At 66.3% G+C, this 57,671-nt stretch carries 50 protein-coding genes and 1 tRNA gene (2 of these 51 only partly in view); 19 read left to right on the top strand and 32 right to left on the bottom strand.

Annotation, left to right across the window (positions count from 1 at the left end; genetic code table 11):
- Positions 1-391 carry the 3' portion of an arsenical resistance protein ArsH gene (gene arsH / locus SOM28_RS07575; protein WP_320467726.1) on the top strand. The gene continues 326 nt to the left of window position 1, outside the view, so the window shows 391 of its 717 coding nt (coding positions 327-717); its start codon lies beyond the left edge, outside the window; it ends in the stop codon at positions 389-391.
- Positions 392-437: 46 nt separating this feature from the next.
- On the opposite strand, the gene nhaA is transcribed toward arsH, so the two are convergent.
- The 13 genes from nhaA to SOM28_RS07510 all read right to left on the bottom strand — a co-directional run bounded on the left by nhaA (position 438) and on the right by SOM28_RS07510 (position 17,152).
- Complete coding sequence (nhaA, locus tag SOM28_RS07570; RefSeq protein ID WP_320467725.1) at positions 438-1,661, bottom strand: Na+/H+ antiporter NhaA; 1,224 nt, start codon at positions 1,659-1,661, stop codon at positions 438-440.
- A 133-nt stretch (positions 1,662-1,794) separates the two neighbouring features.
- On the bottom strand, positions 1,795-4,398 hold the full coding sequence (locus SOM28_RS07565; RefSeq protein ID WP_320467724.1) for a hypothetical protein: 2,604 nt from the start codon (positions 4,396-4,398) through the stop codon (positions 1,795-1,797).
- An 8-nt stretch (positions 4,399-4,406) separates the two neighbouring features.
- Positions 4,407-5,084: a hypothetical protein gene (locus tag SOM28_RS07560; RefSeq protein ID WP_320467723.1), complete on the bottom strand. Its 678-nt coding sequence runs from the start codon at positions 5,082-5,084 to the stop codon at positions 4,407-4,409.
- On the bottom strand, positions 5,084-5,935 hold the full coding sequence (locus tag SOM28_RS07555) for a hypothetical protein (RefSeq protein ID WP_320467722.1): 852 nt from the start codon (positions 5,933-5,935) through the stop codon (positions 5,084-5,086). Before SOM28_RS07555 ends, SOM28_RS07560 begins: the two co-directional genes overlap by 1 nt.
- Positions 5,932-6,600: a hypothetical protein gene (locus SOM28_RS07550; protein ID WP_320467721.1), complete on the bottom strand. Its 669-nt coding sequence runs from the start codon at positions 6,598-6,600 to the stop codon at positions 5,932-5,934. The genes SOM28_RS07555 and SOM28_RS07550 overlap by 4 nt, the downstream gene beginning before the upstream one ends.
- Before the next feature lie 10 nt (positions 6,601-6,610).
- Positions 6,611-9,670, bottom strand: a complete 3,060-nt coding sequence (locus tag SOM28_RS07545) for an ATP-binding protein (RefSeq protein WP_123068846.1) — start codon at positions 9,668-9,670, stop codon at positions 6,611-6,613.
- A gap of 21 nt (positions 9,671-9,691) precedes the next feature.
- Complete coding sequence (locus SOM28_RS07540) at positions 9,692-10,285, bottom strand: hypothetical protein (protein ID WP_123068845.1); 594 nt, start codon at positions 10,283-10,285, stop codon at positions 9,692-9,694.
- 302 nt (positions 10,286-10,587) lie between these two features.
- Positions 10,588-10,677 (bottom strand) — tRNA-Ser (locus SOM28_RS07535).
- A gap of 110 nt (positions 10,678-10,787) precedes the next feature.
- Positions 10,788-12,083 (bottom strand): serine--tRNA ligase, encoded by a 1,296-nt coding sequence (gene serS, locus SOM28_RS07530; RefSeq protein ID WP_320467720.1) that lies wholly within the window; start codon positions 12,081-12,083, stop codon positions 10,788-10,790.
- Between the two features lie 127 nt (positions 12,084-12,210).
- Positions 12,211-12,390 (bottom strand): hypothetical protein, encoded by a 180-nt coding sequence (locus tag SOM28_RS07525; protein WP_123068843.1) that lies wholly within the window; start codon positions 12,388-12,390, stop codon positions 12,211-12,213.
- 225 nt (positions 12,391-12,615) lie between these two features.
- Positions 12,616-13,938, bottom strand: coding sequence for a replication-associated recombination protein A (locus SOM28_RS07520; protein WP_123068842.1), 1,323 nt, complete (start codon positions 13,936-13,938; stop codon positions 12,616-12,618).
- An 86-nt stretch (positions 13,939-14,024) separates the two neighbouring features.
- The gene (lolA, locus tag SOM28_RS07515; RefSeq protein WP_123068841.1) at positions 14,025-14,663 is read right to left on the bottom strand and encodes an outer membrane lipoprotein chaperone LolA; all 639 of its coding nucleotides are present in this window, start codon (positions 14,661-14,663) and stop codon (positions 14,025-14,027) included.
- A gap of 17 nt (positions 14,664-14,680) precedes the next feature.
- Complete coding sequence (locus tag SOM28_RS07510) at positions 14,681-17,152, bottom strand: DNA translocase FtsK (protein ID WP_320467719.1); 2,472 nt, start codon at positions 17,150-17,152, stop codon at positions 14,681-14,683.
- 217 nt (positions 17,153-17,369) lie between these two features.
- On the opposite strand from SOM28_RS07510, the gene trxB reads away from it, so the two are divergent.
- The 3 genes from trxB (at position 17,370) to SOM28_RS07495 (ending at position 21,401) form a co-directional block, all read left to right on the top strand.
- Positions 17,370-18,338 (top strand): thioredoxin-disulfide reductase, encoded by a 969-nt coding sequence (trxB, locus tag SOM28_RS07505; protein ID WP_123068839.1) that lies wholly within the window; start codon positions 17,370-17,372, stop codon positions 18,336-18,338.
- Positions 18,339-18,364: 26 nt separating this feature from the next.
- Positions 18,365-19,045 (top strand): Smr/MutS family protein, encoded by a 681-nt coding sequence (locus tag SOM28_RS07500; protein ID WP_123068838.1) that lies wholly within the window; start codon positions 18,365-18,367, stop codon positions 19,043-19,045.
- Between the two features lie 166 nt (positions 19,046-19,211).
- A complete protein-coding gene (locus tag SOM28_RS07495; protein WP_320467718.1) occupies positions 19,212-21,401 on the top strand; it encodes an ATP-binding protein in 2,190 nt (729 codons plus the stop codon).
- Here the strand turns inward: SOM28_RS07495 and SOM28_RS07490 are convergent.
- Positions 21,370-22,422, bottom strand: coding sequence for a DUF1176 domain-containing protein (locus SOM28_RS07490; RefSeq protein WP_123068836.1), 1,053 nt, complete (start codon positions 22,420-22,422; stop codon positions 21,370-21,372). The two genes, SOM28_RS07495 and SOM28_RS07490, sit on opposite strands and share 32 nt — an antisense overlap.
- A 103-nt stretch (positions 22,423-22,525) precedes the next feature.
- Here SOM28_RS07490 and SOM28_RS07485 point away from each other — a divergent pair, with 103 nt between their 5' ends.
- A complete protein-coding gene (locus tag SOM28_RS07485) occupies positions 22,526-23,131 on the top strand; it encodes a trimeric intracellular cation channel family protein (RefSeq protein ID WP_005669569.1) in 606 nt (201 codons plus the stop codon).
- Between the two features lie 78 nt (positions 23,132-23,209).
- Here the strand turns inward: SOM28_RS07485 and SOM28_RS07480 are convergent, their stop codons facing one another.
- Both SOM28_RS07480 and SOM28_RS07475 read right to left on the bottom strand, forming a co-directional pair.
- The gene (locus SOM28_RS07480) at positions 23,210-23,548 is read right to left on the bottom strand and encodes a P-II family nitrogen regulator (RefSeq protein ID WP_005669566.1); all 339 of its coding nucleotides are present in this window, start codon (positions 23,546-23,548) and stop codon (positions 23,210-23,212) included.
- A gap of 26 nt (positions 23,549-23,574) precedes the next feature.
- Complete coding sequence (locus tag SOM28_RS07475; RefSeq protein WP_320467717.1) at positions 23,575-25,623, bottom strand: NAD(+) synthase; 2,049 nt, start codon at positions 25,621-25,623, stop codon at positions 23,575-23,577.
- A gap of 64 nt (positions 25,624-25,687) precedes the next feature.
- Between SOM28_RS07475 and SOM28_RS07470 the strand changes: the two genes are divergently transcribed.
- On the top strand, positions 25,688-26,839 hold the full coding sequence (locus tag SOM28_RS07470; RefSeq protein ID WP_320467716.1) for a GNAT family N-acetyltransferase: 1,152 nt from the start codon (positions 25,688-25,690) through the stop codon (positions 26,837-26,839).
- Positions 26,840-26,949: 110 nt separating this feature from the next.
- The gene (locus tag SOM28_RS07465) at positions 26,950-29,268 is read left to right on the top strand and encodes an arylsulfatase (protein ID WP_320467715.1); all 2,319 of its coding nucleotides are present in this window, start codon (positions 26,950-26,952) and stop codon (positions 29,266-29,268) included.
- Positions 29,269-29,425: 157 nt separating this feature from the next.
- Here the strand turns inward: SOM28_RS07465 and SOM28_RS07460 are convergent, their stop codons facing one another.
- From SOM28_RS07460 to SOM28_RS07410, 11 genes are all read right to left on the bottom strand, one after another.
- Complete coding sequence (locus tag SOM28_RS07460; protein ID WP_267876048.1) at positions 29,426-29,554, bottom strand: hypothetical protein; 129 nt, start codon at positions 29,552-29,554, stop codon at positions 29,426-29,428.
- A gap of 130 nt (positions 29,555-29,684) precedes the next feature.
- Positions 29,685-30,614 carry an ACP S-malonyltransferase gene (locus tag SOM28_RS07455; protein WP_320467714.1) on the bottom strand — a complete coding sequence of 310 codons (930 nt, stop codon included), beginning with the start codon at positions 30,612-30,614 and terminating at the stop codon, positions 29,685-29,687.
- A gap of 1 nt (position 30,615) precedes the next feature.
- Positions 30,616-31,503 (bottom strand): triphosphoribosyl-dephospho-CoA synthase MdcB, encoded by an 888-nt coding sequence (mdcB, locus tag SOM28_RS07450; RefSeq protein ID WP_123068830.1) that lies wholly within the window; start codon positions 31,501-31,503, stop codon positions 30,616-30,618.
- Positions 31,491-32,171 (bottom strand): malonate decarboxylase holo-[acyl-carrier-protein] synthase, encoded by a 681-nt coding sequence (gene mdcG / locus SOM28_RS07445; protein ID WP_320467713.1) that lies wholly within the window; start codon positions 32,169-32,171, stop codon positions 31,491-31,493. Before mdcG ends, mdcB begins: the two co-directional genes overlap by 13 nt.
- Positions 32,155-32,871, bottom strand: a complete 717-nt coding sequence (locus SOM28_RS07440; protein ID WP_320467833.1) for a biotin-independent malonate decarboxylase subunit gamma — start codon at positions 32,869-32,871, stop codon at positions 32,155-32,157. Before SOM28_RS07440 ends, mdcG begins: the two co-directional genes overlap by 17 nt.
- On the bottom strand, positions 32,871-33,773 hold the full coding sequence (locus SOM28_RS07435) for a biotin-independent malonate decarboxylase subunit beta (RefSeq protein WP_320467712.1): 903 nt from the start codon (positions 33,771-33,773) through the stop codon (positions 32,871-32,873). The genes SOM28_RS07440 and SOM28_RS07435 overlap by 1 nt, the downstream gene beginning before the upstream one ends.
- Positions 33,770-34,084, bottom strand: a complete 315-nt coding sequence (gene mdcC / locus SOM28_RS07430) for a malonate decarboxylase acyl carrier protein (protein WP_005669552.1) — start codon at positions 34,082-34,084, stop codon at positions 33,770-33,772. Before mdcC ends, SOM28_RS07435 begins: the two co-directional genes overlap by 4 nt.
- A 10-nt stretch (positions 34,085-34,094) precedes the next feature.
- On the bottom strand, positions 34,095-35,762 hold the full coding sequence (gene mdcA, locus SOM28_RS07425; RefSeq protein WP_320467711.1) for a malonate decarboxylase subunit alpha: 1,668 nt from the start codon (positions 35,760-35,762) through the stop codon (positions 34,095-34,097).
- Between the two features lie 23 nt (positions 35,763-35,785).
- On the bottom strand, positions 35,786-37,210 hold the full coding sequence (locus SOM28_RS07420; RefSeq protein WP_123071044.1) for an SLC13 family permease: 1,425 nt from the start codon (positions 37,208-37,210) through the stop codon (positions 35,786-35,788).
- 227 nt (positions 37,211-37,437) lie between these two features.
- Positions 37,438-38,352 carry a LysR family transcriptional regulator gene (locus SOM28_RS07415; protein ID WP_123071043.1) on the bottom strand — a complete coding sequence of 305 codons (915 nt, stop codon included), beginning with the start codon at positions 38,350-38,352 and terminating at the stop codon, positions 37,438-37,440.
- Between the two features lie 43 nt (positions 38,353-38,395).
- A complete protein-coding gene (locus SOM28_RS07410) occupies positions 38,396-39,322 on the bottom strand; it encodes a LysR family transcriptional regulator (protein ID WP_123071042.1) in 927 nt (308 codons plus the stop codon).
- Positions 39,323-39,605: 283 nt separating this feature from the next.
- On the opposite strand from SOM28_RS07410, the gene SOM28_RS07405 reads away from it, so the two are divergent.
- The 11 genes from SOM28_RS07405 (at position 39,606) to SOM28_RS07355 (ending at position 51,849) form a co-directional block, all read left to right on the top strand.
- The gene (locus tag SOM28_RS07405; protein ID WP_123071041.1) at positions 39,606-41,888 is read left to right on the top strand and encodes a TonB-dependent receptor; all 2,283 of its coding nucleotides are present in this window, start codon (positions 39,606-39,608) and stop codon (positions 41,886-41,888) included.
- A 100-nt stretch (positions 41,889-41,988) separates the two neighbouring features.
- The gene (locus SOM28_RS07400) at positions 41,989-42,861 is read left to right on the top strand and encodes an alpha/beta fold hydrolase (RefSeq protein WP_320467710.1); all 873 of its coding nucleotides are present in this window, start codon (positions 41,989-41,991) and stop codon (positions 42,859-42,861) included.
- A gap of 19 nt (positions 42,862-42,880) precedes the next feature.
- The gene (locus SOM28_RS07395; RefSeq protein WP_183407507.1) at positions 42,881-44,080 is read left to right on the top strand and encodes a substrate-binding domain-containing protein; all 1,200 of its coding nucleotides are present in this window, start codon (positions 42,881-42,883) and stop codon (positions 44,078-44,080) included.
- A 1-nt stretch (position 44,081) separates the two neighbouring features.
- Positions 44,082-44,885 carry an ABC transporter ATP-binding protein gene (locus SOM28_RS07390; protein WP_123071039.1) on the top strand — a complete coding sequence of 268 codons (804 nt, stop codon included), beginning with the start codon at positions 44,082-44,084 and terminating at the stop codon, positions 44,883-44,885.
- 1 nt (position 44,886) lies between these two features.
- A complete protein-coding gene (locus SOM28_RS07385; protein ID WP_123071038.1) occupies positions 44,887-45,654 on the top strand; it encodes an ABC transporter ATP-binding protein in 768 nt (255 codons plus the stop codon).
- A gap of 8 nt (positions 45,655-45,662) precedes the next feature.
- A complete protein-coding gene (locus tag SOM28_RS07380; protein ID WP_123071037.1) occupies positions 45,663-46,697 on the top strand; it encodes a branched-chain amino acid ABC transporter permease in 1,035 nt (344 codons plus the stop codon).
- A gap of 16 nt (positions 46,698-46,713) precedes the next feature.
- The gene (locus SOM28_RS07375; protein WP_320467832.1) at positions 46,714-47,805 is read left to right on the top strand and encodes a branched-chain amino acid ABC transporter permease; all 1,092 of its coding nucleotides are present in this window, start codon (positions 46,714-46,716) and stop codon (positions 47,803-47,805) included.
- Positions 47,806-47,904: 99 nt separating this feature from the next.
- Positions 47,905-49,026 (top strand): FAD-dependent monooxygenase, encoded by a 1,122-nt coding sequence (locus tag SOM28_RS07370; protein WP_320467709.1) that lies wholly within the window; start codon positions 47,905-47,907, stop codon positions 49,024-49,026.
- 282 nt (positions 49,027-49,308) lie between these two features.
- Positions 49,309-49,968 carry a choice-of-anchor J family PEP-CTERM protein gene (locus SOM28_RS07365; protein ID WP_320467708.1) on the top strand — a complete coding sequence of 220 codons (660 nt, stop codon included), beginning with the start codon at positions 49,309-49,311 and terminating at the stop codon, positions 49,966-49,968.
- Positions 49,969-49,985: 17 nt separating this feature from the next.
- A complete protein-coding gene (locus SOM28_RS07360) occupies positions 49,986-50,426 on the top strand; it encodes a post-PEP-CTERM-1 domain-containing protein (RefSeq protein WP_123071035.1) in 441 nt (146 codons plus the stop codon).
- On the top strand, positions 50,413-51,849 hold the full coding sequence (locus tag SOM28_RS07355; RefSeq protein ID WP_123071034.1) for a PA domain-containing protein: 1,437 nt from the start codon (positions 50,413-50,415) through the stop codon (positions 51,847-51,849). Before SOM28_RS07360 ends, SOM28_RS07355 begins: the two co-directional genes overlap by 14 nt.
- Positions 51,850-51,961: 112 nt before the next feature.
- Here SOM28_RS07355 and ppa read toward each other — a convergent pair whose 3' ends face one another.
- The 5 genes from ppa to hemC all read right to left on the bottom strand — a co-directional run bounded on the left by ppa (position 51,962) and on the right by hemC (position 56,810).
- Positions 51,962-52,501, bottom strand: coding sequence for an inorganic diphosphatase (gene ppa / locus SOM28_RS07350; RefSeq protein WP_123071033.1), 540 nt, complete (start codon positions 52,499-52,501; stop codon positions 51,962-51,964).
- An 89-nt stretch (positions 52,502-52,590) separates the two neighbouring features.
- Positions 52,591-53,787: a heme biosynthesis protein HemY gene (locus tag SOM28_RS07345; protein ID WP_123071032.1), complete on the bottom strand. Its 1,197-nt coding sequence runs from the start codon at positions 53,785-53,787 to the stop codon at positions 52,591-52,593.
- A gap of 26 nt (positions 53,788-53,813) precedes the next feature.
- Positions 53,814-55,064, bottom strand: a complete 1,251-nt coding sequence (locus SOM28_RS07340) for a uroporphyrinogen-III C-methyltransferase (RefSeq protein WP_320467707.1) — start codon at positions 55,062-55,064, stop codon at positions 53,814-53,816.
- Positions 55,064-55,852 (bottom strand): uroporphyrinogen-III synthase, encoded by a 789-nt coding sequence (locus SOM28_RS07335; protein ID WP_320467706.1) that lies wholly within the window; start codon positions 55,850-55,852, stop codon positions 55,064-55,066. The genes SOM28_RS07340 and SOM28_RS07335 overlap by 1 nt, the downstream gene beginning before the upstream one ends.
- Positions 55,845-56,810: a hydroxymethylbilane synthase gene (gene hemC / locus SOM28_RS07330; protein WP_320467831.1), complete on the bottom strand. Its 966-nt coding sequence runs from the start codon at positions 56,808-56,810 to the stop codon at positions 55,845-55,847. Before hemC ends, SOM28_RS07335 begins: the two co-directional genes overlap by 8 nt.
- Positions 56,811-56,977: 167 nt before the next feature.
- Here hemC and ppc point away from each other — a divergent pair, with 167 nt between their 5' ends.
- Positions 56,978-57,671 carry the 5' end (the start) of a phosphoenolpyruvate carboxylase gene (gene ppc / locus SOM28_RS07325; protein ID WP_320467705.1) on the top strand. It continues 2,120 nt past the right edge of the window, so 694 of the gene's 2,814 nt are visible here — the first part of the coding sequence; the start codon lies at positions 56,978-56,980; its stop codon lies off the right edge, out of view.

Here is a 57,671-nt window from a genome sequence, read left to right as displayed (position 1 = left end):
CACCGTGACGTCGGTGTTCAAGAACCAGATCGACTGGATACCGCTGGAGCAGGGTTCGGTGCGGCCCAGCCAGGGCAAGACGCTGGCCGTGATGCAGGTCTGCGGCGGCTCGCAGTCGTTCAATGTAGTCAATGCCCTGCGCCTGCTGGGCCGCTGGATGCGCATGTTCACGATTCCGAACCAGTCGTCGGTGCCGATGGCCTACAAGGAATTCGGTGACGACGACCGCATGCGTCCATCCGCCTACTACGAGCGCGTGGTCGACGTCATGGAGGAACTGGTCAAGATCACGCTCCTGATGCGCGGCAGCAGCGCCTACCTGACGGACCGCTACAGCGAACGCAGCGAGCGCGCGAACCGGGCGATCGACCGCCAGATCGCGCAGCTGTAAGGTGCTGCGCGCGCCTCAGCGAGGCGTCACACCCGACTGACCGGGGTCAGGCCGCGGCCTGTTCTCCGGACTTTGGCGCAAAACGCAGGATCAGGCAGGCGATCGCCGCCGACACCAGCGATCCAAGCAGGATGCCGATCTTGGCTTCCTCGACGAATTCGGGATGTCCCGGGAAGGCCAGCCCGCTGATGAACAGGCTCATGGTGAAGCCGATCCCGCACAGCATGGCCATCGCATAGATCTGCAGCCAGCTGGCGCCGGCCGGCTTGGCTGCCAGCCCGGTCTTCACCGCGATCAGGACGCCGCCGAACACCCCCAACTGCTTGCCCAGGAACAGGCCCGCCGCGATGCCCAGCGGGAGCGGCGCCAGGACGCTCGACAGCGACAGCCCGGCGAACGAGACGCCGGCGTTCACGAAGCCGAACAGCGGCACGATCAGGAAGCCCACCCATGGCGCCAGCGCATGCTCGAGCCGGTGCAGCGGAGAATCGGGCGAATCCGACGCATCCTGCTCGCCGGTGGAAGGGATATATGGAATCAGGAAAGCGCCAACGACGCCGGCGATGGTGGCGTGCACGCCGGACAGCAGGGTCGCATACCACAGCAGGGCCAGGCCGATCAGGTAAGGCCACAGCGACATCACCCGCAGCCGGTTCAACACGACCAGGCCGGCGACGATGGCGCCGGCCGCCGCCAGCGCGCCGCCATCGATGCTCGACGTATAAAAGATGGCGATGATCACGACCGCGCCCATGTCGTCGAGGATGGCGATTGCCACCAGCAGCAGCTTGAGCGACAGCGGCGCATGGCGCCCGAGCAGGGCCAGCGCGCCCATGGCGAAGGCGATGTCGGTCGCCGACGGGATCGCCCAGCCATTGGCCAGCAGCGGGTCGCTGCGAGTCAGCACCGTATAGATCACGGCCGGCACCGCCATGCCCATCAAGGCTGGCAGTGCCGGCAGGCGGCGCGCCTTCCAGGTGGCCAGGCGCCCGTCGACCAGCTCGCGCCGGATCTCCAGGCCCACCAGCAGGAAGAACAGGGCCATCAGGCCGTCGTTGATCCACAGGTGTGGCGTCATCGGACCCAGCTTGTCGCTCAGTATGGGGCCGGTGGGCAGGTGCAGCAGGTGGTGGTAACTGCCGGCGAGCGGGCTGTTGGCCACCAGCAGCGCGGCGACGGCGGCGAACATCAGCAGGATGCCGCCGGCGGATTCGCTGGCGAGGAAGCGCTGGAAGGCGGACAGTTGGGAACGGGGCGCGTTGACGCTCATGAGGGCTTCTCCTTGTACGGAAAACGAAGTTTTTGTCGTTCTCCGTATTCGGGGACAGCCCCGGGCGCACGCAGCACACGCCATACCCCGATTGTACCGAATCGGGCGGCGCGCTTCAACCGCCGCGCAGCGCCTACAGCTCAACGACGCGCTGGTTGCCAATACGGCCCGCCTCGGCCGCCTCGAGCGATTCCGCCGTGCAGATCTCGATGGCGTCCGGACCGAGCGGACGCGCATACACGCGGTGCCCGGCGATGTCGCCGTCGAAATCGAGACGCCTGGAGTACAGGCCAGGCTGGTCGGATGCCATCTCGCCCGTATGTGCGGACGGCGATGTCGTATGGCGTAGATGGAATACCTTGTCGCGCTGCGGACCGAGTTCGCCCCAGCGTCCATACGGCGCCCCCTGGACCAGGCCCGGCCTGAAGCGCTGAAGCTGGATCCGCCCCACGAAATGGGCGAACGGCGCCTCGCCACCGGCATCGGGCGCGCTGCGGTTGATCACCTTGATCACGCCCCCATCGGACAGGTCCAGCAGGCCAAGCGCCACGCCGGTCTTTCCGGTCGGTGCGTACGGCCGGTCCGGATGTGGCGCCAGCGGCGCATGGCCGATCAGTTCCGGCGCGCCGGCGCCGAACAGGCGTTCCATCCACGAGCTGGTGACTTCATGCAGCTGCGCCGTGATGCCGGCGTCGTCGCCGCCATCGCCGAGGCTGAAATATGCCTGGACCAGGGCCGAACGACTGGCATTGCCCGCCAACAGGACGTGGATGGTGCGCGGCGCCCGGTCGCCGAAGGCGTGGTGCATCGCGGTGCAGAAGTTGAGCACACCCTGCCCGATGCGCTTTCTCAGGTAGCCCAGCAAGGCCTCCTCGGGGATGGTGAACTCGCAGCTGGTCTTCTCGCCCTGGCGATTGAGCAGGGTCAGCTTCTCGATACCGCTCGAGTTGTCGTAGGCGCCGGTTTCCCAGATGGCGCGCAGCCTGCCGATCAGCATCAGGGTATTGGTGGCCGCGGCCTGGGTACGGTCCAGGAACAGTTCGCTGCCTTCGAAATCCTCGGCATCGAGCGGCCTGGAAAACGCGATCTGGCGCTCGCGGCACTGGTCCAGGTTTTCGCGAAACACCAGATAGGCCATGTTCTCGAGCAGGTTCTCGCCACCCAGGAAGCGGTCGCCGGCAGCGCCGAAATGTTCGAGCACGGCCTCGTAGCCTTCGTCCTCCTGCTCGGCGTCCGGCAAGCGGTACAGGCCAAAGTCGAAGTCCGAGGTGCCGCCGCCGAAATCGAAGACGGCATAGGCGACGCCCTCGACGCTGGGCGCGATCCCCAGGGTGCCGAGCGCGCAGGCCGCGTAGGCGGCCGGTTCGCTGGCGCACTCCTTGACCGAGAACTCGGCGAAGCGCGGCGAGTCGACCAGCGTGGCCGGCAGGCTGCGCTGCAGGCCGCGCTTGAACGAGGCGAGGATCTTGTCCTTCACATCGCGCGGATAGGCCACCGGGAAGGTCATGTAGTAGCGCAGGTGGATGCCGCGCTTGCGCCAGTTGATGATCATGCCCAGGTGCCAGGCATACAGCTCGACAGGATCAAAGTCGTCGCCGGGGCCGACTTCGAGCGCAGCGCCGCGTACCGGTGCGCGCAGGCCCAGCGGCGCCAGCTCGTGTTCGCGGCCCTTGCGGTCGGTGATGCGTCCGCGCGAGTCGGAGGCTTCGCGCAAGGCCCATTGCTTGATCTTGGGCAGGATGCTGCTGACGACGTCAGGATCGCTTTCATTGGCGCGCAGGCTGTTGAGCGCCTCGTGCGAGCTGCGCACATCGTCCCAATTCAGCGGCGGCCGGTAGGCGACATCGTTCCAGGTGGAGAGCGCCGCATCGAGGTCGACGATCTCCAGCACGGTCGGGTTTTCGTAATGCGCAGGCAGCGGCGCCTGCAGGTAGTCCTGCACGCCGATCCGCAGCAGCTTCTTGCTGCCGTCTTCCTCGCAGGCGACCACGGTGCTGCTGGTGCCGAAATCGATGGCCACGTGATGGTCGCGGATGTCCAGCGCGGGGTCGCGCGGGCGAACGTCCAGCGTTTCAAGCAGGTCGGGCGCGGCGCCGTGCAACTCCCATAGGCCCTTGTTACGATCGGTCAGGGCCAGGGTGTCCAGTTTTGGCAGGCGTACCGGGCGCCAGTCGATCTCGGCGCACAACGCTTTCGAGGCCACCGCGACAATGACAGGCCCCCAAATATCGGGCGTGGATGGTTTATTGGCCTGCTTGATGCTTACTACGTTCTTCAGCATGAAGTCCAGGACCGACACGTGGCTGGCGTTCCAGTCGGTAACAGCATAAAAGACACCCGCCCCGTCCTGGCCGCGATGCCAGTACCCCTCGTCAACATCGGTCCGTTCCGAGTCGCTAAAGATGTGGCAATTGTCTTTTAGGCGGTAAGCCTGGCCGTTGCGCAGCGGGTTTCTCGGATGCTTGGCGAAACGCTCCAGTTCGTCAAAGGTAGGCAGCCGCCACGGGTCGCCAACGTTGTCGATCGCCTCGCGTGCGGCGCGCAGGCTGACTGCGAAAGTCCCATCAGTCAACCACAGCAGGCCGGTTTCGTCTTCTGTCCGCTGGAACAGATACCTCTCGCCCTTCGCGAGTTTCATCTCCCATAGGTCGTTCTGCTCCAGCATGACCCAGAACCGGGACAGCGCGTCCTGGACCGCGCTACGAAACGGACTACCCAACAAAAATTCGATGCTCATTCTTCGTCCTATACGGTGTACACCAGCGTCTTCTTGCGCAGCTGCCCCGCCGCATTCTTCAGGCCCGGCAGCCACGACTGACGCACAGCCTGGCCGGCCGCGTTGCCGCGTTCGTGGATGCCGAAATCGAAGCCATCGCCCGCCGTGGCCGGCACAGTAATGGCCTGGCGTCCTTCCCACAGCAGGTTATGAATGCGCACGCATTCCTCGACGATCGCGGTTTCATCCGGCGTAGCCGCGCGCTGCGCGTGCTTGCAGCGCTGGGCCAGTACATCCCACAGCGCCTCGATCCGGTCCCAATGCGAGGCATTGGCGATCAGGCGGGTGAGGCCCGATCCATCGGCCGCCAGCGGAGCGGCGAGCCAGGCCAGGCACAGGGCTTCGTCGCGCTCGACCAGCGCGTGCAGGCGCAATGGTCCGGACAAGGCCGTGCGCAGCGGATCGGGAGCGATGGCCGCTGGCACTGGCACTGGCACTGGCGCTGGCGCCGGCACGGGGTCGGCCGACGCCACGGCCATGTCAACCGGTTCGAGCCCAGGCTGGCGGGCGATCTCGGCGATCAGGGACCGTAGATCCGGATCGTGGCGCAGCAACAGCAGCAGATCCGACCAGCCAAGTTTGTCAGCAGGCCACGCGCCTTCCCGCAGGCGCTCGATGCGCCGTTTCTGCTCAACATTCAGCTGCATCACGCCTCCTCGAGCAGGTCGCGCATATCCGGCCGAACTTCCCAGTTCACCCCAAGGTCGCGCGCCAGCGCCAGCACCCTCAGGCGCAGCGCCTGCGGCTGGTGCAGGAACTGGCGGCGCAGGGTCGCCAGCGCGGCGCCGCCCGGTTCCATGAAGGGCGAAGGCACGACCGGCATCTCGCCGCTGCGCAGCACATGCGCCATGTCGGACGGGCTGAATTTTTCCCAGAAGTGGCGGAAGAACAGCGGCATGAAGCGCACCGCCGCCTCGGCCGGCACCGGATCCTGGCTGGCCAGGCGCGCGCGCAAGGCCGCGAGCTCCTCGCGCTGGGCCACTTGCATCTGCTCGGAGCGGCTCAACGCAACCGCGTGCAGGTCGGCCAGCTCGCGCGTCTCGCGCCGCGCGGCGTCGAGCGCGGCCCGCAGCGCCGTCAGCTCGTTCTCATGGCGAGGGCCTTGCGCGCCAGCATCGTCAAGGCAGGGCAGCAGGTTCTCGACACACCACTGCGCCTGTGCTGGCGCACCGGGCACTTCTACCCGTTCCGCCAGCAGTCCCAGGCGCCAGGTATCCACGCGGCCAAGGCCGGCCTCGAGCGCCGCGGTGCACAAGCGGACCGCGTGGGCGCGTGCACGCGCGGCGTCGTCCACCAGCAGGCTCAGGCGCGCAGAGGCGATGCTGGCGCGGTCGTGCAATTCATCGCGGATCGCCTCGACCTGGCGTTCGGCGCGTTCGTCGAGCGTCGCGACCAGCGCGCCCTCGAGCGGCATCGGACGCCAGCGCCCGTCCTCGCGGCGATAGCAGCTCAAGTGTTCGGGCGTGATGACGAGGGCAAGCGTGTGCATGGCGTTCATGCCTGTTCGGGGCGCTGGATGCGGTCGACCACGGCGTCGAGGTCGGCGCGCAATTGCGGGCCCGTCTTGCCCGGCTCGAGCTGCTGGCCGGTTCGCAGCAGGATGTCTTCCACGCTGCGCCCGTCCGTGGTGCCAAGCTTGCCGTCCACGTACTCGACGACCGAGACGATGTCGTGGGTCGTACGCAGCAGGCCCGCCAGGCGCTCGGCGTTGAAGTAGTCGGGATTGAGCGCCGCCAGCAACGGCAGGCCGACCAGGGCGCCGTTGGGCAAGTCGAGTTTCTCTTCCATGGCCCGCACGGCCATTGCCAGGCCGGCCGAGGTCTTTTCTTCGAGTGTGAAGCGTTCGGACAATTCGGGCTTGAGCTCGACGGCGCGGATGCGCGCCACGTATTCGTCCCAGCTATCGAAGTTCTCTGGGCGAATGCCATCCTCGGCGCCCTGCAGGGTGCGGTTACCCATGTCCTCCACCGTTTCCTGCGGTGTGAACGCCCCGAAAATACGCGCGACAGCGGAAACGATATTGCTCAGGACGCCCCAGTTTTCGGTATTCCCAAGAACGGTGGCGATGCGCGGCAGCGCTGTCGAGAGCATGCCGCTGACCGAAGAAACGATCGAAGAAGCGAACGAAGAAACGAATGCGATCGCTGCGCTGAAGAATGCCATGGTTGTCCTTTCAAAAGACGTTGTTCAATGTTTTATCTTTCCACCACTTACTGAATTGCTTGAATGGCGTCTCGAGCGCACGCAGCAAATCCAGGTCGAGCGATCCTTCCAGCAACCAGGCGACGAAGGCGCCGACGGCGGCGTTGGCGTCGGAATCGGCCACGATCGCGTAGTCGTCGAAGAACTGCGCGCACAGTGCCTCGCCCAGCTGGGCCCTGGAAAGCCGCGGCTCCCATTCCAGGACAAGGCTGCGCCCCAGTTGGCCAGCGCGCTGCAACAGCAAGGTCCGGTCCTTCATCGTCCTGCCGTGGACAACCTGGCGCTGGTGCACCTGGTCGTGCAGCAGGCGCAGGCCCACCGCCCACAGTGGCGCGCCCGAACGCTGAAAGCGCATCAGCTCGGCGCCATCGGCGAACACCGCGGCTCGCGCCTGGTACGGATACAGCCAGTCCCGGCTCTCCCACACCTGATGGCTACCGCGTTCGCGCAGCTCGGCGTCTCCGATGACTGCCCCGTTGGTGTCGGCGTTGCGCTCGATCCTGGTCAGCACAGGCGCGTGCCAGCCGCCGCCATACACCACCGCCTCTCCCGGTTGCAGGGACGGCAGGTGGTTCTTCTGTCCCTCGTCCAGGCACATCGCGTCGCCGATGGCGTTGCGATCGTCCGCCGAGAACAGGCGATGCACGATCTTGATATTGGTGTTCTTGATGACGTCGTCCACCAGCTTGCGCGGAATCTGGTCGGCGATGATCAGGCCTTCGCCGTACTTGCGCACCTCGGCCAGCAGGTTGCAGAACATGTCGACGCCCAGTTTCTTGCTGCCCTCGCCCGGTTCGGGCCGCGACAGCAGGCGGTGCGCCTCCTCGATCAGGGTCAGGTGGCGGAACCGCGGCGCGTCGGCATGGCGCTGCCTGATGCATTCGGCCAGGCGGCTGACGATCAGCCCCATGAACAGGGCCTTGTCGCCCTCGTCCTTGATCTCGTCGAGCTCGATCACGACCTTGCGGTCGAGCAGGCGCCCGAAGTCCAGCGACGCCCGGCAGTTGAGCATGCGGCCCTTGGTGCCCTGGGTCAGGTTGCTCAGGCGCGCCACCAGCGAGCCGCGGTATTTTTGCCGGAACTCCTCGCCCATCTCCTTGGATTGGATGATGTCATCGAGCTCGGCGATCATGTCGGCGAAGTTCGGCCAGGCGCCGCTGTGCGGTGCGAACGGATCGTCGACCAGGTAATTGCTGCCGGTGTGGATGTCCCAGCCCTTGCGCCGGTAGGCCTGGATGATCGCCTCCTCGACGATATAGGGCATGGCCGCTTCCATCGGATAGACGGCGTTCAGCGTGTTCTTGAGCACGTCGATGTGGCTCGACAGGCTGCTGCGCCGCGACACCAGCTCGAAGGGATTGAGACGGAATGGCGTCAGGTCCTCGCGGCCCAGCGTGTAGTACTCGATGTCCGTGGCCATGCCGTGCAGCTCGCGGTATTCGGTCTTGGCCGGCTCGATCACCAGGAACGGCAGGCCCGACTCGAGCAGCATCTTCATGCAGGTAGTGGTCTTGCCCGAACCGGTGACGCCGGTGATGAACACGTGTTTCGCCAGTTCTTCCTGTTGCAGCACCACCGGCTGGAACGGCAGCACGCGGCCGTGCTGGATCACCGCGCCGAGGCGGATGCCGTCCTGCGTCGCGGGCGGCAGGTTCAGTCCGAAATCGACGCTCTTGCGAATCCGGATGCCGGGCACCTCGCGGCCCGGGAAACCCATTAGCAGCGACAATTCATTGCCGTTGAGCCAGGTCGCCCCCTGCAGGCGGCCGGTATGCGCATTCACCGGCAGCGAATGCACGAGGGTGTCGGCAGCCGCCCCCTTCACCGTTGACGCGTGGTCGTGCACCGCCAGCAGGTCGGCCAGGCTGCGCATCCTGCCCTGCTCGACCGCCTGCAGGCGCAGCGGCGTCATGCTGGCCTTGTTGCCCTGGAAGATGGACAACAAGGTATGACCCAGGCGCTGGTAGACGGCCGGCGTGCGTGCGCAAGCATACATGGCGGTCCGGAACATGCCCTTGGCGTAACCCTGGCGGAAGCGCGGCAACTGGACCTCGTCCAGGAACGTCAGCATCTCCCCGGCCCGCTTATCGATCCGTTCGGTCGACACCGTCTCGCCGCCGCCGCTGTTGCTGCCTTTGGTCTCCGATTCGCTGGTGCCCTTCGATATACCGCTATTCTTTCCTTCCGAATCGCTTTTCGTGGTGGAATTGGAGTTGCCGCCGTTGCGGCTATTGCCCGAGGAGCTACCTTCCGATTGGTTGTATCCCTCGTTCAGCGTAGTCGACGTTCCTTTCGTGGACGAGGTATTGCTGCCTTTGCTGACGCCCTCGCTGCTGCCGGTGGTCACCGATTTCTGGCTGCCGTGGTTGCGCGAGCGCTGCAGCGAGAACTTGGCGTGCGCCGACACATCGCTGGCCAGCGCCTGGATGCCGTCGATGACGGCCACGATGTCGGCGCTGCTGCCCGGGGTGGCGACGATGGCCAGGGTCCAGTCCTCGCCAGCGAGGCTGTCGATCAGGCGCTCCACGCCCTGCATTTCTTCGTCGCCGGAACGCGCATCGCCTTCGTGGCGGGATGGTACGCCGCATATCAGGCCGACGTGCTCGAGATGGGAGAGCACGCTCGCGTGTTCCGCATCGTCGAGGCTCACCGCGGCCAGCTCGGCTCCCAGGAAGTTCCCACTGAACGACTGCTTCAGCAGCTTGCCGGCGCCGGTGGCCGCCGCTGCCGGCGCAGCCACGCCCAGGTACAGCCGCACGCCCCGCTCACTACTGCTCAAGAGATAGACCAGGGCTGCATCGGTATGGTTCAGGCAGGCGATCACATTGCCCATCGCGAGGCGGTGGACCTCGGACTTCTCCTCGATGATCTGGCTGACGTGGAAGAATCTGTACTGCAGGCCGGCGTCGGCCATGCCGACCGGCAGCGGCGGCATGGCGGGCGCATGCCAGCTCGCCGGCGTACCGGTCGAGCGCATGGCATGCAGGTAGTCGTCCAGCTCTGACAAGTCGGCGTCGATGGGGCGATTCATGTGATCCTCGTTCCGGTCGGTTCAGGCCAGTGCGGCCTTCGCTTCGAGCACCATGGCCAGGGCCCGCTCGACGTCCACGCCGGACATCAGGATATTGACGATTTCCTCGCGCTCGGATTCGGTGAGCGGCGCGTAGGCGGGGCGATTATCCGTGAAGTGCTTGTAGCGGATTTCGAGCGCCTTCTCCCTGCTGATGGGACGCAGCGGCGTCGCCGCCACGATCGCCTCGCCGACGTAGGCGTCCAGTACCGGCTGCACCTCGTCCCAGTTGAATTCGGCGACCTCGCGCATTTCGCGCTCCCAGTCGCCGGGATAGGCCAGGCCGGGGATGCGCTTGCCGCGGTTCACGGCAAGGCAAGCCAGGTTTGGATAGCCATGGGCCTTGCAAAAAGCCTCGACGAACAGCAGCTTCATGCCGATACCGATCGGCACCGCGCGGTCGACCTCCGCGTCTTCCGGAAAGCGCGCGCGCGCCTGGTCCAGCAGGTCGCCGTAGAAGACGGTCTGGCCGGGCTTTTCGCGCGCATGGGCTACCAGCACGGCGAACAGCGCGGTGCCGACGCGGATATCGTTGACGGTGAATGGACGTGGAAGAACGGTGGACGCTTTGATCATCAAAATCCTTGTGTGTTGAAGACGGTGTAGATGATAGCGACGGGAGCGACAATTCATGTCGCAAAGAAAGACGAAGCTCGACGCATGGCCAATCGACGCCAGGAAAGCTTGTCAATCGTTCAGCTCATCTACCAAAAATAACTTTCCCTTCAGAAATATCTAGAAGAGAATAGCCGTTGGATGATGAACAAGCAAGTTGGCTTGAGGAAATTACAACCGAGTGTGGCGGAAAGTGGACCGACAATGCAGGACGCTTGTCAGAATAAAAAAAGCCACCTTGCGGTGGCTTTTTTCATGATACTTGGCGGAGAGGGTGGGATTCGAACCCACGGTACGGTCGCCCGTACGCCTGATTTCGAGTCAGGTACATTCGACCACTCTGCCACCTCTCCGGCTTTGGTCGATCCTTGCAGTGGCCTGCAAGAGACCGCCATTATAGACGCATTCCCGAAAAATGGAAGGGAAAATTGCACCGAAGTGACATCCCTCCCTCGGAAAGCGATCAGGCAGCCGGCGCCAGACGCTCCAGCCCGCCCATATACGGACGCAGCACTTCCGGCACGATCACGCTGCCGTCGGCCTGCTGGTAGTTCTCCAGCACCGCCACCAGGGTGCGGCCCACAGCCAGGCCCGAGCCGTTCAGGGTGTGCACCAGTTCCGGCTTGCCGGCCGCATTGCGGAAGCGCGCCTGCATGCGGCGCGCCTGGAAAGCTTCGCAGTTCGACAGCGACGAGATCTCGCGGTAGGTGTTCTGCGCCGGCAGCCACACCTCGAGGTCATAGGTCTTGGCGGCGGAAAAGCCCATGTCGCCGGTGCACAGCTGCATCACGCGGTATGGCAGGCCGAGCGAAGTCAGGATGAATTCGGCCTGGCCCACCATCTCTTCCAGCGCCGCGTACGACTGCTCCGGATGCACCACCTGGACCAGCTCGACCTTGTCGAACTGGTGCTGGCGGATCATGCCGCGGGTGTCGCGGCCATAGCTGCCGGCTTCGGAACGGAAGCACGGGGTATGCGCGGTCATCTTGATCGGCAGTTCGTCCAGCGCGACGATCTCGTCGCGCACCACATTGGTCAGCGAAACTTCCGAGGTCGGGATCAGGTAGAAGTTCTCGCCCTCGCCTTCGGCGCCGCCCTTCTTGACCGAGAACAGGTCGGCTTCGAACTTCGGCAGCTGGCCGGTGCCGCGCAGCGAATCGGCGTTGACCAGGTACGGGGTGTAGCACTCGGTATAGCCGTGCTGGCCGGTGTGGGTGTCGAGCATGAACTGCGCCAGCGCGCGGTGCAGGCGCGCCATGCCGCCCTTCATCATCGAGAAGCGCGAGCCGGTGACCTTGGTCGCGGTCTCGAAGTCCAGGCCCAGGCGTTCGCCGATGTCGACGTGGTCGCGCACCTCGAAGTCGAACGCGGCTGGCGTACCGACCTTGCGCACTTCGACGTTGGCGCTTTCGCCCTTGCCTTCAGGCGTACTCTCGTGCGGCAGGTTGGGCAGTGCGGCGATAAAGCTCGTCAGTTTGGCCTGGACCTCGGCCAGCGCCACTTCGTTGGCCTTGAGCTCGTCGCCCAGTCCGGCGACTTCAGCCATCACGGCCGTCGTGTCTTCGCCTTTGCCCTTCAGCATGCCGATCTGCTTCGACAGCGAATTGCGCTTGCCTTGCAGTTCTTCGGTGCGCGTCTGGTTCGCCTTGCGTTCGGCCTCCAGCGCATTGAAACTGGCCACATCGAGCTGGTACTTGCGGGTCGCCAGGCGGGCGGCGACGTTGTCGATGTCTTTGCGGAGAAGTTGGATGTCAATCATGTCTGGTTGGACTGGGCTGTATATCGAAAACACAATTGTACCAAGCCGACCGACATTATTTGCGAGATTCGGCAACCTTGCTGCCGGGGCCTCGTCAAGCTCCCCCTAAAACCGGCTTGCGCCGGTTTTAGCGGACTGCCAGGCGCGGTGCGCTGACGATCACGGTCTGGATGCTGGCCATGTCGATGGCCGGGACGGTCGATGCGGCGATCTCGATCGGACGCTCGTTGGCGGTAGCGAAACTGGCGACCAGGCCCAGGGCGGCGACGGCGAGGAACAGGGCTTCGAAGTTTTTACGGATGTTCATGATGGCTCCTTCAGGGGTTAGGGTGATTCGCGAATTGCTTTGCGATGGTGGTACTTTAGCCACCAGCCCCCTGGATCGCCATCGACTTGCGACGAAGCGCATGAAACGCGGCGCAGAATGCATCAACGCGGGATCAAGCGCGCAATGCCGGCGTGTTGCGCGCCGTTGAAGGAAGAAGTGAAGGAAGAAGGACTGGCGCCGGGCCCGCCGGCGCCATGCGCATGCCTACGAACCGTCTCCATTAGCGCGTGCCTCGTCGTCGAGACTGCGCAGCCACGCCAGCTTCTCGGCGATTTTACTCTCGATCCCGCGCGGTACCGGCTGGTACCAGCCGGGCTCGGGCATCCCATCCGGCAGATAGGTTTCGCCGGCCGCATACGCGTTCGGCTCGTCGTGCGCATAACGGTATTCGTGGCCGTAGCCCAGCTCTTTCATGAGCTTGGTCGGCGCATTGCGCAGGTGGACCGGCACCTCGCGCGACTTGTCCTTGCGCACGAAGGCCATCGCCGCATTGAAGGCGTTGTAGCCGGCATTGCTCTTGGACGCGATCGCCAGGTAGATCACGGCCTGGCCCAGCGCCAGCTCTCCCTCGGGCGAACCGAGCCGCTCATAGGTCGCGGCGGCGTCGTTGGCCAGCTGGATCGCGCGCGGGTCGGCGATGCCGATGTCTTCCCACGCCATGCGCACGATGCGGCGCGACAGGTACTTGGCGTCGGCGCCGCCGTCGAGCATGCGGCACAGCCAGTACAGGGCGGCATCGGGGTGCGAGCCGCGCACCGATTTATGCAAGGCCGAGATCTGGTCATAGAAATTGTCGCCGCCCTTGTCGAAGCGGCGCGCATTGAGCGTCAGCGCGTTCTCGACGAACTCCGCGGTGATGCGATTGGTCGCGGCGGTATTGGCCGAGGTGCTGGTCTGCTCGAGCAGGTTCAGGAAGCGGCGCGCGTCGCCGTCGGCATAGCCAATCAAGGTGTCGATCGCCAGCTCGTCGAATTCCAGGTGCTGCAGCGCTTCCTTGCGGGCGCGTTCCAGCAACTGGCGCATCTCGACATCGCTCAATGCCTTGAGCACGTACACCTGCGAGCGCGACAGCAGCGCCGAATTGACTTCGAACGACGGGTTCTCGGTGGTGGCGCCGATCAGGGTCACCAGGCCGCTCTCGACGAACGGTAGCAAGGCGTCCTGCTGCGATTTGTTGAAGCGGTGAATCTCGTCGATGAACAGGATCGTGTGCTTGCCCCGCGCCAGGTACTGCTCGGCCTGCTCGATCGACGCGCGGATATCCTTGACGCCAGATAGCACCGCCGACAGCGCGATGAACTCGCAGTCGAAGGCGTACGCGGTCAGGCGCGCCAAGGTGGTCTTGCCCACGCCCGGCGGGCCCCACAGGATCATCGAATGCGGCTTGCCGGATTTGAAGACCAGGTTCAGCGGCTTGCCGGGGCCCAGCAGGTGGCTCTGGCCGACTACCTCATCGATGGTGCGCGGACGCAGGGCTTCGGCCAGCGGCGCGGCCGGCGCGGTCTTGAACAGGTCATCCGTGGACATGAATGCGGAAAGGCGAATGGTTGTGCATGGGCGTAGTGTAGCCGATGCACGACGGGGCCGCGCGGCGCGCGCGCCCCGTTGATGACTTACTGGTTCACGACGTCGGCGCCCTGCGGCACCGTGAACTTGAACTGCTGCGCACCCAGTTGCGGGTTGCGCTGGAAGTTGGTGAAGGTCAGACGCGAGGTCTGGCCGAAGGTATCCTTCAATTCCATCGCCATCGGCACGCCATCCTTCAAGCCGATGCTGATCTGCTCGAACGAGGTGTCCTTGGCCTTCGGCGTGGCGTTCAGCCATTCCATGCCGTCCCGCGCGCCGGCTTCGCTCAGCGTGAAGTTCTCTTCCAGCTTGTTGCTGCCGAACAGGATCGCGGCCGGCGAGCTGCCCAGCGCATTACCCAGCTTGCGGGTGGTGACCTGGTTCAGGTCCTTGTCGTAGATGTACAGGGTTTCGCCGTCGGCCTGCAGCACCTGTTCATAGGGCTTCTGGTAGGTCCAGATGAACTTGCCGGGACGGGCGAACACGAAGCTGCCGCTCGAGGCTGGCGTGGCCTTGCCGCTCTTCGATTTGCCCAGTTGCTGTTGGGTGAATTCGCCCTTGGCGGACTGGGTCGAGGCGACGAAGGACTTGAACTGGTCGAGGGCGGCGGCGCTCGCCATGCCCGGAAAAGCGAAGGCACTCGCGGCCACCAGCGCGGCAAAACTGAATTTGGTCATTGCTTGCATCCAGGGTTCCTTTATTGTTATTCGGCGCTTGCAGTCGGCACCAGGATGTCGCGGTTGCCGTTCGATTGCATCGGCGACACCATGCCGTTCTGCTCCATTTGCTCGATCAGGCGGGCGGCCCGGTTGTAGCCGATGCGCAGGTGACGCTGCACCAGCGAGATCGAGGCCTTGCGGTTCTTGAGCACGACCTGTACCGCCTGGTCGTACATGGCGTCGGATTCACCGCCGCCCTCGCCCGCCACCGCACCGTCGGCGCCACCTTCATCCAGGGTGCCGCCTTCGAGGATGCCCTCAATATAATTGGGCGCGCCCTGCTCTTGCAGATGTTTTACAACTCGATGCACTTCCTCGTCCGACACGAAGGCGCCGTGGACCCGCACCGGCAGGCCCGTGCCGGGCGGCATGTACAGCATGTCACCCATGCCCAGCAGGGTCTCGGCGCCCATCTGGTCGAGAATCGTGCGCGAGTCGATTTTCGAAGAAACCTGGAACGCGATACGGGTCGGGATATTGGCCTTGATCAGGCCGGTAATCACGTCGACCGACGGCCGCTGGGTAGCGAGAATCAGGTGAATCCCGGCCGCGCGCGCCTTCTGGGCGATACGTGCGATCAGCTCTTCCACCTTCTTGCCGACGACCATCATCAGGTCGGCCAATTCGTCGATGATGATCACGATGGTCGGCAGTTTTTCCAGCGGCTCGGGCGCGTCCGGCGTGATCGAGAACGGGTTCGGGATGTGTTCCTCGCGCTTGGCAGCCTCGAGGATCTTGCCGTTGTAGCCGGCCAGGTTGCGCACGCCCAATTTACTCATGAGCTTGTAGCGGCGCTCCATCTCGTTGACCGCCCAGTTCAGCGCATGGCCGGCCTGGCGCATATCGGTCACGACCGGCGCCAGCAGGTGCGGAATCCCTTCGTAGACCGACATCTCCAGCATCTTCGGGTCGATCAGGATCAGGCGCACGTCGGCCGGGTCGGATTTGTACAGCAGCGACAGGATGGTGGCATTGATGCCGACCGATTTACCCGAGCCGGTGGTACCCGCCACCAGCAGGTGCGGCATCTTGGCCAGGTCGGCCACCACCGGCTTGCCGGCGATGTCCTTGCCCAGCGCCACGGTCAGGCTGGACGGGCTGTCGCCATACACCTTGGAACCGACGATCTCGGTCAGGCGCACGATCTGCCGCTTCGGATTCGGCAACTCCAGCGCCATATAGTTCTTGCCGGGGATGGTCTCGACCACGCGGATTGAGGTCAGCGACAGCGAACGCGCCAGGTCGCGCGCCAGGTTGACGATCTGGCTGCCCTTGACGCCGGTGGCCGGCTCGATTTCGTAGCGGGTGACGACCGGGCCCGGATAGGCGGCCACGACCTTGGCTTCGACGCCGAAGTCGGACAGCTTCTTCTCGATCAGGCGGCTGGTGAATTCCAGCGTCTCGATGGACACCGTCTCCTGGGCGGCCGGCGCATCGTCCAGCAGGCCCAGCGGCGGCAGGCCGGAATCGCCATTCAAATCCTGGAACAGCGGCGACTGGCGCTCCTTCTCGGCGCGCTCTGACTTTGGCACGCTGACCATCTGCGGCTCGATCTTGATCGTAGGCGCCACCGCCTGGGCCGACGGCAAGGACGCCGACGATGTGGCGGCGGCCTTTGGCGCCGGCGCCGGCGCCGGCTGCGCCAACTCGAGCGACGGCTCGGCTTTCACCACCGGGATCGGCTTGTCCGCATGCTTTTCGGTGAACTTGGCGCGCTCGTGGACCACCACTTCGTCGCGCTTGACGGCGGCGGCCTCGCCATGGCGGCGGTCCTCGATGTCTTCCATGCGCAGGCGGAACCAGTCGAAGCTGCCATCGACCACGGCGCCGATGCGCTCGGCCACGGCCAGCCACGACACCTGGAAGAACAGCGAGAAGCCCAGGAAGAACAGCAGCAGTAGCAGCAAGGTCGCGCCGGTCGAGCCGAAAGTAACGTGGCTCGCATGGCCGATCAACTGGCCCAGCACCCCGCCCGGGGCGCGCGGCAGCTCGACGTCCCACGACCACATACGCAGGTATTCCAGGCCGACGCTGCCGGCGAACATGAGGGCAAAACCGATCCAGCGCACGTACATCTCGCCGTGGTGCGGCTCCTCCACCTTGGTGCCGAGCTTGTCGGTGAGGCGGCGCCAGCCGCGCCAGACCTGGCGCAGGAAGATCACGCCCCACCACCAGGCCGAGAAACCGAAGATGAACAGCAGCAGGTCGGACAGCCAGGCGCCGGCGCGTCCGCCCAGGTTGGCGATGCGCGGCACGACGTTGGCGTGCGACCAGCCGGGATCGAGCTTGCTGTAGCTGAGCAGGATCAGGACGAAATACAGGAAGGCGACGGCGCCGGCGATCCAGCGCGCCTCGGACAGCAGGCGCGCGAGGCGGCCCGGCAGCGGACGACGGGCGGCGGCGCTGGCCTGGGTGCGGGTGTATCCGGAGGTGCTGGCTTGGCTATTCTTGCTCATTACAGGTACTGCGGAAGTAAGTACTATCGACGATCCTTTCATTCTAAGCGATATACGGCCGCGTTGCCCCTACGATTCATGCACATCTGCATCATCGACTATAATCGGCGCTCTCCGGACACCCCTCTGGCTGGCTTCGGTGGCCCTTGATTCCTGTCAGGCCGCCCCCAATTGCCGTGTGTCCACATAACAACCACGTGAAGCAAAGAGCGCCGCCATGACTACTACCAAACACGCCAAAGTCCTCATCCTCGGTTCCGGGCCAGCCGGCTACAGCGCCGCGGTGTATGCCGCCCGCGCCAACCTGAAGCCGATGCTGGTCACCGGCGTCGAGCAGGGCGGCCAGCTGATGACCACCACCGATGTCGAGAACTGGCCGGGCGACCCGCTGGGCGTGCAGGGTCCGGAACTGATGCAGCGCCTGCTGCAGCATGCCGAGCGCTTCAACACCGAGATCGTGTTCGACCACATCCACACGACCTACCTGAACGAAAAACCGATCCGCCTGGTCGGCGACAGCCACACCTTCACCTGCGACGCCCTGATCATTGCCACCGGCGCCTCGGCCCAGTACCTCGGCCTGCCGTCGGAACAGGCGTTCATGGGCCGCGGCGTGTCGGCCTGCGCCACCTGCGACGGCTTCTTCTACCGCAACCAGGAAGTCGCCGTCATCGGCGGCGGCAATACCGCGGTCGAGGAAGCCCTGTACCTGGCCGGCATCGCCTCGAAAGTCACCCTGATCCACCGCCGCGACAAGTTCCGCGCCGAGCCGATCCTGGTTGACCGTCTGATGCACAAAGTCAGCGAAGGCAAGATTGTGCTCGAGCTGAACCAGACCCTGGACGAAGTCCTGGGCGACCAGAGCGGCGTGACCTCGCTGCGCCTGAAATCGGCCAATAGCGACGAAACCAAGGAACTGACCGTGCACGGCCTGTTCGTGGCGATCGGCCACAAGCCGAACACCGGCATCTTCGAAGGCCAGCTCGAGATGCACAGCGGCGGCTACCTGGTGACCAAGTCGGGCCTGGAAGGCATGGCGACCGCCACCAGCGTGCCGGGCGTGTTCGCCGCCGGCGACGTGCAGGACCATATCTATCGCCAGGCGATCACCAGCTCGGGCACCGGTTGCATGGCAGCGCTCGACGCCCAGCGCTACCTGGAAGCGCTGGAAGACGATCCAAAGTAATCAACGCACTAAAAAGGTAGCAAGCGATGGCGGGCATGAAAGACTTCGCGCAACTGAAAGGCTTGCGCGACCAGCTCAAGGAAGACGAGCGCGTGCGCGCCATCGAACAGGCCGAACGCGAAAAGCGCGAACGCATCGCGCGCGAACGGGCGGTGGAATTCCGCACCTCGATGGAAGGCATCACCAAGATGCCTGAGTCGGACCGCTACGTGCACCGCCCCGTGTACGTGGCGCCCAACCGCGCTGCGCAAGCGCGCGCGCAACTGAGCCCCGAAGATGAAACGGCCGACGTGCTGCGCGCCTCGATGTCGGATGAACTGTCCGACCTGTTCGACGTCGAGGGCATGCTCGACGAAGACCCGTCCATGAGCTATGCCCGCGACGGCGTCGGCCCCGACGTCGTGAAAAAGCTGCGCAAGCGCCACTGGCCGATCCAGGACGAGCTCGACCTGCACGGCCTGACCCGCGACGGCGCGCGCGACGCCCTCACCGATTTCCTGCACCGCGCCAACCGGCGCGGGATGCGCTGCGTGCGCATCATCCACGGCATCGGCTATGGTTCGCCCAAGGGGGAGCCGGTGCTGCGCAGCATCGTGCACAGCTGGCTGGTGCAAAAAAACGAAGTCATCGCCTTCTGCGCGGCCGGCCGTTCCGACGGCGGCCATGGCGCCCTCATCGCCCTGCTGCGCCCCGCCCTGCACGATTGATGTTGCGCGCGTTGGACGGTATGCTGCATCTCGTGTGACAATCACTCATTTCAAACTGGCAATTTCGCTGGAAATTATCTGTTAACTGTAGAATGCCTCGTACCCGGACACTTCCGGATTGACCGCAAAGGGGATGTGTGAATTGAACGCGACGCAAGCAGTTCCAATGGAACACGGACGGCAGGTCGACCTGCAATCCTGCGCCGACGAACCGATCCACGTCCCGGGCTCGATCCAGCCGCACGGCGCCCTGCTGTTCTTCCAGGAGAACGGCCAGCTCGAAGGCTGGAGCATGAACGCGCCGGCGATGCTCGGCATCGCGCCCACACTCGGCCTGCCCTATGCCGGCCTCGGCCTGCCGGCTGACGCCGTCGATGCCATCGCCGACTGCATCGCCTTGCGCGGCGACGACGATGCCGCGCCGCTGGTGGCCAACTTGCGCGTCGGCGACACCGACTACGACTGCGTGGTGCACGCCGAAGCCGGACGCATCGTCGCCGAGTTCGAGATGCGCGAGACGTCGAGCGAGGAAGTGTCGCGCTTCGCCATCAAGGCCCACGGCTCGATCGACCGCCTGCGGCGCCAGAAGACTATCGATGCCCTGCTCGCCTCGGCGGTGCAGCAGGTGCGCGAGTTCACCGGTTTCGACCGCGTGATGGCCTATTGCTTCCGCGCCGACGACAGCGGCGACGTGGTGGCCGAAAGCCGCCGCGACGACCTGGTTCCCTATCTGGGACAACGCTACCCTGCCGGCGATATCCCGGCCCAGGCACGCCGCCTGTACACACTCAATACCCTGCGCATGATCCCGGACATGGGCTACGAGGCGGTGCCGCTGTACGGCGCACCGGGCGCGGCTCCGCTGGACATGAGCTTCGCGGTGCTGCGCAGCGTCTCGCCGGTGCACGTCGAATACCTCAAGAACATGGGCGTGTGCGCCTCGATGAGCGTGTCGATCGTGATCAATGGCCGCCTGTGGGGACTGATCGCCTGCCATCATATGTCGCGCAAGCTGGTGCCGCATGCGATCCGCATGGCGGCCGACGTACTGGCCCAGGTAATGGCCTCGACCATCCACAGCATCGAAGCGCGCCATGAGGCGTCGCTGGCCGAGCAGTCGGCACGCGTGCGCACCGCGCTGGTCGAATCGCTGCTGCTCGACGACGATCCGCTCGACGCGCTGGGCGAACACGCGCGGGCGCTGATGGCGGCAAGCGGTGCGCAAGCGATGGTGGCGACACAGCACGGCAAGATCGCCACCCATGGCGACCTGCCTGCCGGCCTGGCCGAGGCGATCGTTGCCTCGCTGCCCGACAACCAGCACGATCTGGTGGTGCGCGAGATGCGCGCCGACTGGCCTGAAACCCTGCGCGAGCAGCTGGGCAAGTGGGTCGGTCTGCTGGCCCTGCCCTTCGACCCGCTCGGCCACGGCTGGTGCATCCTGCTGCGCGTCGAGCAGATCGAAACCGTGGCCTGGGGCGGCCGCCCGGACAAGACCGAAGCCATCGGCCCGCTGGGCGCGCGCCTGACGCCGCGCGGCTCGTTCGACGCCTGGCACGAAACGGTGCGCGGCTGCGCCCACCCATGGGAGCACAGCGTGCTGGCCAATTCGCGCCTGACCCTCGCCGAACTGGTGCGCGCCATGAACGCGCACCGCTCGCAGACCGAGGCCACCCGCGCCCAGTTGCTGGCGATGCTCGGCCACGACCTGCGCGACCCGCTGCACTCGATCAATATGGCCGGCATGGTGCTGGAACGCACCGGCAACGCCAGCGGCGGCGGCAACAGCGGCCAGCCGACCATCGGCAAGCGCATCCAGTCCTCCACCAACCGGATGCAGCGCATGATCAGCCAGGTGCTGGACATGAGCCGCATCGACCGCGGCATGGGCCTTGGCGTGGCGCTCGAACAAGTCGACCTCAAGGCGCTGCTGGTCGACCTGATGGACGAGGCGCGCATGGCCTATCCTTCGATCCCGCTTGAACTGGTGTGCGACGACCCGGCCACGGTGAAGGCCGACAGCAGCCGCCTGGCCCAGGTGCTGTCCAACCTGCTGAGCAATGCGCGCCACCACGGCGAACCCGGGCAGCCGGTCACTGTCTGCCTGCGCGCGCGGGACGGCGAAGCCTCGGTCGCCGTGTCGAATGCGGGCGCGCCGATCCCGCCGGAGACGGTGGCGACCCTGTTCAATCCGTTCAAGCGCACCTCGCTCAACAATCCGCGCAACCGCACCGGCATGGGCCTGGGGCTGTACATCACGCAGCAGATCGTGCGCGAGCACAGCGGCGAGATCGCCTACCGCTACGAGAACGAGCGGGTGGTGTTTACTTTGCGCCTGCCGCTGGCCGGCGGCTGACCAGCGTCGGCAAACTCCAGCCGCCACCTGCCGCGATGCCGCGGCACATGCCGGTCGTTCCCGACGCCGTGTGCACGAAGCGCCGGCCGTCCCACACCCATTCGTCGTGCCCCCAGCAGTCGCCAATGCCACGGCCCTTGTGAGATGCGCCGATGACGCCCTTGTCGTAGTCCGTGCCCGATTGCGTCACCAGTGCCGGCGCGAACGGCGGCTTGCGGTTGGCGACCCAGTAGCCGTGCCCCTCGTTGTAGGCGCCGCGCCAGCAGCGCGCCGAGACCAGCATCGTCGTTGACGTGAGCGGCGCATAGGCGAATTTGCTCTCGCCGGTGGCGATCGCCTCGAGGTCGCCGCAGTCCTCATTGCCGGCGGTCTTGCGCAGGGTCGCCAGCAGGATCCGTTCTTCTTCCTTGCCCAGCGGCGCCAGTTCGCCAGCCGGGACCGAGGCTGCCGTGACTACCGGCGCAGGCAACGGCGGCAACACGTCCTGCTCCGGCCTGCCGCCCTTGCGCATGGCGGCGCCCGGCGTGCCCAGGCGGCCCTGGAACTCGTCCATCTTGAGCAGGACCGCCGAGGCGCCCTTGCCCGACAGGGACCAGGTGAGGCCTCCGGCACGCCAACTCACCTTGCCGGCGCCGGCCACTGCGCGCAGCAGCGCCTGGGCCTGGGAAGCGCTCAGGCTGCCGATCGACTCCTCGCCTTTTAGCTCGACCGTGCCGAGCGCGCGGCCGTCGACCTGCATCGCGAGCGTCGCGGGCAGGTCGATGCCATCGTCGGCATCGCCCAGCCGCAGCTTCACATCGAAAGCCTGGCTAGGCCCTGCCCTGCGCTCCAGCAGGACCGATAGCGGCCGGTTGCGGCCTTCTTCGGCATGGTAGCCGGCGGCGCGGCAGGTACGGGTGTTGTCGCAGGCGAGTTCCCAGTCGTGGTGCTGGAAAGACAGCTTGGGTAGCTCGCTCGCCCAGATTGGATTGGCGGGGTTGGCGGCGGCCAGGGAGGCCAACAATAGGGTGGCGATACGCATGCGTGGGCGGGCTTTCTCTCGTCGTTGGTGCGCCGCAGATTTACCTTACGTAAGTCTGCAGCCGCATGGTAGTCTAACAACACTTCCCGCTTCCTGCTGCTGCATGACCCTCATCAAGTTCATCGAAATCATGGCGATCCTGGTCGGCGCGTTTTCCGGCTTCATCGAGGCACGGCGCAAGCGCATGGATCTGGTCGGGGTCTTCACGGTGGCCTTCATCACCGCCTTCGGCGGCGGCACCCTGCGCGATATCCTGCTCGACAAGCGTCCCCTGTTCTGGGTCACGCACCAGGAATATGCGATCGCGATCTTCGTGCTGGCGCTGGTGGCCTCGCCCCTGATCCGCACGCTGCGCCAGATCGTGTCGGAACGCCTGATCGTGGTGGCTGACGCAGTGGGACTGGGATTGTTCTCGATCGCGGGAACGTCGGCCGCGCTGGCGGCCGAGATGCCGATCTTCATCGCCTCGATGATGGGCGTGATCACCGGGATCTTCGGCGGCGTGCTGCGCGACATCGTCTGCAACGAGGTGCCGATGGTGTTCCGGGACGGCAAACCGTATGCCATCTGCGCCTTCCTCGGCAACTGGCTGTTCCTGCTGATGGGTAAATACGGCGTGTCGCACGACTTCGCGCTGTGGTCGAGCTGCCTGTTCATCAGCGGACTGAGGCTGCTGACGTGGAAGTTCGATATGCGGATGGGGCGTTGATGCAACCAGGTTTCAGCAGGCGCTGGTAAACGCGTGGACGGCATAGCCGTCCACCCTACAGCCGCGTGGGTGGCAGTGTTACACCGCGTCCGCGCCGGTCTCGCCGGTACGAATACGAATCACCTGCTCCACGTTCTGAACAAAAATCTTGCCGTCGCCGATCTTGCCGGTGCGCGCGGCCTTGATGATGGCGTCGACCACCTGCTCGGCCATCGGATCGTCCACCACCACCTCGATCTTCACCTTCGGCAGGAAGTCGACCACGTATTCCGCGCCGCGATACAGCTCGGTGTGGCCCTTCTGGCGGCCGAAGCCCTTTACTTCGGTCACGGTCAGGCCGGTCACGTTCACCTCGGCCAGCGCTTCGCGCACTTCGTCGAGCTTGAACGGCTTGATCACGCAGGTAATCTGTTTCATGGTGTTGGTCCTTTCATGTACCAAAGTTAATCGGGGATGTTCGCCAGGTCGTCCAGCCACACGGTGGCCTCGGAGTCGGACGGCGCGCGCCAGTCGCCGCGCGGGGACAGCGAGCCGCCGTTGCCGACCTTCGGCCCGTTCGGCACGCAGGAACGCTTGAACTGGCTGGTCTTGAAGAAGCGGAACAGGAAGATCGACAGGTTGCGCTTGATGGCGCCCAGGTCATACTGGTTGCGCGTGCCCAGCTCCTCGGGCCAGCGGCCAAGTTCGCGATCGTGCCAGGCAGAGTACGCGAGGAAGGCCGTCTTGCTCGGCTTGTAGCCGTAGCGCAGCGTGTAGAACAGGTTAAAGTCCTGCAGCTCGTAGGGGCCAATGCGGTCCTGCGTGCTTTGCGCGGGCTTGTCGTCGTTGGCACCGCCGGGCACCAGCTCAGGGCTGATCTCGGTGTCGAGGATGTCGAGCAGCACCTGCGCGTCGCCGCCGACCACGGCGCCGGTCTCGGCCACCCAGCGCACCAGGTAGGAGATCAGGGTCTTGGGCACGCTGGCGTTGACGTTGTAGTGCGACATATGGTCGCCCACGCCGTAGGTGCACCAGCCCAGCGCCAGCTCGGACAGGTCGCCGGTGCCGATCACGATCCCGTTGTGGAAATTCGCCAGTCGGAACAGGTGATTGGTGCGCTCGCCCGCCTGCACGTTTTCGAAGGTGATGTCGTATTCGGCCTTGCCCTCGACGTAGGGGTGGCCCAGGTCCTTCAGCATCTGGATGCAGCTCGGGCGGATGTCGATCTCTTGCGCGCTGCAGCCGACCGCCGCCATCAGGTCGCGCGCCTGCCTGAGCGTGCGGCCGCTGGTGGCAAAGCCCGGCATCGTATAGGCCAGGATGTTGGTGCGCGGCAGGCCGAGACGGTCCATGACTTTCGCGCACACCAGCAGTGCATGGGTCGAATCGAGACCGCCCGACACGCCGATCACCACCTTCTGGATGCCGCTCGACGACAGGCGCTGGATCAGGGCCTGCACCTGGATGTTATAGACCTCGGTGCAGCGCTCGTCGCGCCGCGCGCGGTCGGCAGGCACGTAGGGGAATCGCTCGATCTTACGCTGGAGCGGCAGGGTGCGCGCCAAAGGCAAATCCAGCTCGAAGTCGATCACTCGGAAGTTCGACACCTCACCGGCATGACGCCGCACCGACTGCGCGAAGGTGGTCGCCTTCATGCGCTCGGTCGACAGACGGTCCAGGTCCACGTCGGCATAGATGATGTGCGAATCGTCGGCGAAGCGCTCGGACTCGGCCAGCAGCTCGCCCTTCTCGTAGATCAGCGACTGGCCATCCCAGGCCATGTCGGTGGTCGATTCGCCGCGGCCGGCCGAGGTGTACAGATAGGCCGCCATGCAGCGCGCCGACTGCTGGCCGACCAGTTGGTGGCGATAGCCGCTCTTGCCCACCACGACGTTCGAGGCCGACAGGTTGACCAGCACCGTGGCGCCGGCCAGCGCGGCGAACGAGGATGGCGGCACCGGCACCCAGACGTCCTCGCAGATCTCGACGTGGAAGCGCAGCAGCGGCAGATTGGCGACCTCGAACAGCAGGTTCGCGCCGAAGGGAACGAGCGCGCCGAACAGGTCGATCTGGTCCACCGCCGCGCAATCCGCGGGGGTGAACTGCCGGGATTCGTAAAACTCGCCATAATTAGGCAAGAAACTCTTTGGCACCACGCCCAGCACTTTGCCGCCCGCGACCACCACGCCGCAATTGAACAGCATGTGGTTGACCCGCAGCGGCATACCGATGACCATGGCCAACGGCAGCGTCTTTGATTCCTCGACGATGGCCGCCAGGCCCTCGAGGGTGGCGTCGAGCAGCGCGCGCTGGTGGAACAGGTCGTCGCAGGTATAGGCGGACAGGCCCAGTTCGGGGAATGCGACCAGGGCGGCGCCCTGTTCTGCGGCCTGGCGCGCGAGCCCGATGGTCTGCTCGACGTTATACGCCGGGTCGGCGATCCGCACGCGCGGGATGGCCACCGCGACGCGGGCGAAATGGTGCGAATAGAGATTGAAGAATGGGCTGTTCATAAAATGATCTTCGCAGTGAGACAGGTCGAGGCCGCATCGCTGCCTGTCGTCACTCACCTCGTCAATGGAAGCAATTTTGAATTATCGCACGCATATCGTTTCCGATCTGTCCGAAGTCGGCCAGGCCTCCTGGGACGCACTGGTCCAGGCCCAGGCGGCGCCGACGCCGTTTCTCTGCTACGCTTTCCTGCATGCGCTGCACGCCTCGGGGAGCGCCTCGCCCGAGACGGGCTGGCAGCCGCAATTCCTGCTGCTGTATGACGAACAGGACGTGCTGGCCGCCGCCCTGCCCCTGTACGTCAAGGGCCACTCGTATGGCGAATACGTGTTCGACTGGGCCTGGGCCGACGCTTATCAACGCCATGGGCTCGACTATTACCCCAAACTGCTGAGCGCGATCCCGTTCACGCCGGTGGCGGGCGCACGCCTGATGGCGCGCGATGCCGCGGCGCGGGCAGCCCTGGTCGACGTGCTGTGCGCCACCCAGCGGGCGACCGAGGTCTCGTCGACCCATGTGCTGTTCCCGCCCGAGGAAGAGGCGCAGCAGCTGCGCGACGCCGGCTTCCTGCTGCGCAGCGGCGTGCAGTTCCACTGGCTCAACGGGGGCTACCGCAGCTTCGACGAGTTCCTGGCCACGCTCGAGCAGAAGAAGCGCAAGAACATCCGCGCCGAGCGGCGCAAGGTGAAGGAAGCCGGCGTGACGATGCGCAGGGTGCGCGGCATGGACGCCACGCGCGAGGACTGGGTGTTGTTCAACCGCTGCTACCGCAACACCTACCGCGAACACCACTCGACGCCCTACCTCAACCTCGATTTCTTCCTGCGCATCGGAGCAACCATGGCGGAGAATATCCTGCTGGTGATCGCGGAACAGGAAGGCCGGGCGATCGCGGCCTCGCTGGTGATCCACGATGAACACACTCTGTATGGGCGCTACTGGGGCGCGCTCGAGCACGTGCCCTGCCTGCACTTCGAGGCCGCCTATTATCAGCCGCTGGAGTTCTGCATCGAGCAGGGCATCGCCACCTTCGAGGGCGGCGCCCAGGGCGAACACAAGATGGCGCGCGGCTTCCTGCCGACCCGGACCTGGTCGGCGCACTGGCTGGCGCATCCGTCGTTCGCGGACGCGGTCGAACGCTTCCTGGAGCGCGAAGCGGGCGGGATCGACGATTACATGGATGAGCTGAACGAGCGCAACCCGTTCCGGGCACGCTGACGCTCCCCCGCCGCCTGCTGCGTGCGGCGAAGGTCCAATGGCGGCGCGCGACCCGCCCGCCTAGACTGCGAGGATGCCGCACAACCGGGCGGCGCGCGAAAGGAACGGACATGAACCCCGACTTCAAAGGTGTGATCGAACTCGACGTGCGCGACTCCACGCCGGACTGGGAACCGTTCCTGGCCCGGCGCGCGCCGCAAGGTGCGCCGAACGTGCTGGTCGTCCTGTACGACGATACCGGCCTGGCGGCATGGGAGCCCTTCGGCGGCCGCATCGAGATGCCGACGCTCAAGCGCCTGGCCGACACCGGATTGACCTACTCGCAATGGCATACGACGGCGCTGTGTTCGCCCACGCGCTCGTGCTTCCTGACCGGTCGCAACCACCATCAGAACGGCTTCGCCACGATTTCCGAGGCCGCCAGCGGCTTCCCCGGCTATAACTCGCATGTGCCGCCGGAGTGCGCCACCATGGCCACGGTGCTGCGCGAGGCCGGCTGGAGCACCTTCTGGGTCGGCAAGAACCATAATGTGCCGGTCGACGAATGGACCATGGGCGCGTCCAAAAAGCGCTGGCCGCTGGCGATGGGCTACGACCGCTACTACGGATTCATCGGCGGCGAAACCAACCAGTGGTATCCCGACCTGGCCGAGGACAACCACTATGTCGAGCCGCCGTACTCGCCGGAGGAAGGCTACCACCTGTCGCGAGACCTGGCCGACAAGGCGCTCGAATTCATCCGCGACTCGCGCCAGACCGAACCAGACAAGCCCTGGTACCTGTGGTTCTGCCCAGGCGCCAACCACGCGCCGCACCACGCGCCCCGCGAATACATCGACAAGTACAAGGGCAGGTTCGACGACGGCTACGAAGCGTATCGCGATTGGGCGCTGGCGCGCATGATCGACAAGGGCATCCTTCCTCAGGACACCGCGCTCACGCCGCTCAACCCCATGCGTGAAGGCACCTTCAGCCCGCTCGACGCGGTGCGTCCGTGGGACACGCTGGACGCCGACGAAAAGGCCTTGTTCAGCCGCATGGCCGAGGTGTATGCCGCCATGTCCGAGTACACCGACGTGCAGATCGGCCGCATCGTCGACTACCTGGAAGAATCGGGGCAGCTCGACAATACCCTGGTCATGTATTGCGCCGACAACGGCGCCTCCGGCGAGGGCTCGCCGAACGGCTCGATCAACGAAGGCAAGTTCGCCAACGGCTTCCCCGACGATATCGGCCAGAACCTGGCGATGCTGGACCAGTTGGGTACCCCAGCCACCTACAACCATTATCCGACCGGCTGGGCAGCGGCGTTCTCGACCCCGTTCCGGATGTTCAAGCGCTATTCCTACCAGGGCGGCGTCGCCGATCCACTCGTCATCTGCTGGCCGAAGGGCATCAAGGCGCGCGGCGAGGTGCGTCACCAGTACCACCACTGCACCGACATCGTGCCGACCATCCTCGAATGCTGCGGCGTAACGATGCCGGCATCGGTCGACGGCGTGACGCAGACGCCGCTGCCGGGCGTCTCCATGCGCTATTCCTTCGATGACGTCGATGCACCCACGCAGAAGGAAACCCAGTATTACGAGATGCTGGGCACCCGCGGCATCTGGCACAAGGGCTGGAAGGCGGTCACTGAACACGGCCCCTTCACTGACCTCGGCAACTTCGACAAGGACCGCTGGCAGCTGTTCCATACGGACGAAGACCGTTCCGAAGCGCTCGACCTGGCGGACCAGCACCCGGAAAAAGTCGGAGAGATGGCCGCGCTCTGGATGAGCGAGGCGAAGAAATACGATGTGCTGCCGCTGTCCGACCTGGGCGTCATGGGGATCCTCAAGATGGAGTTCAAGCCGCCCGTGCCGCCGAGCCGGCAGTACGCCTATTACCCGGGCACCAGCACCGTGCCGGAACATTCTGCCGCCAACACCCACGGCGTCTCGTTCAAGGTGCTGGCGGACGTCGAGTTCACCGCCGACAGCCAGGGCATCCTGTTCGCCCACGGTTCACGCTTCGGCGGCCATGCGCTGTTCGTCAAGAACGGTAAGCTCATCTACGTCTACAACTTCCTCGGCATCCCGCCCGAGCAGCGCCTGGTCGGAGATGCACCCCGATCCGGCAAACACGTGGTCGGCGTCGAGTTCACCAAGGAGAGAATGGGCCAATACAAGGAATCGTATGGCCCGGCGCGCCTGTACGTCGATGACCAGGTCGTGGCCGAAGCCGAGATCCGCACGATGACGGGGCACTTCGCCATTACCGGCGAAGGCCTGTGCATCGGCTACGACTCGGGCGACGGCGTCTCGCACGATTACCGGCCCAGGTTCGCATTCTCGGGGGGCAAGATCAACAAGGTCGTGTTCGACGTAGGCAGCGACCTGTACGTCGACGTCGAGACGCACCTGGTCGCCGCCATGGCGCGCGACTGAACGCCGGGCCAGGGAGCCCGGCTCAAGGAAGCACTGCCTGCGTCATCACGCGGCGAAAATCAGGTTTCGATAACCGGTACCGACGAAAAAAAAGCTGGCCCGCGATACGGATCCAGCTTTTTATTCATTGCCGCCGACGATCTGGCGGCAGACGTGCTTAGTTCCAGCCGCCCGCATTGCTGCGGAAATTCTCCTGGAACGGCTTGCCGGCCTCAGCCTGCTTGCGGATGACGCTCCTGGCGCGGCTGCCGGCGGCAGCGACGAGGGCATTGACGATTTTTTTCACGTGCGACTCCTTGATTGCACCGCCGACAACGGCGGCGCCTACGATAACGACTGCTATGCAACCGTTATATAGGCGACCCGGACGAACTTCCAATTCCGAGTAGCAATATCAGACATCAGCTTCGTGAATGTTAATCGAGTTGCCTCCCTAGCCAGCTATGGATCCCATCAAGCGAGCGGAATTCGGACACCGAGCGGCAGGCGATTCCAGGGTGGCGCGCTTGCAACATGCGCGCCAGGGCGGCCCCCGGCCCCAGCTCGAGCGCGACCGTCACGCCGGCTTCGACACACGCGTCCATGCATTCGCGCCAAAGGATCGGCTCGGCGATCTGGCGCGGCAGCTCGCGCATTGCCTTCTTCGCATCGGTGACCGGCTCGGCCGAGATACCGGACAGGACCGGGAAGGCCGGCGCCGACCAGCGCTGCTTCTCCAGCAGTGCCGCGAACGGCGCCACGGCGGCCTGCAGCAGCGGCGTGTGCGAGGCCACGGCGACCGGCAGCAGGGTCGCGCGTCCACCGGCCGCCAGCGCCGCTTGCGCCAGCGCCTCGCCCTGGGCTGCGGGGCCACCGGCCACCAGCGCATCGTCGCCGGTAACGATCGCGGCGTAGTAGCCGAAGCGCGCCAGCAGCGCTTCCACGCTCCCATCGGGCATGCCGGACAGCGCGACCATCGCCTGCGCCGCCTCGCCCTCCAGGCAGGTGTCCATCACACGCGCGCGTTCGATGGCCAGCTTGACTGTGGAACCAGGGTCGAGCGCGCCGGCGACGCCATAGGCCGACAATTCGCCGATGCTGTAGCCGGCGACCAGGGCCGGTTCGGGCAGCCGGGCGCGCAAGGCGGTCCATATCGCCAGGGTCGCCGCGACGATGGACGGCTGCGCGATGCGGTTCGCGAAACGCTCTTCGCTTTCCACTGAAGCGCGCAGCACCGGCGCCAGTCGCGGCTCGACGAACCATTCGTCCAGCAGCCCGCTGGCGCCAGGGTCCAGGCGCGCCAGGTCGAACATGCCGGCATGCTGAGCGCCCTGCCCCGGGCACAGGATGGCGAGCCGTCCCGCCATGCTAATCGACCGTCACGGCCTGCAGCAGGCAGGCCGCGCCCAGCAGGTCGGCCGCGCCGCCCGGCGACAGGCGGCCGGCGACGAAGGATCGATGACAGGCCAGCGCCCGCGCCTCCCAGTCAGGGCTGGCGGTGCCGCCGCGCGCAACGAAGGCGCGCGCCTGGCGCCGCACCCTCGAGGCGCCGTCAGGGCCGCCGCGATGGTAGACGTTGGTGTCGCTGATATGTGCCATCAGGGCGAACAGCGCATCGATGCGCGCTTCCCGCATGCCGCGGCCAGCGTCCAGGGTGCGGCGCAGGGCCGGCAGGCCGATATGAAAGACCGACGGAAAGCCGCGCGCGCCCTCCTCGCGTGCGCCGCTCGCCGCGTAGGCCGACCGCGCCCGGGCCCCGTTCGATTGCATCCCGGGAGCGACACTGTGCGCGCCGAGTTCTCGCCCCCAGCCCTCGAGGAGCATGGCGTGCACCCTGCCTGCCGTCAGCGCCGCGCCACTGGCGTGGCAGCGCCCGATTGCGGCGCACAGCATGCCGAGGCAGAAGATCGCGCCACGGTGGGTGTTGATGCCGGCGGTGGCGCGCAGCATGCGCGCTTCGGCATCGATGCCGAGCCGCTTGAGCGTGTGGAACGGCGCGTCGCGCATGCCGGCATGCGTGATCTTCAGAAAATAGCGGCGCAGCGCGAACATGCTGCGCAGGAAGGTCACGGCCGTCATGTCGGCATGGCTGCCGTTGTCGACCAGCGAGACCAGGCCCGGCTTCGGATACAAGACCAGTTCGGCGTACAGGCTGCGCACGGCCAGGCGCGCAATGCGTTGGCAGAACGCGCGCTCGGCGATGGCGGCCGGCAGGCGGGACGCCACCGTCGTGTGCAGGCAAGTCAATTCGGGCACGTTTCTTCCTCCAGCGTCGCAATCAGTTCTTCGGGTAGCACCAGCGCGATCCGGTGCAGTCCCTTGGTCAGCACGCGCGTGCCCGGCGCGCCCGCAAAGGCCGCGCGCAGCTCCTTCCAGGCCACTGCGCGCCCATCGGGGAACACCACTTCGCCATCGAGCGGCAGGATGCCCGCATGCCAGGCCAGCAGGTCCAGCCCCTTCATCAGCTGGCGCCGGCTGGTGGGCTGCAGCAGCACGTCGATGTCGGAATGCGGGGTCAGGTAGTACTGGCCGGTCAGCGCCGCCAGCGCCACCGAGCCATACACCGCCAGGCCCACGCCGGCTTCGGCGGCCTGGCTTTCGAGCAGGGCCAGGCTCTCGCGCCACTGCTCCGGCACCGCGTCCAAGGCCGCGACCAGCGGCAAGGCGCGCGTGCGGCGGCCGATATCGGACAGCTCGACCCGGCAGCCGAACTTCAGTTTACCGCCTTCGTCGGGCCGCGGCGGCAGCGGGAAACCGATCGCCACCTCGTTCGCCGCCATCTCGGCCTCGGCGCGCCGCACCACGGCCGGCCAGCCGCCGTCGCGCCAGCGGTCGAGCGCGGCCAGCGCCGCCTCGGGCGCGCCGGCGCGCACGCGCTGCCAGCCGCGGCGCGTCAGCCATACCAGGTCATGCCGCGCGAACATGGCCGCCGCTCCGCACCGCTTTGGCGACCGGCTGCGCCAGCAGGCGTCCGCCCCGCTCCAGGCCCAGCGCCATGCGCCGGTCTTCATCCGTGGCATCGCCCAGCGCGCGCACCAGCTGCCCGGCGAGATCGTCTTCCCAGATGCCGTGCAGGCCGCCCATGCGCAGGTAGTTTTCGGGGCCTGGCGCGAACACCGGATTGTCCCGCGCCAGCTCGGTCAGGCGTTCCTCGGGCACCTTGGTGATGCGCGCCATCGCCGGCAGGCCCATGACGCGGATGGTCGACTGCGGCAATGCGTAGCAGGCGCTCGCGATCAGGCCGCTGGTGATGAAACCGCCCGACAGCGCCTGATCGTACACCAGGCCGATCACGGTATGGCCCTGGCGGCGCGCCAGGTCGACGCACTTGCCCAGGTGGGCCATATAGCTATTGATGCCCAACATCTCGTCGCGGTGGCGCAGGCGCTGGCCTTGCGTGTCGACCAGGATCAGGATCGGCCGTCCCGGATGCTCCTGCACCGTCTTGAGGATCGCCTGCGCCTGTGCCAGCGCGATCTCGATGCCGATCGGCGTGTGGCCGGTAGTGCCGATCACCGCGACCGGCTGGCCGTCGACCTGCGCCGTGCCGGATAAAAAATTATCGCGTTCGACGATGTCGTGACCGCCGGGGAAAAGCTGGGTCGTAAGTAGCTGCCAATCCATCATGGTGCTCCCGTTGTGGCGCGGTATTGCGCCGCCATGTCGAGGAAGGCGTCGGCTTCCAGCATCGGCACCCTGGCCGGCTCCGGCACGCCGAGCTGCTTCCACACGTCCATCGGTTCGGCCAGGCCCGCACTGTCGTCCAGGCGCCGCGCCAGCATGGCCTGCTCGGCCAGCAGTCCCTCGAGCGTCAGGCGCACTTCGCCGCCACGCAGCTCGGCGATCGCCGCGATGGCCGCCGTGCGGAAGGCGTCCGACTCGTCCGCCACCAGCAGCTGGCAATCGCCCAGCAGGTAGCGGTGCTTGCCGCCCGTGGTGCGCCACACCAGCGCGCGGTCGCGCGAATCGAATTCCTCGACCCCATTCGCGGTCTCGATCACCTCGGGGCCCGACATGCCCAGGCGCCCCTCCTCGGACATGATAACGGTGTTGGCGCAGCGCGCCGCGATGCCCATGCCGCCGAAGCAGCCATTGGCGCCGCCCACCACCGCCACCACCGGGATGCCGGCGGCGCGCACGTCGAGCATGGCGCGCATCACTTCCGACACCGCGATCAGGCCGGCGTTGGCCTCGTGCAGGCGCACCCCACCCGATTCCAGCAGCAGCAGCACCGCGTGCGCGTTCTCGTCGATCGCGCGGCGCAGCATGCCCACCAGCTTGGCGCCGTGGACCTCGCCCACCGCGCCGCCCATGAAACCGCCCTCTTGCGCGGCGCCGAACACCAACTTGCCATCGAGTTTGCCGCGGCCGACGACGACGCCGTCGTCGAACGACACCGGCGCGTCGAGCTGGGCCAGGTGCGGGCTTGCCACCCGTTCGCTCGGCGGCAGGAATTCCTCGAAGCTGCCGGCGTCGAACATCGCCGGAATGCGCTGGCGCGCCGTCAATTCCTGGTAGCTGCTCATACTGCGCCTCCAGTCAGGGATTCCACCGCCTGGTCGAGCCGCAGGCTGACCACGGCCGGCGTGGCGCCCATATCGTTGATACTGATGCGCGCGTCGGCGAGACTCCAGCGATCATGAAAATCGGCCATCACGGCCTGCCAGGTGGCGCCGAAGCCGACGGCCGCGGTGCGCACCTCGATCTCGCACGCGCCCTGCAAGGGCGACGGCTCGATCAATACTTCGAGATTGCCCGAGCCGACCACGCCCACCAGCTGCGGCATGCCGGCCAGCGAACGCCTGCCCTGCTCGAAACGGTATTTCAACGTTTCCATGGTTGTTTCCTCACCAGTTCCTGAAGCGCTTCGGCGGATCGTACAGGCCGCCGGATGCGCGCACCAGGCCCTTCATGTTCTTGGCGGCCAGCAGGTCGCGGGTCGCCATCCGTTTGTCGATGCCAAGGTCTTCGGGGCGCTGGACAATGCCGCGGTCGCGCAGGTTCTCGACCATGCGCTTGTCGCGCGCCATGCCCACCGGCGTGTAGCCGGCCACGCCGCGGATCGCCTGCTCGCGCTCTTCCTCGGAGCGGCACAGCAGCAGGTTGGCGATGCCCTCTTCGGTCAGGATGTGGGTCACGTCGTCGCCATAGATCATCACCGGCGGGATCGCCATATTCGCCTGCTCGGCCAACTGCCATGCGTCGAGTTTTTCGACAAACGCCGGCGCCATGTGCTCGCGGAAGGTCTCGACCATCTGCACCACCAGCTTCTGCCCGCGCGGGATCACATTGCGGCCCGCGCGCGCCTGCTCGCCCGCCTTGAGCCAGGCCTTGCTCGGGTGCCGCCGGCCGCGCGCATCGGCGCCCATATTCGGCGCGCCGCCGAAACCGGCGATGCGGCCCAGGGTCGCGGTCGACGAATTGCCCTGCAAGTCGATCTGCAGGGTCGAGCCGATGAACATATCGCAGGCATAGTGGCCCGCCGCCTGCGAGAACGCGCGGTTGCTGCGCATCGAGCCGTCCGGCCCGACGAAGAACACGTCCGGCCGCGCACTGATGTATTTTTCCATGCCCAGTTCTGAGCCGAAGGAATGCACCGACGCCACGAAGCCGGCTTCGATCGCCGGGATCAGGGCCGGATGGGGATTGAGCGCCCAGTGGCGCGCGATCTTCCCTTTCAGCCCGAGGCTGGCGGCATAGGTCGGCAGCAGCAGCTCGATGGCGGCGGTGTCGAAGCCAATGCCGTGGTTCAGGCGCTCGATCTCGTACTCGGCGTAGATGCCCTTGATCGCCATCATCGCCATCAAGACCTGGATCTCGGAGATCTGGGCCGGATCGCGTGTAAATAGCGGCTCGATGTAGTACGGGGTTGGCGACTGCACCACGTAGCCGACCCAGTCGCCCGGGATGTCCACGCGCGGCAGCTTGTCGACGATCTGGTTGACCTGGGCGATCACGATGCCGCTCTTGAAGGCGGTCGCCTCGGCGATGGCCGGCGTGTCCTCGGTGTTCGGGCCGGTGTACAGATTGCCCTCGCGGTCGGCCATCTCGGCCGCCACCAGCGCCACGCGCGGCGTGAGGTCGATGAAGTAGCGCGCGAACAATTCCAGGTAAGTGTGGATCGCGCCGATATTGAGCTTGCCGGCTTGCGCCAGCTTGGCCAGGCGGCCGGCCTGCGGGCCGGAGAACGAGAAGTCCAGCTTGGAGGCGATCCCCTTGTCGAACACGTCCAGGTGCTCGGGCAGCGACAGCACCGACAGCAGCATGTGCAGGTCATGCACGCGGCTGGTGTCGACTTTCGTGAGCGCCTTGCCCAGGAAATCGGCCTGCTTCTGGTTATTCCCCTCCAGGCAGACCCGGTCGCCCGGCTCCAGCACGGCATTGAGCAGGTCGACGATGTGCGCGGCCTGGACGATCTTGCCGTCCAGCGCCCCGCCGAGCGCCGCCTGGACTCGTGCCAGGCGATCGCCGCGGTTGCGTTGCTGGGTAGTCCAGCGGCCTTCACTGTGAGTCATGAGATTTCCTATTTTTTGCGACTTTAGAACACCACGAACAGCACCCACAGCACGACCGGCGCCACCAGGGTCACGATACCGCCATAGATCATCAGCTGTCGCAGGAAGACGTCGCGGTCGATGCCCTGGGCGCTGGCCAGCACGAGCGCACCGTTGGTCGAGAACGGGCTGACGTCGACGATGGTCGATGCGACCGCCATGGCGGCGATGAAGCCGATCGGGTCGACGCCGGTGCCCGAGGCCAGGAACGGCACCGCCAGCGGGATCAGGGAGCCCAGCACCGCGGTCGAGGAAGCGAAGGCCGAGACAACCGCACCGACGAAAAGCAGCAGCAAGGCCACGGTCAGCGGCGAAGCCAGGCTGGCGGCGCTGTCGCCGACCCAGGTGATGGTGCCCATCTTCTGCATCACGCCGACATAGGTCGACACGCCGACGATCAGCATGATCTCTGGCCACGACACCTGGCCGATGGCGCGCTTCTGCACCTGCGGCGACAGGATCGAGATCAGCAGGCCGATAGTGATGGCGACGAATCCGATGTCGAGCTTGTACAGCAGGGTCAGGACGGCCAGCGCGACCAGGCCGGCCACGGTGAACATCTGGTGGAAGGTCGGGCCTTCGTTCAGGTCAACCGCGGCGTGGCCGGCGGCGCTACCCGAGCCGGTGGCGCCTACCGCGCCGACGGCGGCGCTCGAACGCTCCTTGGTCAGGCGTTCTTCGCTCGCCGATTCGTTCTCGGCATCGCCATAGATTTGCGGGCCCTGGGCCGCCACCGCCACCGGGGGACCGAAAGGCGAAACCGGCAGGCCCTTGCCCGAGCGCTCGGCCTTCGGCACTTGCTGGCGCATCAGCTTGGCGCCGCCGAACACGAAGAACAGCAGCACCGACACCGCCAGGTTGACGCCCAGGCTGGTGAAGGCAGTGGTCAGTGGCGAGATCGGCAGCCCCGCCTCCATCACGACCTTGTTCGTGATACCGCCATAGATGCTGATCGGCGAGAAGCCGCCGCCCTGGGCGCCGTGGATCACCAAGAGGCCCATCATGAGAGGATTGATCTTGTACTTGGCCGCGAAGCCGAGCGCGATCGGTGCGATGATCGCCACCGCCGCCGGGCTGACCGCGCCCACCGAGGTGAGCAAGGCGGTGATGAAGAACATCACCCACGGGATGGCCGCGATGCGCCCGCCGACGGCGCGCACCGCGAGCCGCACCAGCCAGTCGATGGTGCCGTTGTTCTGGGCCTGGGCGAACAGGAAGGTGATGCCGACCAGGGTCAGGAATAGTTCGGCCGGGTAGCCGGACATGATGGTCTTGGTTTCCATGCCGGCGACCAGGGTGCCGACGAGGAAGGCGCCGACGAAGGCGATGACACCCATATTGATGGGCATGGCGGTGGCGACGATGAACATCAGCGCCAGCACGCAAATTGCAATGACATGAGAGGACACGGCAAGGCTCCTTCGAGGTGCGGGCCGGCTCCAACCGGGTGACCGCGGGTGGTACGTCTCCAATACATGATCCCGTATGGGTCATGCTCTTAGTTATGCTCTTGGTAAGCTGTTTGTGCTGCCAAGTTAGCCGCGATTGGATCGGAGATCAATTACGCTCGGTCGGCAACGTTTACTGTCAGCGAAACTGTCGACCTGAAGGCGCGCCTGGATGCTGCGCTGCGGTATCAGGCCGTACGGTGCTTGAGCATGCGGCATACGGCCGCCAGCGCCAGCAGATTGGGGTCGCGTTCGCGCACCCGCAAGAAGCTCAGGCCGATGGTCTGCTGCATGTGGTAGTCGGCTTTCAGGGGGATCAGCTGCACCTTGTCGCCGAAGGCATTGCGCACCCGGCCCGGCAGCAAGGTGTAGCCGATGCCGGCCGCCACCAGGTTCATCAGCGAGAAGATGTCGCCCACGCGGGTGACGATGGTCGGCGCGTAGCCGGCGATGCGGAAGGCTTCCTGGAAGCCCGTAAGGGTCACGAAGCCATCCTTCAGGCATACGAATTTCTCGGCTGCGCAGGCGCGCAGGTCGACTTCCTTCATATTCGCGTAGGGCGAGCCGGCCGGCGCGGCGAAGAACACCTCATCCTCGAACAGCGGGATCGATTCAATCTCGGGGTCGGGATCGGGCATCCCCATCAGCGCCGCGTCGATCGCGTTCTGCTTCAGTTTATGCAGCAGCTCTGCGTTCGAACCCAGCACCAGCTCGGTCTCGATTTCCTGTTTGCGCAACTTGATGCCGATGATGACCTCGGGGATCGCTCCCGTCGTCAATGAATACAGCGAGCCAATCCTGAGATGGTCGGCCGAATAGCCGGCCGCCGAACGCGTGGCGGCGATACCGTCAGCCATCAGCTTGACCACTTCGCGACTGACCTCGGCCAGCACCTGGGCCGCCTCGTTCGGGATCAGGTTGCGGCCCTGGAGGCTGAACAGCTGGCAGCTCATGCCCTCCTCGAGCGAATGCAGCGCGCGGTGCACGCTCACCGCGCTGATGTCGAGCATGCGCGCGGCGGCGTTCAGGTTGCCGCCTTCCATATAGGCCAGCAAGATCTCGAGTTTGCGGAAGGTGATGTCGTCGCTGATCTGGCTGCGCATGGTTGCCTTTACAAATGTGAACCGTGCGAGGATACCGCGCTCTTCAATTTGGCGCCAATGCAGGCTGCATGCCATCCTGGACGAACAGGCCGGGAGAGCTGTCGGCATACTCGCGCAGCACATCCCACACCACCTTCACGCGGCGCAGGCGATACAGGTCGGTCGGCGCCGCCAGCCAGAACGAGCGCTCGGCCGAAAAGCCCGGCAGCACCGGCACCAGCCGGCCATCGTCCGGCACCGCATAGGGCGGCGCCATCATGAGGCCCATGCCCAGCGACGCCGCCTCGATCTGCGCCGTCATGCCCGAGCAGCACATGCGCCGGCGCGGCGTGAAACCCAGCTCGTTCAGGTACGACAGTTCGCGGCTGGCCAGGCGGTCCTGCACGTAGTCGACGAAGTCGTGGCGCGCCAGGTCGGCCTGGGTGCGGATCGTCGGATGCCGCGCCAGGTAGGCGGGCGACGCGTACAAATAAAAGCGGAACGAGGCCAGGCGCGTCACCACGTAGCGGCCGGTGGTGGGCGGATCGAGCATCACGCCCAGATCGGCCTCGCGGTTGGCCAGGTTGGCAAAGCGCGGCAGCGCCAGCAAGTCGATCTGCAGGTCCGGGTGCTGGTCGAGCAGGCCAACCAGCAGCGGCGCCACGACCTTCACGCCGAATACTTCCGGCACCCCGAGCCGCACCACGCCGTGGGCCGCCACTTCGGCCCCGCCGATCTGCTCGGCCGCCGCCAGCGCCGCCCCTTCCATCGCCTCGGCGTGCGGCAGCAGGGCCAGGCCGACCTCGGTCAGCTCATAACCTTCGCGCGAGCGGTCGAACAGGGTCGCGCCGAGCTGGGTCTCGAGCCGGTCGATGCGGCGCGCGACGGTCGTGTGCTCGACGTCGAGGCGGCGCGAGGCGCCGGACAGGGTGCCGGCGCGGGCCAGCTCCAAGAAGAAACGCAGATCAGTCCACTCCGGGAGCGTATTCATGAGATCGCTTGTCAGATATCAAGATGACACATTGTGCACTCGTGCACATTCCCTCTGCAAGCAATTTACCGACGATGTCTGCAGTGCCACAGAAATGGTGCGATGCGGCATCTGTCCCTAGGAAAGCTCACAACGAAGGCCAGCAAGCGGGCTGTGCATTCGTGCACAACGGGGTGGGCGATTGTTGACTATTCAACCAAACCCGACCTTGGCACACTGCTTGGCATGCGCTCGATCGCACGCATGCTCGATTGCATGCCATACCAAAAATGAGGAGACTAGAATGCGTCTGACCAGGAAGAAGATGAAGCTGCTGAACCAGTCCGCCGCCGCCCTGCTGGTGCTGTCCGGCGGATCGGTCGGGATGGCCCAGGCCCAGGATGCCGGAGCCGCGCCGGTGGCTTCTGCCGAGGAAAACGTCTCGAAGGTGGTCGTCACCGCGCGCCGGCGCGAAGAGACCCTGCAGGACGTCCCGGTCTCGGTCACCGCGTTCAGCGCCGACCAGCTGTCCAAGCAGGCCGTGCCCGACGTGACCGCCCTGGCCCTGGCGCTGCCGAACACCACCCTCAAGGCTTCGCGCGCCACCAACAGCACGCTGACCGCCTTCATCCGCGGCGTCGGTCAGGCCGACCCGCTGGCCGGCTTCGAATCCGGCGTCGGCATCTATATCGACGACATCTACCTGGCCCGCCCGCAAGCCGCGGTGGCCGACATCTACGACGTCGAACGCATCGAGGTGCTGCGCGGCCCGCAGGGCACGCTGTACGGCCGCAACACCATCGGCGGCGCCGTCAAGTATGTCACCCGCAAACTCGGGCCGCAGCGCGACGTGCGGGTGCGCGCCACCGTCGGCGAATACGGCCAGAAGGAAGCCGTGATCACCGCCAGCACGCCGCTCACCGACACCGCCCGCGTGGGCGCCACCGTCGCCCGCTTCAAGCGCGACGGCTTCGGCGACAACCTGTTTACCGGCAAGGGCAACTACGACAAGGACGTTACCGCCGGCCGCGTCTCGGCCGAGTTCACGCCCAACCAGGACCTGTTCATCCGCCTGGCCGGCGACTTCACGCAAGACGACTCCAATCCCAAGAACGGCCATCGCCTGATCGTCGGCCGCACCAGCGGGGCGCCGATCCTGCCGGACGTGTTCGACACCCAGGGCAACCTGACCAAGGCCCTCGGCCACGACCAGGAAGTGCGCGCCTACGGCGGCTCGGCCACCATCGAATACATGCTCAACAGCGAGTGGAGCGTCAAGTCGATCACCGCCGCCCGCCGCGACAAATCGTATGCGCCGATCGACTTCGACGCCCTGCCGGTGGTCGACATGGAAGTGCCGGCGCTGTACACCAACCGCCAGTTCAGCCAGGAGCTGCAGGTTACCTACAACGGCCCGCGCCTGCAGGGCGTGGCCGGCGTCTACTACATGGACGCCAACGCCTTCAACAAGTTCGACACTATCCTGGCCGGCGCCGTGCCGACGTCCACCTACACCATGGGCGACATCGACACCAAGGCTTGGGCCGCCTACTTCGACGGCAGCTACAACCTCACGGATACCGTGAGCCTGTCGCTGGGCGGGCGCTACACGGTCGACAAGCGCGAAGCCGACGTGCTGCGCCAGATCTACTTCGGCCTGGCCGGCACGCCCGACATGGGTAACCCGGGCGCGATCCTGTTCCGCACCGACACCGACCTGCGTAACGGCCTGCTGGAGCGCGAAGACAAGAAATTCACGCCGCGCGTGGCCATCAACTGGAAGATGAACCCTGCCCATAACATCTACGCCTCGTATTCCGAAGGCTTCAAGGGCGGCGGCTTCGATCCGCGCCTGAACGTGGTCGGCACCCGCATCCCGCTCGACGTCGCCCGCGCCGGCTATGCGCCCGAGACCATCGAGACCTATGAGCTGGGCCTCAAGTCGGCCTTCAACGGCGGGCGCATCACCACCAACGCCGCCCTGTTCTACAGCGACTACCAGGACGTGCAGATTCCCGGCTCGATCGCGGTCGACACCAACGGCGACGGCCGCGACGACAGCTTCGCCGGCGTGACCACCAATGCCGGCAAGGCCGAGATCAAGGGCGCCGAGCTGGAAGCGATCGCCAACATCACGCCCAACTTCATGATCGCCGGCATGTACAGCTATATCGACGCCAAGTACAAGGAATACATCGTGGCGGGCGTGAACGTGGCCGACCAGCGCATCTTCCAGAACACGCCGAAGAACTCGGCCAACCTGCGCGCCAACTACGACATTCCGCTGCCGCTCATGGGCCACAACGGCCGCATCTCGCTGATCGGCAGCTATTCGTACAAGGGCGCCACCGCCCAGTTCGAGACGCCGTCGATCCTCGACCAGGAGTCGTACAAGATCTGGGACGCGTCGATCGTCTGGACCCGCACCGACGGCAAGGTACGCGCCGGCCTGCACGGCAAGAACCTGGGTGACGAGCACTACAAGACCGCCGGCTACCTGTTCCCGACCCTGGGCAACGAAGGCACGCTCACCGCCTTCTACGGCAACCCGCGCACGGTCTCCGCCACCCTGGAGCTGCGCTTCTAAGAGCTGGCACCTGAACGTCGTCCCCGCGAAAGCGGGGACCCAATTTATTCACCAACGTCGCAAACGTCAGAAAAACCGAACACTGAACAGGAACCGCCGCGTGCCAACCAGCTCCCCCATCACCTACACCAGCAGCGACGGCCTCGCCCTCTACGCACGCGATTACCACGGCGCCGGCGGCCCCGCACGCCTGCCCGTGATCTGCATCCATGGCCTCACCCGCAACTCGCTCGACTTCGACGAACTGGCCCCGCAGGTAGCGGGCCTGGGACGCCGCGTGCTGGCGGTCGACGTGCGCGGCCGCGGCCACTCGGCGCGCGACCCGAACCCGGCCAACTACACGCCGTTGGTGTACGCCGCCGACGTGGTGGCCCTGATGCATGCGCTGGGCATTGCGCGCGCCGTCTTCATCGGCACCTCGATGGGCGGCCTGATCACGATGACGCTGGCCGCCCAGCGCCTCGACCTGGTGGCCGGCGCGGTGCTGAACGACATCGGCCCGGTGCTGTCCCCGCGCGGCCTGGAGCGGATCGCCGGCTACGTCGGCAAGCCGGCCACCTTCGCCAGCTGGGACGAGGCGGTCTGCCATGTACGCGACATCAATGCCTGTGCCTTCCCCGCCAATCCGGACACCGAGTGGGACAAGTGGGCCCAGCGCGCCTTCGAACAACGCGACGATGGTCTGTTGTGCGCCCGCTACGATCCCGGTATCGCCCACAGCCTGCAAAACGGTAGACTTCCTCCAACCTCGCTGGCCTTGCGCATGGCCTTCCGGCGCCTGACGCGGCATCGCCCCACCCTGATGATCCGGGGCGCGCTGTCCGACCTGGTCGAAGCAGAACAGGCGGCCTGGATGCGCAAGGCGGCCCCCAGCCTGGCCTATACCGAAGTGCCGAACGTCGGCCATGCGCCGATGCTCACCGAACCGGAAGCCTTCGAGGCGATCGGCGCTTTCCTGGCGCGGATCCCTTAAATAAAACAAGGAGACACATATGCAGCATCTGATCAAACCCCTCGCCCTCTCCCTGGCCCTGGCCTTTGCCGCCGGCGCCGCTCCCGGCGCGCTGGCCCAGGGCAAGGATTTCAAGGTCGCCCTCATCGCCGGCAAGACCGGCATCATGGAATCGTATGCGCGCGAGACCGAGGCCGGCTTCATGCTCGGCCTCGAATACCTGACCAAGGGCACCATGGCCATCAACGGCCGCAAGATCAAGGTGATCGTCAAGGACGACCAGAGCAAGCCAGACCTGGGACGCACCTTGCTGGCCGAGGCCTATGGCGACGACCGGGTCGACATCGCCGTCGGCACCACGTCATCCGGCTCGGCGCTGGCGATGCTGCCGGTGGCCAAGGAATACAAGAAGGTCCTGATCATCGAACCGGCGGTGGCCGACGCCATCACCGGCGACAAGTGGAACAAGTACATCTTCCGCACCGCGCGCAGCTCGATGCAGGATGCATTGGCCGCCGCCAGCACCCTGAAGGGCGGCAGCATCGGCTTCCTGACCCAGGACTACGCCTTCGGGCGCGACGCGATCAAGGCCGGCAAGGAGGCGCTGGCCGCGACCGGCAGCAGCGCCAAGGTGGTCCATGAAGAGTACGCGCCGCTGGCGACGACCGACTTCACCGCGTCCTCGCAGCGCCTGTTCGACGCCTTGAAGGACAAGCCGCAGCCGCGCATCCTGCAGATCGTCTGGGCCGGCCCCAATCCGATGAACAAGATCGCCGACCTCAGGCCGGAACGCCATGGCATCGTGCTTTCCCCGGGCGGCAACATCCTGCCGGTGATGAAGACCTGGAAGAACTTCGCCGGCACCCAGGGCACGATCTATTATTACTACGACTTCCCGAAGAACAAGATGAACGACTGGTTCGTCGCGGAACACACCAAACGCTTCAAGGCCCCGCCCGACATGTTCACCGCCGGCGGCATGGCGGCGGCGGGCGCGGTGGTGGCGGCGCTCTCCAAGGTCCCGGACGGCAATGGCGACAAGATGGTGGCGGCGATGGAGGGCATGAGCTTCGAGACCCCGAAAGGATTGATGACGTTCCGCAAGGAAGACCACCAGGCGATCCAGCCGATGTACCACTTCCGCATCAAGAAGGATCAGAAGAGCGAATGGGACTTGCTGGAGCTGGTGCGCGAAATCCCGGCCAGCGAGATGCCGCTGCCGGTGAAGAACAAACGCTGACATGACGGCGCCCCCTACTCTTGACCCGCGCCAGCCGGCGCTGTCGACCCGCGACCTGACCATCCGTTTCGGCGGCCACGTCGCGGTCAACGCGGTGACGGCGGACTTCTACCCCGGCACCCTGACCGTGATCGTCGGCCCCAACGGCGCCGGCAAGACCACGTATTTCAACCTGGTCTCGGGCCAGTTGGCGGCCACGAGCGGCAAGGTCGCGCTGCACGGGCGCGACATCACGCGCGATGGCGCGGCCAGGCGCACGCGCCTGGGCATCGGCCGCGCCTTCCAGCTCACGAACCTGTTCCCGCACCTGACCGTGGTCGAGAACGTGCGCCTGGCGGTGCAGAGCCGCGCCGGCATGGGCCTGAATTTCTTCTCGATCTGGTCGAGCCACAAGGAGCTGGTCGCACGCGCCGAGCACTACCTGGAACGCGTTGCCCTGATGGCCCGGCGCGATATGTTCGTAGGCGCCCTGTCGCACGGCGACCAGCGCAAGCTCGAAGTGGCGATCCTGCTGGCGCTCGAGCCCTCGGTGATGATGTTCGACGAACCCACAGCCGGCATGAGCGTGGATGAGGTGCCGGTGGTGCTCGACCTGATCCGCCAGGTGAAGCAGGAACGCGACAAGACGGTGCTGCTGGTCGAGCACAAGATGGACGTGGTGCGCCAGCTGGCCGACCGCATCGTCGTGCTGCACAACGGCACACTGGTGGCGGACGGCGATCCGCGCGAAGTGATGCAATCGAAGATCGTACAGGAAGCCTATCTTGGAACACCCGAACCCCACCCCGAACCCGAACACGCGTAGGGTGGACGGCTCCGCCGTCCACGCGTTCAACGACACGTCGCCGGCCACGGACGCCTTGTTGACCCTGTCCGGAGTCCATACCCACATCGGCCAATACCACATCCTGCAAGGCGTCGACCTGGCCGTGCGGCGCGGCGAGCTGGCCGTCCTGCTGGGCCGCAACGGCGCCGGCAAGACCACCACCCTGCGCACCATCATGGGCCTGTGGAAGGCCAGCGCCGGCAGCATCCACTTCGACGGCCGCGACATCACGACAATGGCCACGCCCGACATCGCCCGCGCCGGCATCGCCTACGTCCCCGAGAACATGGCCGTGTTCTCCGAACTGACGGTGCGCGAAAACATGGTGCTGGCCGCCCGCAACGGCCCGCTGGACGCGGCCCGCGTGGACTGGATCTGCGGCTTCTTCCCGGCCCTGCGCAAATTTTGGAACCAGCCGGCCGGGAACCTGTCGGGCGGCCAGAAGCAGATGGTGGCGATCGCGCGCGCGATCGTCGAACCGAGGAAGCTGCTGCTGGTCGACGAACCGACCAAGGGCCTGGCGCCAAGCATCGTGCAAAGCCTGATCGCGGCCTTTCGCGAACTCAAGGAGCGCGAGACCACGATCCTGCTGGTCGAGCAGAACTTCAACTTCGTGCGCTCGCTGGGCGACAGCGTCAGCGTGATGGACGACGGCCGCGTGGCCCATGCCGGCAGGATGGCGGCGCTGGCCGGCGACGCCGCGCTGCAGCAGCGCCTGCTCGGGCTGTCGCTCGACTCCCACCAATAGGACACGCTATGAGTGCAATCCTTCCTGTTTCGAAAACCGTGGCGGAGGCCGATGCGCCGCTGCCTGCGGCGAAGCGCGACATCGCGCCGCTGCTGCTGGTGCCGGCCCTGATGCTGGCCATGCTGCCGCTGATCGGCAGCTTTCCCACCTGGCTCACCCTCACCGTCGCCGGCCTGGCGATGGGCATGATGATCTTCATCATGGCCAGCGGCCTGACCCTCGTGTTCGGCCTGATGAGCGTGCTGAACTTCGGCCACGGCGCCTTCGTCGCCGTCGGGGCGTTTTCCGCCACGCTGGTCCTTCTGCCCATGCGCGGCTGGCTCGAGATGGACTCGCTCCTGATCAACCTGGGCGTGCTGGCGCTGGCCGTCACGCTGGCGATGGTCGTCACGGGCCTCCTGGGCTGGGCCTTCGAGCGCATCATCGTCAAGCCGGTCTATGGCCAGCACCTCAAGCAGATCCTGATCACGATGGGCGGCATGATCGTGGCCGAACAGCTGATCCACGTGATCTGGGGCGCCGAAACGATCGCCCTGCCGCTGCCGACCGCGCTGCGCGGCGCCATCCTGATGGGCGACGCGGCGGTGGAAAAGTATCGTCTGGTGGCTGTGGTGGTCGGGCTGGTGGTCTTCGTCGCCATGTTCCTGGTGCTCAATCGCACCAAGATCGGCCTGCTGGTGCGCGCCGGGGTCGAGAACGGCGAGATGGTCGAGGCGCTCGGCTACCGCATCCGGCGCCTGTTCGTGGCCGTGTTCGCGGCCGGCTCGGCGCTGGCCGGCCTGGGCGGCGTGATGTGGGGCCTGTACAAGGAAACGCTCACCGCGGCAATGGGCAGCGAGATCATGGTGATGATCTTCATCGTCATCATCATCGGCGGCCTCGGTTCGGTGGGCGGCTGCTTCATCGGCGCCCTGCTGATGGCGCTGGTGGCCAACTACGCCGGCTTCCTGGCGCCGAAGATCGCCCTGGTATCGAGCATCATCCTGATGATCTCGGTCCTGCTGTGGCGCCCGGCCGGCCTGTATTCGACGTCGAGGAACTGAAGTTATGCCCAATTTTATGCTGCACCGACTTCTCTCCGGCGACCTGCCGCGCAGCCGCATCCTGACCGCCCTGCTGCTCCTGATCGTGCTGGGACTGGCGCTGGCGCCTTTCCTGTTTTCCGGCGCGCGTCCGCTCAACACGGCGGCCACGATCTGCGTCTACATCGTGCTGGTGGCGTCCTACGACCTGCTGCTGGGGTATACCGGCATCGTCTCGTTTGCCCACACCATGTTCTACGGCATCGGCGCCTATGGCATCGGCCTGGCCCTGGCCCGCGTCGACGAACCCACCTGGGGCGTGATGGTGACGGGCCTGGTGATGGCGCTGCTGCTGGCGCTGGCCCTGGCCCTGGTGGTCGGCCTGTTCGCGCTGCGCGTGCGCGCCATCTTCTACGCCATGATCACGCTGGCCGTTGCCTCTTCCTTTGCCGTGCTGGCCTCGCAGCTGTCCGACCTCACCGGCGGCGAGGATGGGGTGACCTTCAGCGTGCCGGAGGTGCTGTCGCCCAGCTACCTGCTGTTCGAGAACGAGGTCCTGGGCCGCTACGTCGACGGCAAGGTGATCACCTATTACCTGGTGTTCGCCGGCTGCCTGCTGCTGTTCCTGTTCCTGCTGCGGCTGGTGAACTCGCCGTTCGGCCGCGTGCTGCAGGCGATCCGCGAGAACGAATTCCGCGCCGAGGCGCTCGGCTACCGCACCATGGTCTACCGCATCTGGGCCAACTGCCTGGCCGCGCTGGTGGCGGCGCTGGCCGGCGCCCTGATGGCGCTGTGGCTGCGCTACGTGGGGCCAAAGACCTCGCTCGGCTTCGAAGTGATGACCGACATCCTCCTGATCGTGGTCATCGGCGGCATGGGCACCATGTACGGCGCGGTGATCGGCGCCACCCTGTTCATCCTGGCCCAGAACTACCTGAAGGAGCTGATGGCGCACGGCTCGACCGCGCTGGAGGGCGTGCCGCTGCTGGCGGCGGCCCTGCACCCGGACCGCTGGCTGCTGTGGCTGGGCGTGCTGTTCATCCTCTCGATCTACTTCTTCCCGATCGGGATCGTCGGCAAACTGCGCGTGCGGGCCTGGCTGGCGCGGAGCCGCGCGCCCGCTTCCTGATCCCCCCTTTCCCGCCTCACGTCCTTTCCGGCGCGCCGCATCCGAAATGCGGCGCGCCGCGTATCTTCATGCTGGACGAATGAACGGGCGGCAGACATCATGCAAAGGAAAATCTTGATCGTGGGCGGCGGCATCGCCGGCCTTTCGCTGGGCCTTGCCCTTGAACAGCGCGGCATCGCGGCCGACGTCGTGGAGCGCCTCGCGACGCCATCGCCCTCCGGCACCGGACTCTACCTGCCCGGCAATGCCACCCGCGCCATCGCCAGCCTCGGCCTGCTCGACCGGGTACGCGCCAACGCCGTGGCCGTGCGCAGCCAGAAGATCCTGGACCACCGCGGCTGGGAACTGACCGAGACCCGCACCGGCGACGTCTGGTCGCGCTGCGGCCCCTGCCTGTCGCTGCCGCACGCGCGGCTGCACGCCATCCTGGGCGCCGCCTTCGGCGAATCCAGGGTGCGCCACGACGTATCGGTCGAGGCCATCGACCAGTCCAGCGGACGCTGCGAGGTCGCCTTCACCGACGGCCGCTCGGCCACTTATGACCTGGTGGTGGGCGCCGACGGCATCCATTCGGGCGTGCGCCGGATCGTCCGCCCCGACGTCAATCCGCAATATGGCCGCCAGGTGTGCTGGCGTTTCATTACCCAAAACATCACCGGCGTCGCCGGCTGGACCGCCTTGCTGGGCAATGGCAGCACGCTGCTCGCGATTCCCGTGAGCGGCAGCGAGGTCTATGTGTACGCCGACCTGACCTTGCCGCCGGGAGCGGATCCCGAGCCCTACCGCCACGCCTGCCTGCCGGAACTGTTCCAGAAATTCGCCGCGCCCGTATCGTTGCTGCTCGAGCGCGGACACCAGGATGAGGCGCGAGTCCACTTCGGCCGCCTTGGCCAGGTCGTCATGGACGACTGGGTGCAGGGACGGGTCGTCTTCATCGGCGATGCCGCCCACGCCGCCTCGCCCAATATGGCGCAGGGAGCGGCCCTGGCGATCGAGGATGCCGCGGTGCTGGCCGACGTCCTCGCCGCGGGCCAGGACCTCGACACTGCGCTGGCGTCGTACACGCGCCGGCGCCAGCATCGGATCCGCTGGGTGCAGCGCCAGTGCGCGGCCAGGGACAAGATGCGCGCCCTGCCCGCGCTGGCGCGCGCCGCCATCTTCGGTCTCTTCGGCGACAAGCTGTACCGGCGCAGCTATGCGCCGCTGCTTGCGCCGCTGTAATTCCACCGCATCGTTGTGCCGCCGGGCCAGCAACCGGCGCGCAAGCCCTTCGCCCGCCACCCCATCGGCGGCACCTCAATTTCCTTCCAGCACCGACTTGCAAAATTGCAAGCGTTTTCGTCAAGTTCCATCGCTGCATTTGAGGGACGCCGCACGTCCCGCTCGATGTTCTGAACACACATCAATATCGCGACCGTTGCCATTTTTATCATTAACCAAGAATGGCCTCGTCGTCAGCCAGCGCGAGGAATCCCATCCCTCTGGCCCCTGAACAACCACACCATGAAAAGACTCCAACTCCTGATCGCGACAGCGGCCGTCACCGCGGCCGCGTCCTCGCCGCTGGCCGCCCAGGCCAACGTCGAGGTCCTCAACGAGGGCTTCGCCAGCCTGTCCGGCCTTACCGACTGGGACCGCATCAACCGCAGTGTCCCGGCCGGCATCGGCTGGTTCCAGGGCAATTCCGACATCTTCGGCGCCCAGTCCGGCGCCGCCAACTCCTATGCGGCCGCCAACTTCCTCGGCGCCACCAACGGCATCGGCATCGTCGACAACTGGCTGATCACGCCCACGCTCACGCTCAGCGGTCTCACCACGCTGTCGTTCTTCACCAACCGCGAGCTGGTCGACGGCTTCGACGACCTGATCGAGGTGCGCTTCAGTTCCGGCAGCGGGACCGATGCGGCCGGCTTCGACACCCTGCTGGCCACGATCGGCGGCGCCACCGACTTTCCCACCGACTGGCAGCAATGGAGCGCCAACCTGACGGTCGAAGGAGAGGGACGCTTCGCCTTCCGCTACCTGGGCGACCCGGCCGTGCTCAGCTACGTCGGCCTCGACACCGTGCGGGTGGTCACCGCCGTGCCGGAGCCGGGCGGCCTGCTGCTGCTGGCTTCCGGCCTGGGCGTGCTTGGCCTGATGCGGCGCCGTGAGCGTCAATGAATTTTCGGAGATATTCCATGCGATCGACTATCCACCTTCCCGCCACCCTGCTGGTGCTGCCATTGACGGCCCTGTGTGCGAGCGCCTGGGCCGCGCCCCAGGCCACCGCCGGCAGCGCCACCCAGGGCCTGACCGTCGTGCGCGACGCCGAGAGCGGCGAATTGCGCGCGCCCACCAGCGCCGAACGGCAGGCGCTGCACGCGGCGACTCCGGCCGGCGCCGCCCGTCCATCCCAGCCGACGGTCGTCACGGGTTCCAATGGCCGGCTCAACGCCCGACTGGGCGAGAGCCGCCTGGTGTATTCCGTGGTTACCCGAGGCCCCGATGGCAAGCTCGACCAAACCTGCGTCCAGGGCGCCGATGCTGCCGAGCGCGCTGTAAACGGTAACGTCAGCGCTGCCATCAAGGGCGCAGCCCCTGTCACCGTCCACCAGAAAGGCCGCCATGATCACCGCTAATTCGCTCTCGCGCCTGGTCGCGGTCGTGCTGCTGGCCGCTGCCAGCCTGTACAGCATCGGCAAGGCCGAAGCTGCCGTCATCGTGATCGTCAACCAGAACGAGCCGGGTGTCGGCTTCAACGATCCCACCCCTGCCGCGCCGGTCGGCGGCAATACCGGCGCCACGCTCGGCGAGCAGCGCCTGATCGCCTTCCAGCACGCGGCCGACCTGTGGGGCGCATCGCTGGAAAGCACGATCCCGATTCGCATCGGCGCCGCCTTCGTGCCGCTCAGCTGCAACCTCACCGGTGCAGTGCTGGGCGCGGCCGGCGCCCCCTCGGTATGGGCCAATTTCCCGAATGCGCCGCGTACCCTCACCTGGTACCCGCCGGCACTGGCGGCCAAGTTCGTGGGCGAAGACCTGACCCCGCCCGACGAGCAGCACGTCATCGCACGCTTCAACTCGCTGCTGGGCCTGACGCCGACCTGCGTGCCTGGCCTCACCTTCTACCTGGGACTGGACAATAATGCGGGCGAGCAGATCGACCTGGTGACCGTGCTGCTGCACGAGATCGCCCACGGCCTGGGCTTCCAGACCTATACCGACGACGGCAGCGGGGCCCAGATCCAGGGAATTCCATCGATCTGGGACCATTTTCTGCTCGACAACCGCACTGGCCGCACCTGGGTGCAAATGACGAATGCCCAGCGGGCGGCGTCGGCGGTCGCCTGGCGCGGCCTGTCCTGGAATGGCCCGCACGTGCGGGCCACCGCGCCCGAGGCGCTGGCGCCGGCCTCGGTGCTCACCATCAGCGGCCCCGCCGCCGCCGGAGCGGCCGGCGCCTATGCGGTCGGCGCCGCCAGCTTCGGACCGCCGGTGGCCAGCGCGCCGGTCAGCGGCCAGCTGATGCCGATCCGCGACCATGCCAACGGCACCGGCCTGGCCTGCGCGCCGCTCAACACCGTCAATGCGCTGGCCGTACGCGGCAATATCGCCCTGGTCGATCGCGGCAACTGCGACTACGTGGTCAAGGCGCGCAACGTCCAGGCAGCCGGCGCGATCGGGCTGGTGGTGGCCGACAATGTGGCCGGCGAAGTGGCCGGCCTGCCGGGCATCGATCCGGACATCGCGATTCCCGCGCTGCGCATCACCCAGGCGGACGGGCAAAAGCTCAAAACCGCGCTGCAGACGCGTTCGCGCACCCGTTCCGGCGTGGTGGCGCAATTCTCGGCCGATCCGCTGCGGCTGGCCGGCGCCGACGACCAGGGCCGCATCCTGATGTACACGCCCAGTGTCCATGCTCCAGGCTCTTCGGTGTCGCACTACACCACCGAAGCCACGCCCAACCAGCTCATGGAACCGTCGATCAACGACGACCTGCCGCACGACGTCACACTGCCGCGCGACCTTACCTTGCCCTTGTTGTACGACATCGGCTGGTGAGTGGGCGGCGTCCGGCGGGGCAAGCCGGTGGCGCCTGGCCCGCCGGACGCAGGGGCAAATAAAAAGCCGGCTACCCTCGCGGGTACCGGCTCGATGAAGGTAGCGCTTTGGCTCAGGCCTGGGCGCCCTTCTTGTACGCTTCCACGCCGCTCACCAGCTCGGCCTTGGCTTCGTCGATGCCCGCCCAGCCTTCGATCTTGACCCATTTGCCGGGTTCCAGATCCTTGTAGTGCTCGAAGAAGTGCTGGATCTGCTTCAGGCGCAGCTCTTCCAGGTCTTCCAGCGACTGGATTTTCTTGTACATCGGCAGCACTTTTTCGACCGGCACCGCGATCACCTTGGCGTCGCCGCCGCCATCATCGGTCATCTTCAGCACGCCCAGCGCGCGGCAGCGCACCACCACGCCCGGCGGCAGCGGGAACGGGGTGATGACCAGCACGTCGCATGGATCGCCGTCGTCGGCGATGGTCTGCGGGACGTAGCCGTAGTTGCACGGATAGTGCATGGCCGTACCCATGAAACGGTCGACGAAGATCGCGCCGCTGTCCTTGTCGACTTCGTATTTGACCGGATCGGCGTTCATCGGGATTTCGATGATGACGTTGAAGTCGTTCGGCACGTCTTTGCCGGCTGGGACGTTATTCAGGCTCATGGATGGTCCTTGGTTGCTGGAGAGTCAATAATAGGCCGTCATTATAGCGAAACAGGCATGGCCTGTGCGGCGGGCCATGCGTGCGCGCCTCAAAGAATGCTGGCCAATGCACACTGCCGATAATGGCTTGCCGCCTCCTGCTCCTGCCCCAGCGCCTCGTGCATCTGGGCCAGCTTGAGGTGGGCCTCGCGCACCATCGACGGCTCGGTGGCGTCCGACAGCGCCTGCTCCAGGTAGCGCTGGGCCTTGCCCCACAATTTCTGTTTCAGGCACAGCGAACCGAGGGTCAGTGCCAGCTCGGCGTCCATCGGGCGCTCGCGTCTCCAGGTTTCGCACGCCTCGATCTGGGCCAGGAGTGAAGGAGACCCGAATGGACTGGCGGCGTCGCGGTAGGCGCGCACCACGCGCTCGTCCCAGCCGGCCTTGAGCGACTCTTCGGCGATCGCACGCGCCTCGTCATGCAGGCCGCGCGTATTGAAGGCGCTGGCCGCGCGCGCCGCGATATAGGGCACGGTGCGGTCTTGCGGCGGCACCGTGGCCCAGATGCGGCGCAGCGATTCGGCGTCATGCCCGTCGCCGCCCAGCAGCGCCTCGTAGGACAGCTCGCGCAGGCGGCTCGACAGGGCCGGATGCAGCGCGCGGCGTTTATCCAGGATGCGCACCAGGCGCAGCACCTCGGGCCAGTTGCGCGCCTGCTGGTTGGCCTTCATCGCCCACTGCAGCGCGTGGATGTGGCGCTGGCCGCTGGCATTGAGTTCGGCCACCGCTTCGAGCGCGGCCTCGGGCTGGTGGTCGTCGACCAGCAGTTCGGTGACCGTCATCAGGCGCGCGGTCTTGAGGGTGTTGTCGTGGGCAATCCCGGCCAGCCAGGCATCGCGCCGCGCCGGCTCGCGCATGCGGTGCGCGGCGCGCGCGCCGACCAGGGCCGCCAGGCCGGCGTTCTCGGGCAGCTCGGCGGCGCGCATCGCGGCTTTCTCGGCGTGGCCGAAGCGGCCTTCGAACAAGGCCTTGAGCGCGTCGCGCATGCCCTTGTTGCCTTCGCGCTCGGCACGGCGCTGGCGATAAGCGGCCACGCGCTGCGGCATCTTGAGGGTGGCGTTGGCGGCGCGCACCAGGCCGTACAGCGCCAGGAAGGACACCACCAGCAGCACCACGAACAGGTTGAGGGACATGTCGATCCGGTGCGGCGGATAGAACAGCACCACATTGCCCGGATTGAAGCGCGCCGTCACGGCGATGCCGATGGCGGCGGCCATCAGCGCGACTAACCAGAGAAGTAAACGCATTATTATCGCTTCGCTTTGTGCATGACTTATTTCGCTTTATAGTTGCGCACGGCATTCAGGCTGTCGGCCAGCGTCGGCATCTCGATCGTCAGGTTATTGGCCTGGACCTGGCGCAGCGCGGCCTGGGCCGACTGCGTCACGCGCGCGCGCGTGTCGAAATACTTGACCAGCATGGCCTGGGCCGTGGCCAGGTCGTCGCGGAAGGTCGCCTCATTGCGCGACAACAGCGCCAGGCGCGCATTCAGCAGGCGCAACTTCAGGTTCTCGCGCACGAAGAACGATTCGCTCGGCGACAGCATCAGCGCCTCGGGAGACTCGACGCTGCGCACCCGGATCAACTGGCGCACGTCGTCCCACATCTCCTGGCTCCACAGGCTCCAGGTGTCGAGCATGCGCTGGCCCACGCCCAGCGGCTGCGCCGGACCGGTGGCCGGCGCAGCCGCGGCCGCGGCCTCGCCCTTGCGGCCGGTGCGCACGGGTGCCACCGGCAGCAGCGGTTTTTCATTGGACAGCATCGGCAGCGAGTCGACCTGCCCGATCACGTGGTCGAGGCGCACGGCGACGCCGGCCAGGTCCACCGCCGGCAAGGCCTTGAGCTTCTCGATGTCGCCCGCGATCGCGCGCCGGATGGTGAGGAATTGCGGGGTGTCCGAGCGCGACACCGCGCGGTCGGCGTTCTGCAGCGCGATCAGGGCGCCCTGCACGTTGCCGGCCAGTTGCAGCTGCTGGCTGGCGGTCGACAGTACCTGCTCGATCTCGCTCAGCGCCCACTCGTCGCGGTTCTGCGACAGGTCTTTATAAAGCTGCTCGAGCGCCACCTGCTGGCTCTGGGCTTCGCTCTGGCGGCTTTCGAGCACGCCGACCTTGATCTGGAGCTCCTTCGACTGGTCCGCCACGTCGCGCGCCAGCGCCGCCGTCTCGGCATTGACCGCATTGCCCTTCTGGAGGCTGCGCGCCATGTCCTGGCGCAGCGCGTTGATGCGGTTGTGCGACGAATAGGTCTGCAGCGCCAGCAGCACGGCCAGCGCGATCACCGCCAGCGGCAGCGGGCGCGCCAGGCGGTCGAACAGGCCGGGGCCGCCCGGCTCGCCCATGCGCGGCAGGACGGGACCGCCTCCGGCTGGGGGTACGCCGCCGGCCGGGGGCATGCCGCCCGGAGGGACACCGCCCGCGGCCGCACCCGACGGCGCGCCGCCCTGGACGCCGTCGGGCTTGTGGAGACTCGGTGCGGGCACATTGGCCTGCGGCTGATCTGGATTGTTCGGCAATTCGTTCATTATTGTGATTGTAACGCTGCTAGTAGGCGTGCATCTCCGGATCCCGTCAGGGTCACGTGGCGCAGCCCCAGGGCGTACGCCGTCTCGGCGATCCGCGCGTGGGGTACGACCAGGCGCTGTTGCCGGAACTGTGCCCCGAATTGCGGCCCCAGCGCCTCCACCAGGCCGCCCAAGCCACGCAGGGCTTCCGAGCTCGTGATTATCCAGTCGTTTGGCTGCGCCAGCAAGGCGCGCAATCGTGCGGCCAGCCCGGGCGTCAATACAGGGGTGCTGCGGCGGTAGGCCGCCACCGCCTCGACCGTGGCGCCGGCCGCACGCAGGGCGTCGGCCAGCAGCTCGCGCCCGCCATCGCCGCGCACGATCAGCACGCGCCGGCCGCTCAAGGCGGCCAGGTCCAGGTTCTGCAGCAGGTGTTCCGAATCGCTGTGGGCGGGGTCGAGAGGACTGTGGATCGTATAGCCCGGATCGGCAACGCCATGGCGCGCCAGCGCGGCGCGGCTGCCCTCGCCCACGACTGCCAGCGGCACGGCCGCCGGCCAGGCATCGAGGTGGGCAAACGCCGCATCGACCGCATTCGGCGACACGAAAACCGCCAGCGCATAGTCAGGCACGGCGGCCAGCGCCGCACGCAGGGGCGCCGGATCGTCGACCGGGGCGATCTGAAGCAGCGGCAAGACCTCGACCGTGCGGCCGATCACGCGCAGCGCCTCTGCCAGGCCGTCGGCCTGGGCGCGCGGCCGGGTGACCACGACCACGCGCTCGCTCGGCTTTGGCGCCAGCTCAGGCATCCTCGGCCGCATCGACGCGGCAGGCGGCCAGGATCGCGTTGGCGTCCTGCTGCGCCAGCAGCTCGGACACCTGCTCGCCCAGGTATTCCGGCTGCTCGGCCGAGCCAAGCACTTCGGCGTGCGCGCTGCGCTTGCCGTCCGGGGTCGCGACCATGGCGCGCAGGCGCATCTGGCCGTCCTGCACGGTGGCATAGGCCGCCAGCGGGATCTGGCAGCTGCCGCCAAAGATGCGCGACACCTTGCGTTCGGCCAGCACCGCCTGGGCGGTGACGACATGGTTGAGCGGCGCCAGCACGGCGCGCAGGTCGACGCCGTCGCTGCGCTGCCCGCTCAGGATCTCGATCGCCATCGCGCCCTGGCCGGCCGCCGGCAGGGAGAGTTCGGGCTCGAGCAGCGCGCGGATGCGCTGCGGCAGGCCCAGGCGCTTGAGACCGGCGGCGGCCAGGATAATGGCCGCGTACTCGCCGCGATCGAGCTTCGCCAACCGGGTGTCCAGGTTGCCGCGCAGCGGCAAGATCACCAGGTGCGGGTAGCGCGCCGCGATCAGCGACTGGCGGCGCAGGCTGCTGGTGCCTACCACGGCGCCGGCCGGGAGCTCATCCAGGCTGGCAAAGTCGTTCGAGACGAAGGCGTCGCGCGGGTCTTCCCTTTCCAGCACGGCGCTCAGTTCGAAGCCCTCCGGCAGCTCCATCGGCATGTCCTTGAGCGAGTGCACGGCCAGGTCGGCGCGGCCTTCGGCCATCGCGACCTCGAGCTCCTTGACGAACAAGCCCTTGCCGCCGACCTTGGACAGCGTACGGTCGAGGATCTGGTCGCCGCGTGTTGTCATTCCGAGAATTTCGACGCTACATTCTGGATATAATGCGGCGAGCCGGTCGCGCACGTGCTCCGCCTGCCACATGGCGAGGCGGCTCTCGCGGGATGCGATAATCAGTCTGGCTGGCGCCTGGGGCGCCACGGTAACTACCTGCTGTATAGCGTTTAACACTCGAGTTCTTTCACTGTCATTGGGCCGACCCGGACGATGCCAGTAGCCGTTCCCTGCATAAGATCATAAATTTTATCATGGGGCATCTTGCAGATCGTGGCCAACCGCCATCGCACAATCTATTACTTGTGGTCGATATGGACAATCCTGCTGCACCCGTAGTACAAGCCGGCGCCGACAAGGACGCCCCGCTCAAGGAAGACATCCGCCTGCTCGGCCGCCTGCTGGGCGACGTGCTGCGCGACCAGGAAGGCGACGCGGTGTTCGACATCGTCGAAACCATCCGCCAGACCGCGGTGCGTTTCCGCCGCGATGACGATCCGGACGCCGGCGAAGAGCTGGCCACCCTGCTGCACAAGCTCACCCGCGACCAGACGATTTCGGTGGTGCGCGCATTCTCGTACTTCTCGCACCTGGCCAATATCGCCGAAGACCAGCACCACAACCGCCGCCGCCGCGCGCACCTGCTCAAGGGGTCCTCGCCGCGCTCGGGCAGCATCGGCTACGCGCTGGGCAAGCTGGCCGAGGCCGGCATCGGGCGCGAGACGGTCGATGAATTCTTCCGCGACGCCCTGATCTCGCCGGTGCTCACCGCCCACCCGACCGAGGTCCAGCGCAAGAGCATCCTCGACGCCGAGCACGACATCGCGCGCCTGCTGGCCGAGCGCGACGCGCCGCAGACGCCCAAGGAACGCCGCCGCAACGAGCAGCTGCTGCACGCCCGCATCGCCACCCTGTGGCAGACGCGCATGCTGCGCTACTCCAAGCTGACCGTGGCCGACGAGATCGAAAACGCCCTGTCCTATTACCGCATCACCTTCCTGCGCGAAG

Source organism: Massilia sp. CFBP9026, assembly GCF_034045165.1.
GTDB lineage: Bacteria > Pseudomonadota > Gammaproteobacteria > Burkholderiales > Burkholderiaceae_D > Telluria > Telluria arenae.
The sequence above is the reverse complement of the archived record's forward strand: the minus strand, read 5'-3'. Positions and strand labels throughout refer to the sequence as shown.

Bases quoted from the DNA above. Each gene is read 5' to 3' on its own strand.
- nhaA (WP_320467725.1), bottom strand. From the start codon at position 1,661: ATGAGCGTCAACGCGCCCCGTTCCCAACTGTCCGCCTTCCAGCGCTTC.
- SOM28_RS07565 (WP_320467724.1), bottom strand. From the start codon at position 4,398: ATGAGCATCGAATTTTTGTTGGGTAGTCCGTTTCGTAGCGCGGTCCAG.
- SOM28_RS07560 (WP_320467723.1), bottom strand. From the start codon at position 5,084: ATGCAGCTGAATGTTGAGCAGAAACGGCGCATCGAGCGCCTGCGGGAA.
- SOM28_RS07555 (WP_320467722.1), bottom strand. From the start codon at position 5,935: ATGAACGCCATGCACACGCTTGCCCTCGTCATCACGCCCGAACACTTG.
- SOM28_RS07550 (WP_320467721.1), bottom strand. From the start codon at position 6,600: ATGGCATTCTTCAGCGCAGCGATCGCATTCGTTTCTTCGTTCGCTTCT.
- SOM28_RS07545 (WP_123068846.1), bottom strand. From the start codon at position 9,670: ATGAATCGCCCCATCGACGCCGACTTGTCAGAGCTGGACGACTACCTG.
- SOM28_RS07540 (WP_123068845.1), bottom strand. From the start codon at position 10,285: ATGATCAAAGCGTCCACCGTTCTTCCACGTCCATTCACCGTCAACGAT.
- serS (WP_320467720.1), bottom strand. From the start codon at position 12,083: ATGATTGACATCCAACTTCTCCGCAAAGACATCGACAACGTCGCCGCC.
- SOM28_RS07525 (WP_123068843.1), bottom strand. From the start codon at position 12,390: ATGAACATCCGTAAAAACTTCGAAGCCCTGTTCCTCGCCGTCGCCGCC.
- SOM28_RS07520 (WP_123068842.1), bottom strand. From the start codon at position 13,938: ATGTCCACGGATGACCTGTTCAAGACCGCGCCGGCCGCGCCGCTGGCC.
- lolA (WP_123068841.1), bottom strand. From the start codon at position 14,663: ATGCAAGCAATGACCAAATTCAGTTTTGCCGCGCTGGTGGCCGCGAGT.
- SOM28_RS07510 (WP_320467719.1), bottom strand. From the start codon at position 17,152: ATGAGCAAGAATAGCCAAGCCAGCACCTCCGGATACACCCGCACCCAG.
- trxB (WP_123068839.1), top strand. From the start codon at position 17,370: ATGACTACTACCAAACACGCCAAAGTCCTCATCCTCGGTTCCGGGCCA.
- SOM28_RS07500 (WP_123068838.1), top strand. From the start codon at position 18,365: ATGGCGGGCATGAAAGACTTCGCGCAACTGAAAGGCTTGCGCGACCAG.
- SOM28_RS07495 (WP_320467718.1), top strand. From the start codon at position 19,212: ATGGAACACGGACGGCAGGTCGACCTGCAATCCTGCGCCGACGAACCG.
- SOM28_RS07490 (WP_123068836.1), bottom strand. From the start codon at position 22,422: ATGCGTATCGCCACCCTATTGTTGGCCTCCCTGGCCGCCGCCAACCCC.
- SOM28_RS07485 (WP_005669569.1), top strand. From the start codon at position 22,526: ATGACCCTCATCAAGTTCATCGAAATCATGGCGATCCTGGTCGGCGCG.
- SOM28_RS07480 (WP_005669566.1), bottom strand. From the start codon at position 23,548: ATGAAACAGATTACCTGCGTGATCAAGCCGTTCAAGCTCGACGAAGTG.
- SOM28_RS07475 (WP_320467717.1), bottom strand. From the start codon at position 25,623: ATGAACAGCCCATTCTTCAATCTCTATTCGCACCATTTCGCCCGCGTC.
- SOM28_RS07470 (WP_320467716.1), top strand. From the start codon at position 25,688: ATGGAAGCAATTTTGAATTATCGCACGCATATCGTTTCCGATCTGTCC.
- SOM28_RS07465 (WP_320467715.1), top strand. From the start codon at position 26,950: ATGAACCCCGACTTCAAAGGTGTGATCGAACTCGACGTGCGCGACTCC.
- SOM28_RS07455 (WP_320467714.1), bottom strand. From the start codon at position 30,614: ATGGCGGGACGGCTCGCCATCCTGTGCCCGGGGCAGGGCGCTCAGCAT.
- mdcG (WP_320467713.1), bottom strand. From the start codon at position 32,171: ATGTTCGCGCGGCATGACCTGGTATGGCTGACGCGCCGCGGCTGGCAG.
- SOM28_RS07440 (WP_320467833.1), bottom strand. From the start codon at position 32,871: ATGGATTGGCAGCTACTTACGACCCAGCTTTTCCCCGGCGGTCACGAC.
- SOM28_RS07435 (WP_320467712.1), bottom strand. From the start codon at position 33,773: ATGAGCAGCTACCAGGAATTGACGGCGCGCCAGCGCATTCCGGCGATG.
- mdcC (WP_005669552.1), bottom strand. From the start codon at position 34,084: ATGGAAACGTTGAAATACCGTTTCGAGCAGGGCAGGCGTTCGCTGGCC.
- mdcA (WP_320467711.1), bottom strand. From the start codon at position 35,762: ATGACTCACAGTGAAGGCCGCTGGACTACCCAGCAACGCAACCGCGGC.
- SOM28_RS07415 (WP_123071043.1), bottom strand. From the start codon at position 38,352: ATGCGCAGCCAGATCAGCGACGACATCACCTTCCGCAAACTCGAGATC.
- SOM28_RS07410 (WP_123071042.1), bottom strand. From the start codon at position 39,322: ATGAATACGCTCCCGGAGTGGACTGATCTGCGTTTCTTCTTGGAGCTG.
- SOM28_RS07405 (WP_123071041.1), top strand. From the start codon at position 39,606: ATGCGTCTGACCAGGAAGAAGATGAAGCTGCTGAACCAGTCCGCCGCC.
- SOM28_RS07395 (WP_183407507.1), top strand. From the start codon at position 42,881: ATGCAGCATCTGATCAAACCCCTCGCCCTCTCCCTGGCCCTGGCCTTT.
- SOM28_RS07390 (WP_123071039.1), top strand. From the start codon at position 44,082: ATGACGGCGCCCCCTACTCTTGACCCGCGCCAGCCGGCGCTGTCGACC.
- SOM28_RS07380 (WP_123071037.1), top strand. From the start codon at position 45,663: ATGAGTGCAATCCTTCCTGTTTCGAAAACCGTGGCGGAGGCCGATGCG.
- SOM28_RS07375 (WP_320467832.1), top strand. From the start codon at position 46,714: ATGCTGCACCGACTTCTCTCCGGCGACCTGCCGCGCAGCCGCATCCTG.
- SOM28_RS07370 (WP_320467709.1), top strand. From the start codon at position 47,905: ATGCAAAGGAAAATCTTGATCGTGGGCGGCGGCATCGCCGGCCTTTCG.
- SOM28_RS07365 (WP_320467708.1), top strand. From the start codon at position 49,309: ATGAAAAGACTCCAACTCCTGATCGCGACAGCGGCCGTCACCGCGGCC.
- SOM28_RS07360 (WP_123071035.1), top strand. From the start codon at position 49,986: ATGCGATCGACTATCCACCTTCCCGCCACCCTGCTGGTGCTGCCATTG.
- SOM28_RS07355 (WP_123071034.1), top strand. From the start codon at position 50,413: ATGATCACCGCTAATTCGCTCTCGCGCCTGGTCGCGGTCGTGCTGCTG.
- ppa (WP_123071033.1), bottom strand. From the start codon at position 52,501: ATGAGCCTGAATAACGTCCCAGCCGGCAAAGACGTGCCGAACGACTTC.
- SOM28_RS07345 (WP_123071032.1), bottom strand. From the start codon at position 53,787: ATGCGTTTACTTCTCTGGTTAGTCGCGCTGATGGCCGCCGCCATCGGC.
- SOM28_RS07340 (WP_320467707.1), bottom strand. From the start codon at position 55,064: ATGAACGAATTGCCGAACAATCCAGATCAGCCGCAGGCCAATGTGCCC.
- SOM28_RS07335 (WP_320467706.1), bottom strand. From the start codon at position 55,852: ATGCCTGAGCTGGCGCCAAAGCCGAGCGAGCGCGTGGTCGTGGTCACC.